Below are 56,612 nucleotides of genomic sequence, written 5' to 3' on the forward strand. Positions count from 1 at the left end.
CTGGCAGCGGCCACCAACTCCGTGTTTACCTGCGCCTTCAGCCCCGACGGCCGCCGCCTCTACGCCGCCGGCCGCGACGCCCACCTGCGCGCCTACGACGCGGACCACGACTACGCCGAAGCGCTGACGGTGGTGGCCCACCTCTACGCCATCAACCACCTCTGCTTCAGCCCCGACGGCCGCCTGCTAGCCACCGGCAGCATGGACAAGAGCATCAAGCTCTGGGACGCGGCCTCGGGCCGGTTGCTGCGGGTGGTCGACCGGGCGCGGCACGCCGGGCACGGCACCTCCGTGAACCGCCTGTTTTGGTCGGGGCGGCAGAATCGGCTAGTTTCGTGTAGCGACGACCGTAGCCTGGCCGTTTGGCAAATCTCGGAGGAGCTAGGAGAGAGAAGCTAGGAGTTAGGAGCCCGGACCTTCATTCTTGTAGCACGTCAGCCTGGCAGGCCGCCAGTACCCCTCCCATCTTCTAGCTTCCCACTCCTAGCTCCTGCAACAATGAAAATCACCGCTCTCGATATCCGGCAGAAAACCTTTGAGCGCGCCTTCCGCGGCGTCGACAAGGACGAAGTAGACGGCTTTCTGCTCACCCTCTCGCAGCAGTGGGAGCGGATGACCGACGAAAACCGGGAGCTGCGCCGCCAGCTCGACCAGGCCCAGCAGGACGTGCAGCGCATGCGCGAGGTGGAAACCTCGCTCTACCGCACCCTCAAAACGGCCGAAGACACCAGCACCAGCATCGTCGACCAGGCCCAGAAGGGGGCTGAGCTGAAGCTGCGCGAAGCCCAGGTGGAGGCGGAGCGCATCCTGGCCGAAGCCCGCCAGAAAGCCCGCACGGTGGTGGACGACGCCTACCGCCAGGCCGAAAAAGCCGTGGCCGACATGCAGCGCGAGGTGCAGGGCCTGGGCGAGGACCATCAGCGCCTCGAAAATGTGTACGACGGCATGGTGCGCGAGCTGCAGCAGTTGGCCGGGGCCGTGCAGGAAAAGGCCTCCAAGGCCCAACAGCGGCAGCGCACGGGGGTGGGCGCCATCCTTTCCCGGGCGGCCAGCGTAAAGGTAACGCGCGAGGAACCCGCCTCGCCCGCAACCGAACCCGCCATGTACGTGTCTGCCCCCTCTGCTTCAGCCGCTGCCATTCCCGCCACCGCGCCCGCCGTGGGGGGCGGCTCCTTCGATGCCCAGCCCCGCGCCATTGGCTTCGAGCCGAACGGGCCGCAGCCGGGCAAGCAGCCCCAGCCCGGCTCGCCCTCGCACCCCGAAATCAGCCCGCGGGAGCCTTACGAAAACCCCGGCGTGGCCAACCCGGAGCGCGTGCACCAGCCCGAGCCGGCCACCGTGCCCAATGCCCCGGACCCCTACGTGCCTACCCCCACGCCCGACGTGCAGCCGGTAACGCCCCCCGCGCCCGAAATTGCCCCGCAGCCTACGCCGCACCCCGGCTTTGCCGCCGTGCCGGCCGTAGCTGCCGAGGCCGAGAAGTCGTTCTTCGACGAAATCTAGACCACGGATTTAGACGGATTTTCCGGATTGCACGGATTTCGCGGACGATTATCCACGGTGGTGCCACGACTTTGGAGTTGCGGCACCACTACTTTTAAGCGGGCGGTGCCAGCTGCTGAGCAGTTAGAAGTGCCTGCCCTTCGGGTGCGTTTTTTGTTTCCTTTGCCAAGGGTGAGTGGCTGGCTGAAAGACACCGTTGTCGCCGTGAGCTGCCACGTCGGGGCTCTGACCGTCAAACTCACTATTTCACCACCTCACCATTTCACCATCGATGGGTCAGATTGCACTGGAAGGCCTCGAGTTCTTCGCGTTTCACGGCTACTACGACGAGGAGCAGAAAATCGGCAACAAGTACGGCGTGGACCTGCGCGTGCGCACCAACCTCTACCGCGCCGGCAGCACCGACCACCTGGCCGAAACCGTCAACTACGAGGTGCTGTACCGCGTGGTGGCCGAGGAAATGCAGGCCCCGGCCCGGCTGCTGGAGCACCTCGCGCACCGCATCATCGACCGGATCATGCACGAGTTCGGCCACGTGCGCTGGGTGGAGGTGAGCGTGTCGAAGTTCAACCCGCCGGTGGGCGGCATCTGCCAGCGCGCCCGCGTGACCCTGAAGCGCAAGCGCCCCCAACCGCTGCTGTAGGCTCTCAGCCGGCGTAGCCCCGTGCCTGCATCTGCTCCCGAATCAGCCGCTGGGCTTCCCGGTGTTGACCGGCCGATTGATCGGAGCAGATCAGGCCGAAAATGTGGTCGGCGCGGGGCTGGCTGCTGGCTGCTGAGGGCAGGTGGTACCAGGTGCGCAGCGCGGCCAGCGCGTGGTAGCGCACGAGGTATTCGGGGTGAATGAGCAGGGACAGCACCGTGACCGGAACGTCGGGCGGCAGCTGGGCCAGGCTGAAATACTGCCGCAAGCCCATCAGCATATCCAGCAGCTGATACGGCGACGCCCCCGAGCCCAGCAGCGCGTCGATGCGCGGCCAGTCCACGGCCGCCGCGTCGATCTGGGCTAATGCCGCCAAAACGTAGGCCCCGGCGTTGGGCAGGTGGTCGTGTAGCAGGGGTAGGGCCGCCCGGCTGCGCAGGTGGCCCAGGCCAATGATGACGCGTGGGTCGGTCCAATGAGCTTGCAGGGCCGCCAGCAACTCCCGCTCGGCGGCGGCGCGCCCGGCGGGCGTTAGCGCGTCAAGGGTGGTCGTGTCGGCTTCGTAACCGTCGTGCCAGGCCAGGTAGTGGTCGATGTCGCCGAAGAAGGTGGTGCGGAAGCGGGCCAGGGCTGGAGAGGCCGGCGGCGGGGTGTCGGGCATAAACAGTTCGCAAATAACGGGTTCTGCGCCACTTTGCCGGAGCTTTAGTACCGCTAGCGTGCAGCCCGGTCATATAGATTGCAGTCTATGTTCTGGTGGCTAACGAAATATTTCGTAGCAAAAACTTGACATCTACGACGTGTTTCGTATATGTTTGTACGAAGCCGTTCGTAAAGGCTGACCCCACCTGATGAGCAAGAAGAACATACCGCGCCCGACGGAATCGGAGCTGGAAATCCTGCAGGTGCTGTGGCAACACGGCCCGAGCACGGTGCGCCTCGTCAACGACGAGCTGAGCAAGCGCCGCGACGTGGGCTACACCACCACCCTGAAGCTGCTGCAGCTGATGCACGAGAAGGGCATCGTCGCCCGCGACGACAGCAGCCGCACCCACGTGTACCGCCCGGCCCTGCGCGAGCAGGAAACCCAGGGCCAGCTCATCGACCGGCTGCTGGAAGCGGCCTTCGGCGGCTCGGCCCTGAAGCTGGTGCAACAGGCGCTGGGCAACCGCCACACCACCCGCGAAGAGCTGGACCAGATCCGGGACCTGCTCGACAACATCGACCCGCAAGCAAAACCATCCGCAACCGACACCCCCGATGAACTGGCTTGAAACCCTGTTGACGCCCGCGCTGGTGCGCGCCGTTGGCTACACCATTCTGCACTCGTTGTGGCAGGGGGCCGTGGTGGCCCTGGCCCTGGGCGGGCTGATGCTGGTGCTGCGCCGCCACTCGGCGCAGGTGCGCTACCGCGTGACGGCCGCCGCCCTGGGGCTGGTGCTGCTGCTGGCGCTGGTCACCTTCGTGCGCTACTACTCCACGGCCCTGCCCACGAGCGAAGTAGCCGCCACGGCCGTGCCCACGGTGCTGCCCGCGGCTGCCGAAGGGGCTGGGGCGGCCACGGGCGCGGCGGTAGCCGCCCAGGGGCCGCTGAGCACCGCCACCGTGCTGCGCTACGTGGAGCACAACCTGCCGCTGCTGGTCACCATCTGGCTGCTGGGCCTGCTCACCATGACCCTGCGCCTGCTCGGCGGGCTGGCCTACGTGCAGCGCCTGCGCCACTACGGCACCCGCCCGCTGGGAATGCTCTGGCAGACGCGCCTGAACAACCTCGCCGAGCGCGCCGGGCTGGATAAGCCGGTGCAGCTGCTGGAGTCGTCCTTGGTGCGCGTGCCGGTGGTGGTGGGCCACCTCAAGCCGCTGATTCTACTGCCCATGGGCGCCGTGGCCGGCCTCGCCCCGGCGCAGCTGGAAGCCATTCTGGCCCACGAGCTGGCCCACGTGGTACGCCGCGACTACCTCATCAACCTGCTGCAGTCGGTGGCCGAAATCCTGCTGTTCTACCACCCGGCCGTGTGGTTCCTGACCGCCACGCTGCGCTCGGAGCGCGAAAACTGCTGCGACGACGTGGCCGCCTCCCTCTGCGGCGACCCGCTGGTGCTGGCCCGCGCCCTGGCTGCCCTGGCCGAGCTGGGCCTGGAGCGCACCGCCGCCCCGCGCCTGAGCATGGCCGCCACCGGCCCCAAAGGCTCCCTGCTGGGCCGGGTGCGCCGCCTGGTGCAGGGCCGCACCGCGCCCACGTTCACCGAGGGCTTCATGGCCGCCTGCGTGGTAATGGTAGGTTTGCTGCTGCTCTCGTTTACCGCCGCCGCCGCCCTGGCCAACCCGCGCTTTGCCGAAGCCCCGCGCCTGCTGCGCAACACCATGCTGCGGCCGTTTATCCGCGAGGCCGGCAAGCCCGAAGATGTGTGCACCGATGAGGTGCCGGAAGCCTGGGAAGTATCGGAGCGGCCGGAGCGGCGCACGCAGACCACCACGACGACGACGGCCACCACGACCGTAACTACCAGCGACGATGACGACCCCAAACGAAAGCGCAAAGCCAAGGGAAGCAGCCAGGTAGTCGTGGTCGATGGGGCCGGGCGTCGGGGCGAGCCGGGCACCGTCATCATCGAGAAAGACAAGAAGGGCCGCGTGACCGATATGTACGTGAACGGGCAGCGCGTCGACGCGGCTTCGGCCGACGGTGGCAAGGAGAAGAGCAAGGACAAAGGCAGCCGCACGCAGGTTATCCGGGTGCCGTCGAACGGCGGGCAGACCTATACCTACGTGGGCCCCGGCGACTACAAGTTCAACTACAACTTCGACCAGCATTTCAACAGCGCCGAGTTTCAGCAGCAGATGAAAAAGCTGCAGCTGGACATGCGCCAGCTGGAGAAGCTCAATCACCTGAATGGCCTGAACTACACCCTCAACTACGGCGGCAATGACTGGGCGCAGGTGCAGCGTGAAGCCCTGGCCTCGGCCGAGAAGTCGCTGGCCAAAGCCCGCCTCGACCGCGACCTGAGCGAATCGGAGCGGGAAAAAATCGAGGAAGCTCTCGACAACATCCGCGACCAGCGCAACGAGCTGCGCGAACGGGCACGTGAACAGTCGGAAGCCCAGCGTGAGCACGCCGAAGCCATCCGCGAAGCCCAACGCGACCGGGAAGAAGCCCGTCGCGACGCCGAAAATGCCCGGCGCGACGAAATTAATCGTCAGCGCGACGAGCTGCGAGCCGAACGCGACCGAGCCCGCGCCGAGCGGGACCGGGTGCACGCCGAGCGCGACGCCCGCAACCGCGCCGCCGAAGACGCCATGATCAACGACATGGTGAAGGAAGGCATCATCAAGGACCGCTCGGTGTTTCAGCTCTCGATGAGCGGCCGCGACCTGGTGGTGAACGGGCAGAAGCAGTCGGAAGCCGTGGCAGCCAAGTACCGCAAGATGTACGAGGAAGGCACCGGCCGTACCCTCGGCGAATCGGGCACGCTGATGCTGAACGTCAACGGCAGCAACGTCAACCGCATCTTCAGCAGCAACTCGAACGCCAACTCCGAGCACTGGACGGCCCCCGAGCCGCCGCTGCCCCCCGCCGCTCCGGCCGCGCCCCGCACCTGGCGCGTAGTGCCGCCGGTTGCTCCGGCCGCGCCCATAGCCCCGCGGGCGCCCCGTGCCCCGCGCGCCCCGCTGGCACCCCGCACCACCACCGTCAACGGCGTGAACCTCACCGACCAGCTGCGGCAGGACGGGCTGATCGGCGACGCGGACCGCAGCTACCAGTTCCGCCTCAACGGGACGGAAATGGTGGTCAACGGTAAAAAGCAGTCGGCTGACGTGGCGGCCAAATACCGCAAGCTGATGGGCGGCACCAAAGGCGAAAAGGTGAACATGAACGTCACCGTCACCGCCGACTAGCGCCGCCGCTAGTCTGAGTTTGCCAACCACTTGGCGCCCAACCACCGCGGGCCGGCCGGGAAATATTCCTTGCCGGCCCGCGGTGCGTTTGGGCAGGTAGCACATTTCCGGGCTGGCTGCAGCACAAAACAAATTCCGACGCCGCTAAGCAACGCTTGGCCCGGCGGCTTCATCTATCGCGCACTTCCCTTCTCCCGCTTGTTCCTGATGTTTCCCCGCGCCCTTCTTGTTCTGCTGCTGAGTCTGCTCTTGAGCTGGCAGGCCAGTGCCCAAAAAACGACCGATGGCGCTGCCACGGCCGCCGCTACCCCGGCGACCAAAAAACACCTCCAGGCCGCCCGCATCAGCGGCGGCATCAAGCTCGACGGGGTACTCGACGAGGCGGCCTGGCAGCAGGCCTCCATTGCCACCGACTTCATCCAGAACCGGCCCAACCCCGGTCCGCCCGAAAAGCACAAAACCGAGGTGCGCGTGCTCTACGACGACGCCAACCTCTACGTGGGCGCCATCATGCACGACGTGAGCCCCGACTCCATCATGCGCGAGCTGGGCGCCCGCGACAACTTCGGCAACACCGACTTTATCGGCATCTTTCTCGATACCTACCACGACAAGCTCAACGGCTACGGCTTTTTCGTGACGACGGGCGGGGTGCAGATGGACGCGCGCTACTCCCCCGCCGGCGGCGAGGATTTCAACTGGAATGCCGTGTGGGACTCGCGCACGGCCATTCAGGGTACCGACTGGGTGGCCGAGCTGCGCATTCCGTACTCGGCCATCCGCTTTGCCAACCAGCCCGAGCAGCTTTGGGGCATCAACTTTATGCGCCAGCGCAAAAAGGAAAACCAGGCCTTTTTCTGGAACGAGGTGAAGCCCGCCGTCGACGGCTTCGTGAACCAGTGGGGCACCCTGGAAGGCGTGCGCGACATCAAGCCCCCGCTGCGCCTCTCGCTCACGCCCTATGTGTCGGGCTACGTGAACCACTACCCCTTCGACGAGCAGGGCAAGCGCAACACCTCGACCTCGTTCAACGGCGGGGCCGACGTGAAGTGGGGCATCAACGAAAGCTTCACCCTCGACGCGACGCTGGTGCCCGACTTCGGGCAGGTGCAGAGCGACAACCAGGTGCTCAACCTCTCGCCCTTCGAGGTGCAGTTTGCCGAAAACCGGCAGTTCTTCACCGAGGGCACCGAGCTGTTCAACAAGGGCGGCCTGTTCTACTCCCGCCGCGTGGGCGCCCAGCCCATCGGCTTCGGCAACGTGAGTGGGCAGCTGCGCAAGGGACGCTACGACGCCGAGAACCGGCGCATCGCGGGCGAATACGTGGTGCAGAATCCGGGCGTGACGCAGCTGCTGAACGCGACCAAGGTCTCGGGCCGCACCAAGAACGGGCTGGGCGTGGGCGTGTTCAATGCCCTCTCGGGCGACGTGTACGCCACCCTGCAGGACAGCGCCTCGGGCGAGCGGCGCAAGGTGCTCACGCAGCCCTTCTCGAACTACAACATCGTGGTGCTCGACCAGTCGCTGAAAAACAACTCCTACGTGTCGCTGATCAACACCAACGTGACGCGCTGGGGCCAGACCTACGACGCGAACGTGACCGGCGGCCTTTTCCGCTTCGCCAACAAGAAAAACTCCTACGCCGTCGACGGGCGCGTGGTGTACTCGCGGCGGCGCGGCACGGTGTTCGGCGCCGAGGACCAGATCGACGACCGGGACGGCTACAAGTACCGGGTGAGCGTGGGCAAAATCAGCGGGGCCTTTACCTGGAACCTCTCGCACGGCATCGAATCGGGCACTTACAACCCGAATGATCTGGGTATCCTGTTCGGCAACAACAACATCTCCCAGGAGCTTTACATGAGCTACAACAAGTACAAGCCCTTCTGGAAGGTCAACAACTTCTACTCCTGGTGGGGCGTGGCCCATTCGCTGCTCTACGAGCCCACGCGCTACCAGAACCTGAACGTGTACGGCGGCTGGAACACCACCTTCACGAAGCTGTTCCTGACCACCGGCATGAACTTCGACGCCAACCCGGTGACGCGCGACTACTACGAGCCGCGGCAGTACCCGCTGGGCCAGTATTGGGTGCGCGTGCCGGCCAACGCCAACGTGGGCGGCTTTATCTCCTCGGACTACCGCAAAAAGCTGGCCCTGGACCTGAACGCCGGCGTGCGCCTCTACGAAGCCGACGGCCGCCTGCCGCGCCCGCGCCGCGCTGGCTACGGCCTGGGCTTCTCGCCGCGCTACCGCGTGAATAACCGCCTGAACTTCCGCTACAGCATCGACTGGAACTACTCCCACAACCAGATCGGCTACGTCAACGGCGGGATGAGCAGCAAGCAGCCGCTGGATCAGCCCTTCCTCAACGACGTGGTGCTCGGCCGCCGCGACGTGGTGACGGTGTCGAACGTGCTGCAGGCGGCTTACACCTTCACCAACCGGATGTCCTTGACCATCCGCACGCGCCACTACACCAGCAACGTGCGCTACCGCGACTTCGCCCGCCTCACGCCCGGCGGCGGGGAAGAACTGGTGGACTACCGCCGCAACCGCGACAACACCTACAACGCCTTCAATGTGGACATGGTGTACTCCTGGTGGTTTGCGCCCGGCTCGCAGATCAGCGTGGTCTGGAAAAACGCTGGTTCTTCGGAACTGCTGGCCAACCAGGCTACCCCGCTGTACTTCGACAACCTGTCGAACACCATCAACACTCCGCACAACAACTCGTTGTCGGTGAAAATCCTTTACTACCTCGATTACCTGACGCTGCGCCCGCGTCGGGGGTAAGCCGGTAGAGCAATACCGCGAACCGCCAGAAGACGAAGCTAACGTGCTCTTCGTCTTCTGGCGGTTCGCGCTATTTTTGCGTATGGCCCAACACCTCGGTAACATCACCCTGCTCGTCGCGGATTACGACGAAGCCATCCAGTTTTACGTCAATAAGCTCGGCTTCGAGCTGCTGGAAGACACCGACCGCGGTGAAGGCAAACGTTGGGTGCGCGTGGCCCCGGCTGGCGCGGGCAGTCCGGCGTTGCTGCTGGCTCAGGCCGCTACCGAAGAGCAGCGGGCCCAGGTCGGCAACCAGGCCGGCGGGCGCGTGTTTCTCTTCCTCAACACCGACGACTTCCAGGGCGACTACGCCCGCTACCAGGCCGCCGGGGTGCAGTTCCTGGAAGAGCCGCGCCACGAAGACTACGGCTCGGTGGTCGTCTTCGCCGACCTCTACGGCAACAAGTGGGACCTGCTGCAACTGAAGTAGGCGGCGCCGTTGCGTGACCAGTAGCCGGAGCTGTCAACCGAATAGTGAAGCTGGAAGTGTAGGCTGTGCAGGCAAGCAACCGGCCTGATTAAGCCCCAGAAGCAGCTTCTGAGGGTTGTTTACTCATTTGGGAAGGTTCGTAAGTCGTTTCCGAAGGTTCAGGAAGACTTCCCGAGGTTTAGTTAAGAACTTCCGAACCCTCGGAAGTCACTTCCGAGGATTAGCTAAGAACTTCCGAGGGTTCGGGAAGGACTTGGGAAGGTTCGGAAGTAAGTTCCGAGGGTTCAGAAGTGACTTCCGAAGGTTAGGAAACGACTTCCAAATCTTCCGGCAGAAGCAAACAGCGCTGCCGACGACTACGGACTAAGCCCCGCCGTCCAGCCCGAGCAGCTCCGCCGCCGCCGCGAAGGCCGACTGCTGCCCGCTCATCACCCGCTGCTGCAGCTCGGGCAGGCGGGCTGCTACTTCGGGCCGGGCATAAAACCGCTCTTCCAGCGCCTCCCGGATGCTGTGCTGCAGCCACTGCAGGTTCTGCTCCTGCCGCCGCTGCCCGAAGTAGCCGTTGCCCTGCGTCAGCGCCAGGTAACGGCCGATTTCCTCCCACACGCCCGCCACGCCTTCGCCCGAGAGGGCCGAGCAGGTGCGCGCCACCGGCGCCCAGCCCGAGGTGGCGTGCGGAAACAGCCTCAGGGCCGACTGATACTCCACCCGCGCCCGTTTGGCGGCCAGCTCGTTGCCCGAGTCGGCCTTGGTGATGACCACCGCGTCGGCCATTTCCATGATGCCGCGCTTGACGCCCTGCAGCTCGTCGCCGGCACCGGCCAGCATCAGCAGCAGGAAGAAGTCGACCATGCCGTGCACGGCGGTTTCGCTCTGGCCCACGCCCACGGTTTCCACGAAGATGACGTCGTGGCCCGCCGCCTCGCAGAGCAGCAGCGCCTCGCGGGTGGCGCGGGCCACGCCGCCCAGCGAGCGGCCGGCGGGGGAGGGGCGGATGAAGGCCTGCGGGTGCGCCGCCAGCTGATTCATGCGCGTTTTGTCGCCGAGGATGCTGCCGCCGCTGCGCTGGCTGGTGGGGTCGACGGCCAGTACCGCGAGGCGGTGGCCTTCGTCAACCAAATGCATGCCCAGGGCTTCGATAAAGGTGCTTTTGCCCACGCCGGGCACGCCGGTAATGCCCACCCGCACCGAGTGGCCAGTATGGGGCAGCACGGCGGCCAGCACCTCCTGCGCCAGGGCCTGGTCGGCGGGCAGGGTGCTTTCGACGAGGGTAATGGCGCGGCTGAGCACGAGCCGGTCGTGGGCCCGCAGGCCCTGGATGTACTGGTCGGCGGTGAGGCGTTTGGGCAAAGCGAGCGGGTAATAGGCCGATTTTCAGCGGCTACTCATCGATTCGTAACGCGGCGGCTTTGGTTCGGACGCTTAAATGTAGCTACTTGCCCCGGCGTTGCGCCCATGTGCTGTTATCCTTCGGCGGCGTTGCTGTTCTCTTCTCTCTACCTCCTTCGCATGAAACTACTTGTACCCGGTCTGGCCCTGGGCGCCCTAGCGCTGGCGCCGCTGAGCCTGCACGCGCAAAACGAGCTGAGCAACTTCGGCTCGACGGGCCGCGGCGGCGTGGCCAATACCTTCGTGAGCGACTACCAGGCCATCGGCATCAACCCGGCCAACCTGGCCCGCATCGGCAGCCCCAAGTTTTCTATCGGCCTGCTGCAGTACGGCGTGGGCATCGGCTCCCAGTCGCTTACGCGTGAGCAGATGCTGCGCTTCGTCAAGCGCGTGGACGACAAGCTGACTGCGGCCGAAAAGCAGGAGCTGGCCAAGGCCTTCACCTCCGACAACGCCCTGAACCTGAACGCCGACGTGATGACCTTCGGGGCTTCGGTGGATATTCTGGGCATTGGCACGGTGGCCGTTAGCAACCAGCAGCGCGTGGTGACGCACATGGGGCTGAACAAGAACATGGCCGAAATCCTGTTCCTGGGCAAGAACGCGCCGATTTACCAGCAGTACACCTCCGGCACCACCATCCCGCTGGTGTCGACGGCCTTGCAGGGCACGCGCCTGCAGATGAGCTGGCTGAACGAGTTCAACGTGGCCTTCGGCCGCCGCCTGCTCGACAACGACATGTTCCAGCTCTCGGCTGGCGTGGGCTACCGCTACATCGAGGGCGTGGGCGTGGTCGATATCCGGGCCGAGGACGGCAAGCTCGAAGCCTTCGGGGCCGTGTCGCCGCTGTTCGACATCAACTACGGCAAGCTGGCGCAGAACCCGCAGTTCAACTACAAGCACGGCGGCTCGGGCCTACGCCCGGTGGGCACCGGCAACGGCGTCGACCTCGGGGCGTCGATGGAAATCGGCAAGTCGCTGCGCCTGGGCCTCTCCGTTACCGACATCGGCAGCATGACCTGGAAGGGCAACCTGCTCACGGCCAACGACCAGAAGCTCAAGCAGCTCAGCTCCGAGGGTATTGGCTCGTACAATCTCTTCAAGGAAGTGACCCAGCTGGTGACGGCTGGCACCGACAGCCTCTTCCAGTACCAGCCCAGCGCCAGCCGCAAGGAAAGCCTGCCCACCAAGCTGCGCGCCGGCGCGGGCCTGCGCATCAGCGAGTATTTCGAGGTGGGCGTGGATGCCACCCTGCCCATGAACGACGTGGCCGGCAACCTGCCCAAACCCTTCGTCGGCGCCGGCATCGACTACAAGCCGGTGCGCTGGCTGCGCCTGAGCAGCGGCCTGAGCGGCGGCGCGGGCTACGGCTTCAGCCTGCCCCTGGGCGTCACGCTGGCCACCAAGCACTACGAAGCCGGCATCAGTACCCGCGACCTGGTGGGCCTGTTCACCTCCGAGCACCCCTACGTGTCAGTAGCCGCCGGCTTCCTGCGCTTCAAGTTCGGGGAGCAGAAGTAATGTTGGGTGAGGCGGTAAAAGGCCGTCATCCTGAGCGCAGCGAAGGACCTTCCTCGCACCCTGCATCGCGGCTGATGCCAATGTGTTGACTTTCTTCAATAGCAAAAAGAAGCGCAGCCACCTACTATGGTGGCTGCGCTTTTACGTTAATGCGCTCATCCAAAAATCGTCTGCTCGTTGTTTGCAGCGGCGGTGCAGGGTTCGAGGAAGGTCCTTCGGCTGCGCCTCAGGATGACGGCCTTTTTACCCCGTTACCTATCCACCCAACTACTTAAAATAGCTCTGGATGAAGATGGGCAGGCCGAGCTTGCCGCGGCGGCCGCCGAGCTTGATGCCGTCGTCCGTGTACTTGGCGGCCAGGCCCAGGGCGTTGGGGTTTTCGATGACGCCGAGGAAAGGGTTGTCTTCGCGGGCCACGTAGATGCGGCCGTCGGGCCCAAGCTGCAAGGAGCCGATTTTGCGGTTGGCGGAGTTGCCCACGGCGGTTTTGGTGCCGGTTTTCAGGTCGACCTGCCACACCTGGGCGTTGCCGCCGCCGTTGCCGTTGCTGGTGGCGTAGAGCTTCGAGCCGTCGGACGAAAATTCCACCCCGTAGGCTTCCTCGAAAGGCCCGTACGACTTGGGGTTTTTCACCAAGCCGGTGGCGTTGTCGAAGTCGAACACCTCCACCTTATTCGCCTCGCGCCAGATGGCCACGGCCAGCTTCTTGCCGTCGGGCGAGAATTTCATGCAGCCGATGGCGTTGCGGCCCGGGCCGGCGTGCATGGCGCCCACGTTGCTCAGAATGGGCTTGGTCTGCACCCCGTCGGGCGTGACGAGGTAGCTCACGAAGGCGTTGGAGTTCCAGCGGTGGCCCACCATCCAGATGTCGCGGCCGTTTTTGTGGCGCACGGCGGCCAGCTTCTCCGCCACCGGCGAGATGAGCAGGCCGTTGCTGCGCTTCACGTCGCCCATGCCCTCGGCGTCGGTCATGTCGACCACGGAGTAGCGCATGCCCACGCTGTTGCCCTCGGCGGCGGTGGTGAAGATGTAGAATACGTTGCCGCTGCCCGGGTCAGGGATGATGAGGGCGCTCTGCGAGGAGGACTTGCTGCCCGCCAGGTTTTTACCGTTGGGCATGAGCTGGTGCTGGCGGTTCCACACGTACACGCCGTTGGTATAGAACAGCAGCTGCCCGCGCGAGGTGGTGGCCACCGAGGAGCCTTCGTAGGTGCTGAGCTTGCCGTCGAGCAGCGGGGTGGGGGCACCCTGGCGGAAATCCAGGCCGGCTTCCTGCCCAAAGTACCAAATGGAAGCCTGTTGCTGGGCCTGGGCGGCGGTGCCGACAAGCAGCAGGGCCAGCGCGGAAACGAAACGAGCGAACATAAGCAGGAGAATTGCAGCGGTTGAGGCCTTCAACGCAAGACCGTGCCAATTTGTGATGCGTCAGATGCGGATGTTAGGAGCCCGCAGAGGGCGCGGAAGATTCGCAGAAGGCGCTGAGCTCTGCATCCTCTGCGTAATCTTCCGCGCCCTCTGCGGGCTAAAGTCGTTGCGGAATCCAAGTGACAAGCCTCGTCACACCGCCCACTCGCCGGCCGTCAGCCGGGGCAGCAGCTGGCGCACGATGCGGTAGCTCAGGCCCCAGAGCTTATGCTCCCCGATGCGGATAAACGACACCGGCGCGGACCGGGGCCAGCCGTCGAGCTGCCAGTCTTCGGTGGCGTGGCGGGCGGGGTCGAGCAGCTCGGCCACGGATACTTCCAGCACTTCCGTTACCTCACGCTCCAGCCAGCGCCATACCGCCGGGCGGCTGATGCGCCCCAGGTAGGGCGTGACGCGGTAGCCGGTGGTGAGCGTGCTGATGACCGGCAGCTCGGCCAGCACCTGTACGGCCTCGCGCGGCAGGTATACTTCTTCCTCCGCCTCGCGCAGGGCCGTGTCGAGCAGGGAAGTGTCGGTAGGGTCTTGTTTGCCGCCGGGAAAGGCCAGCTGCCCGCCGTGCACGCCGAAGTTGCTGCGCACCAGCAGCACCAGGCGCAGCTCCCCGGCATCGTCGCGGTACACGGGCACGAGTACGGCCGCCTCGCGCAGCTGCGGGTCCGCGGGCGGCAGGTTGGTTTCGTCCGGCGCTATCAGGCCGTCCACGACTGCAGCTCGATGACGTTGCACTCCGGGTCGGCCACGTAGGCCCAGGTAATGGCACGGCCCAGCGGCGTCATCTGCGTGACGACTTCGCCCAGGGCCGAGCCGCCTTCGGCCACCACCACGGCGCGGGCGGCGGCCACGTCGGGCACTTCGAAGGCAATGTGGCCGAAGCCGGGGCGGTTGGGGGCGGTGCGGGCGCGGTTGGTCAGCGGGTCGTAGCCGAAGATTTCCAGCGTGGGGCCGCCGGGGCCGTGGCCGGGCAGGCGCAGGTGCACGCCGCGCTGCCGGGGGGCGCGGGCCTGGCCCCCGCTCAGGGCTTCGTCCTGGTAGTCGCGTTGGGGAGAGGTCCGGGTGCAGCCAAATACCCGCTCGTAGAAGGCGGCCAGGGCTTCCCAGTCTTCGGCGGTGAGGTTGGTGTGGGCGTAGCGGGCGGAGAGTAGCGGCGTATTCACTAGTGTGTCGGGCGTTGGCAGGTAAAGCAGGACTCAGAACGAATGGGCAATATACCCATTGCGCCCAACCCGGCACGAATATTCAACCCCGCAACCCCGAGCATAACGAATGCAGCTGGCTACAACGGCTGACGCCACACCGCCATGCTCATTGTTACCGCACCACGTAGGCCCCGGCCGCGTCGGTGGGGGGCAAGGTGTGGTGCTGCTCGAAGTAGCGGTATACCGGTGCCAGCGTCTGCCAGAAGGCGTAGTGCGGGCTGTGCCAGCGGGCCTCCAGGTCGGTGGCGTTCAGCTCGAAGGGAAAGATGTGTACCGGTATTTCGGCCTGCCCGGCAGCGCGGGCCTCCACGGCCAGCACGTACAGCTCCTCGATGCAGCTATCGGTGATGGGCAGGCAGCCGATGGTAACGTTGGAGCCGTGGATGAAAATGTCGCCGCCGGGGTCCTGCTCGCCGCGGGCGCGGTCGAGGGCGTTGGGGTAATCGAGGCCCAGCGAGAGGTGGAAAAGGCTGTTGGGGTTGTAGCGGTCGATGCGGTAGCAACCCTCGGGCACCTGCCCGTCGCCGGAGCGCAGCTTGGGGCCGAGCGTACCGGAGGTGGCGGCCAGGGCGTAGCGGCGCAGCAGCTGGTAGCGGCCCTGCCCGCGGTTGCGGGCCCACACCTCCACGCGCTGCCCTACTTTGAAGGCCCGCAGGTACAGCTCCAGCTGGTCGGCGGCGAGGTGGCGGCGCTGCAGCTCGGCTTGCAGGGTGCTCCAGCGGGCGGTGTAGGCCGTGCGCACCCGCGGGTAGCGCTGCTGGCCCTGGCGGAAGGTGGCATCGGTCGGATCGGGCCCGAACAGCAGGGGCCACAGCAGTAGCAGGAAGACGCGCATGGCGGCAGCGAGTAAGAATACGGCGCCATAACGGGGTTGCTGCGGCTAAGCGTATATGAGAATAAAGATATAGGAGAGTTGTATAAATTGATGAGGTTCCGGGGAAGAAACCCGGATAATTTACGGCCTGCGGCGGCGTTGATTTGCTGAGTTGATTCAACCAGCTGACCGCAACCACAAACGCCCTGGTTATCTATGACGTCCTCTTCCGTTTCCGCGCCGCCGGCCGCGCCCCTTCGCCCTGGTTCCACGCAAGCCACGCTGCAGCGCTACGCCCCGGCGGCGCGCTACGCGAACTTCGCCCTGCTGGCCTTCTGCCTGCTGCTGGCGCTGGACTGGGCCCTGCCCGTGCGCCGCTACGAAAACGAAGCCGTGCTCAGCCGCCTTGTGGTGCTGACCTCGTCCTCCGCCTCCGACCCGCGCATGGCCTACGACATCGTTACGCCCCACGCCCGGTTTCGTATTCCGAGCGAGCAGGGCGCCCGCGTGCGCGACGAGGACCGCGTGACGGTGTGGATTACCCCGCTGCTGGGCGTGGTGCGGCAAGTCAGTTCCCCAGCCTCGCCCGAGGGCGCCACCCCGTTTCGGCCCGCTAACGGCACTATCTACGGGCCCTTCGCGCTGGCGCCGCTGCTGCTGCTGGCGGTAGCGCTGGTAGGCGCCTGGCCCGGCCGCTCGCCCGAAACGCGCATGAACACGGCCGTGGCTGGGGTGCTGCTGGCGCTGGTCACCTTGGGCATCCTGATTTGGGTGTGAGACTGTTGCTGGCCCCGAAAACACAACCGCCCCGCCATGTCAACTCGGACGCGGCGGGGCGGTTTTGGTGTATAAGAACGTCATGCTGAGCGCAGTCGAAGCATCTCTACTGATAGCAATTTCTATCCAACGAAGCGGTAGAGATGCTTCGACTGCGCTCAGCATGACGTTCAATAAATATTGACCTACGCGGCTTAACCGATGCTGCGAATCACGCCGCCGTCGACGCGCACGGAGGCGCCGTTGGTGGCGGCGGCCAGCGGGCTGGCCAGGAACGTGACCATAGTAGCAATTTCGTCGGTGGTGATGAAGCGCTTTAGCAGCGAGGAGGGGCGGGCGTGGGCGAAGAAGTCCTTTTCCGCGTCGGCGCGCGACTGTCCCTCGGCGGCCAGCTTGCCGATGAATTCCTCCACGCCCTCGGAGGCGGTGGGACCCGGCAGCACGGAATTGACGGTGACACCGGTGCCCGTGGTCAGCTCGGCCAGGCCGCGGGCCACGGCCAGCTGGGCCGTTTTGGTGGTGCCGTAGTGAATCATTTCGGCCGGAATCTGCAGGCCCGATTCGCTGGAGATAAAAATGATGCGACCCCAGTTCTGGGCCAGCATCTGCGGAAAGTACTGGCGCGAGAGGCGCACCCCGCTGAGCACGTTCACTTCGAAGAAGCGCAGCCAATCCTCATCCGGAATGTCGGCGAAGGGCTTCGGGTCGAAGATGCCCACGTTGTTGACCAGAATATCGACCGTGGGCACCGCGGCCAGCAGGCGCTGCACCTGGTCGGCGTGGCCAAAATCGACGGCCACGCCGCGCACCCGGGCCCCGGGCGTCTCGGCCAGGATGGCGGCGCGGGCCTGCTCGATGCGCGCTTCGGTGCGGCCGGTGAGGATGACTTCGGCGCCCTCGGCGGCCAGGCGCTTGGCAATGGCCAGGCCGATGCCGCCGGTGGAACCCGTGACCAGGGCCGTTTTATCGGTGAGTTGTAAGTCCATGCGAAAACAAAGCTGGGATGATGAAACTTCCTGCCTAAACCAGCCGGCGCAGCGTTTGTCTGCTCGGTCCGAAAAAAGCTGGCGGCCGAATGCCGTTAGTGCGCTGCCAACAAGCAATTTGCGGCGGTCCTGCTGCGGCGCCACGGCCCGCCGATGCAAAGTTTTGTGCGCCGGCTCCGTATGCAGGGTCACTACCTTCTCAACCTTCCTTTCCGGCTTCCCATGTCCTTTTCCTCCGCCCGCCCCGACGACCTGCTCATCGATGCTGCCCGCCGCGGCGACGTGGCCTTTATCCGCGAACTGCTGGCCGCCGGCGTCGACGTGAACACCCAGAACGGCAAGGGCTTCACCCCGCTCATCATTGCTACCTACGACGACCAGCTCGAAGCCGCCCGCGTGCTGCTGGAGGCCGGCGCCGACGTGAACGTGCAGGACGTGAGCGGCAACACAGCCCTGATGGGCGTCAGCTTCAAGGGCTACGCCGAAATTGCCCGCCTGCTCATCGGGCACGGCGCCGACCTGGACCTGCAGAACGGCAACGGCGGCACCGCGCTGATGTTTGCCACCCTTTTCGGCCGCCACAACATCGTGCCCATCCTGCTCGAAGCCGGCGCCGATACCACCCTGCGCGACGTGCGCGGCCTTACGGCCCGCGACCTGGCCATTCAGCAGGGCAACGACCAGGCCCTGCAACTGCTGCCCGCCTAGCGGCTGACGTTTTGCCGGCGTACCCGGATTTCTGACCTGCCATGACGCCCGTCCCCACCTACGCCCCCGACATCCTCGGCCCCGACTTCGAGCAGCTGCGCCTGGAGCAGCCCGCCGACTACGAAGGCCCGGTGGTGTGCACGCTGGTGCGCCGTCGGCCTGCCGGGGCATCCGCGCCGCGCCGGGCGGTGCTCTACGTGCACGGCTTCACCGACTACTTTTTTCAGCGCGAGCTGGCCGAGCAGTGGACCGCCCACGGCTACGGCTTCTACGCCCTGGACCTGCGCAAATACGGCCGCTCCCTGCTGCCTCAGCAGCGCCCCAACAATGTGCGCGACTTATCGGAGTACTTCGCCGACCTCGACGCGGCCCTGACCGTCATCCGGGCCGAAGGCGCCGAAACGGTGGTGCTCAACGGCCATTCGACCGGCGGCCTCATCAGCGCCCTGCACGCGGCGGCGCACCCCGGCGACTGGGCCGCGCTGGTGCTGAACAGCCCCTTTCTGGAGCTGAATCAGCCCCGGTGGCTGCGCCAGGGCGTGGTGCCCTTGGTGGCGCGCCTGGGCCGCGTGCTGCCCGATCTGCCCATGCCCGCCAATCTGCCGTTCGGGTACGGCGAGAGTCTGCACCGCCAGTACCACGGCGAATGGGACTACCGCCTCGACTGGAAGCCGCGCCGGGTGTTTGCCGTCAATGCCGGCTGGCTGCGCGCCATCCGCTGCGGGCACCAGCAGGTAGCGCGCGGCTTGCATATTCAGGCGCCGGTACTGGTGCTGCACTCGGCCCGCACGGTGCAGCACTATCACCCCTTCAACGACGAGTATTTTCAGGCCGACGGCGTGCTGAACGTGGCGCACATTCACCAGCTGGCCCCGCAGCTGGGTGCGCACGTGACCACGGAAGTTATCGAAGGCGGCATGCACGATTTGGTCCTCTCACGTCCGGCCGTGCGCGCGGAGGTGTACCGGCGCATGTTCGCGTGGCTGAAAACCGCGCTGCCCGTTGCGTGATGGTGGTGCTGGCGGGGTAGCTGGTAATCAGGCTCCGGTGAGTTGATAGGGGCAAAGAGTACGACGTTTTTCTTTGTTGCCAGGCTACCTAGCGCAGCGGCGGCACCCGCAGCAGGCGCAGCGTCGTGTCGATGGGCTGGCGCTGGAGCAGCTGCTGGTATTCCTGCTGCAGCCGGGCCTGTTGCTGCTCTTTTTCGCGGCGCTTGAAGGGGCGCACCGAGTAGCGCATGTGGCCGTGGGGGCGGCGCAGGTTCACGTAGAGCAGGTGCCGGTCGGGGTGGCGCGCGGGGGCGCCGTCGCGGATGCGGGCCGTGCGGCGGCGGAAGTTGCCGAGCACCGCCTGCACGGGGTTGAGGCCCACGTAGAGGTTGCTGCGGCCGGTGAGGTAATACACGCCGCTGATTTCCAGGTCGGTCAGGTTGCTGTTGAGGCGCAGCTCGGGCACCAGCAGCCGCTCCTGATCGAGGAAGAAGCGGGTGCTGACGGGGCGGAAGTACAGGTGGTCGGTGCGGCGGGGGCTGAGGATGCGCAGGGCCTGCTGCAACGGGGCCACGCGCAGCAGCTCCAGGTCCTGCACGTCGGCGCGGGCGTAGCCCTGGGTGCGGGCGGTGGCGGGCAGAAAGGTCGCGTCGAGGTCGGTGTGCAGGTCGGCTTCGCAGGTCATGGTGCCGCGCACGTTGTCGGGACCGAGCACGTCGAAGCCCAGCGCCCCGGCCAGCTCGAAGAGGCGCGGCAGCTGAATGTCCTGCAGCCGGGCCTGCGCGTGCAGCGGGTGGTGGCCCTGGCCGGCGTTGGTTTGCAGCCGTCCGCGCAGCCGCAGCTGCCCGCCGAAGGCCTCAAGCGTGCATTCATCCAGCGTAGCTTCGCCGGGGCGCAGGTGCGAGGTCAGGCGGAAGCCCGTGCCCGTGAGGGCGCCGTAGCGCACGTGCTCGGCCCGCACGTGCAGCCGGGCCGTGAGCAGCTTGCCGCTGAGCAGGTCCGAAGCCCGCCCGGCGCCCGGCCGCGGCTGCCCGGCCGGTGCCACCGACGCGGTAGCCGCGTTGTCGGCGGCTTCGTCCTCGTCGTCGTCGGGCTGCAGACTGGCCAGCAGCAGCAGCAGGCGCTGCACGTCCACGGTGGCGTAGCGCAAATCCAGGCTCGCGTCGGCGGATAGCAGGCGCGAGCCGGCCATACGTGCCGAGGCCTGGGCAAAACCCGCTCCGCCCGAAGTGGTAGCGAAGTACAGGGCCGGCATCCGAAACGTCGAGCCGGTCTTGAGCACCTGCAGCCGCACGTGGCGCAGGTTTTCGCCCACCGGCATCCGCAGCGTGGCCACCTGGCAGCTCACCTGCCCGCTGGCTGTCAGCAGCAGCCGGCGCAGCGGCGACTGGCGCGCCGCCCGCTGCGCCGGTGTCGGGGTGCGGCCGGCCGCCACCGGCCGCACCGACTGGCGCAGCAGCCGCGTCACCCGCTGGTAATCGAGGGTGCCGAAGCGCAGCGCCAGCTGAAACTCGCCGTTGGTGCGGCCGCGCGCCAGCGGCCCCGGCCACGCGGCCCGGCCGCGCACCTCGCCGCCCCACACCTGCGCCGTCAGGCCACTGAGACTGGTCAGGTATCCGTCGCGGCGCACCAGCACGCGCACCTGGCGCAGCGTATCGGTGGGCAGCACCAGCCGGGCGCAGCGCAGGGCTACCCGCAGGCGCAGGCCCGGGGGCAGCAGCGAGCTGTCGGCCGCGGCTTTGGCCGGCCGGCGGCGCCGGGCCGCCACCGAGCCGTCGGCGCGCGGGCGCAGCAGCTCGCCCAGCCGGGCCACCCGCAGCTCGTCCACGGCGAAGCGGCCGTCGATGAACGTGGTGGCACGCTGCCCAGTCAGGTAATCGAGCAGGTTCACCGTCCGCGCCTGGACTTGAAAGCGCATCCCGTCCACCTGCCCCGATAGGTCGTTGAGCTGCCAGAGGCTGTCCTGCAGGCCCAGGCGCACGTTCAGCCCCCGCACGCGGGCGTGGCGCGTCGGAATGTCGAAGGCCGCATCGTGCAGGGCCACGTGGCCGCGCACCGAGAGGCTGCGGGCCGGGCCGGGTGGGGGCTCCTGGCCGGGGCCGGGCGGCAGCGGGCCGCGCAGGCGCAGGTCCAGCTCGGCGGCCCCGTTGCGGGCCCGCCACTCGCCCGGCGCCACCAGCGCGGCCAGGGCGGGCAGGTCGGTGCGGCCGCGCAGGTGGCCCGTCACGGTGGGGCGGGTGAAGTCGCGCACCTGCAGGCGCAGGTCGAGCTGGCCCAGCGGGGAGTAGATGCGGCAGTGGTGCAAGGTGAGCGTGGTGCTGCTGGGCTGGTGGGCCGGGCCGTTGTCGAGCACGGCCAGCAAATCCCAGTGGCTGATGCGGCGGCTGGAATCGGGCCATACCAGCCGGGCCTGGCGCAGCTGCAGGCGCAGCACGTTGCGGGGCAGCACGGTGGGGCTGCTCAGCCCGCTGACGGTATAGCGCAAATATGCCTTGCTGGGGCTGCGGGCGCCGCGCAGGTAGGGCATCAGGCTGGGCGGCAGCACGTCGGGCAGCACGTCCATCAGCCGCTGCCGGCCTTCGAAGCGCAGCCGCAGCCAGGAGCCGGCCGGGGCCCGGCTGGCCGTGGTGTGGGTGCCGCTGACGCGGATGGTGTCGCCGCGCAGGGTGGCGCGGGTGCCCGGCTCGAAGGTGCCCCGGCGCCGGGCAAAGTCGTAGCGATAGTGGGCCCAGGCCTGCACCGGCTCGTGGGCCAGCAGCGTGCCGGTGCGGTCATTGTGCAAGGAATCGAGCTGGCCGCTGAGCGTGCCGCGCACGGTGAGCTGCCCGCCGCGCAGCCGGGCCCGAAACTGCCCCCGCGCCACCCGCGCCACGAAGCGGCTGTGCTTGTAGTCGTTGCGGAAGCTTAGCCGCACGTTGCGCAGCTGCACCGTCGGCAGGTCGAAATCCAGCGCGGGCGTCGAGGCCGGGCCGGGGCGGCGCCGGCCGTGCAGCGTCCAGCGGCGGCCCCGGGCGTCCACGTAGGCGCGCAGCAGCCCGTCGCGCAGCGTCAGGGCATCCACCTGCACCCGGCCGCGCAGCAGGGCCCGCAGGTTCAGGCGCAGGTCGGCGCGGGCCACTTGCAGCACCGGCTCGGGGCGCTGGTAGGCGGTATCGGTGAGGGTGAGGTGGCGCAGGGAGGCCGTCAGGTGCGGGAAGTCCTGCCAGCCGAGGTGCAGCTCGAAGGGGCTCACGACCAGGTCGGAGTTGCGGGCCAACCGCGCGCGCAGCTGCTGCTCCAGCCAGTGGCGGCCGTAGCGCGTGCCCAGCAGCCCGGCCCCGAACAGGAGCACCAGCATGACCAGTCCCAGCAAGAGCCCGGCCCCGCGCCGGAAACCAAATCGAGCCATAGCATCCGTAGCGCTGCTCCATTAGATGCGGCAGAAGCAGCGTAGCCGGCGCGCCGCCCGGCCCGCCGCTGCCAATACGGGCAACAAGCTCGGCAGGCTGCCGATCAGGCGCAAAACCCGCCGTGGGCCGGACCAGTGTGCCAACTACGCAGGCCCGGCGCGCCGCCTGACGCAGGCAGCCGGGCCGGGTGCTGGGTTACCCGTCGATACGGCGCACGCCCTCGCGCAGCAGCAGCGCGCAGATGGCCGTGGCGCCCAGCACCTGGCCGGTCAGCAGCAGGTAACGCGGGAGCAGCGAGGTAGCATCCAGCAGGGAGCCCAGCAGCACCAACAGCTGATGCAAGGCCACCATCATCGGCAGCAGGCTGGCCAGCACGAACAGGTAGCCCCGGCGGCGGGGCGTCAGGCGGAAAGCGGCAGTCATAGACAACGAGCAGGTAACAGATAAAACGCGCCAAAAGGTAGTCCAGAACGGCGGTACGTCCGCTACTATCGGCCCGCCTTTTGGCGGCGCGCTCGTGCTACTTGTCTGGAAATCGAGCGGGCCCGTCCTGCCGCACGGCAGAACGGGCCCGAGCCTGTCGTCAGCCAACGCCCGCGCCGCTACAGCTGCGCCAGGAAAAACGCCTTCAGCTCGTTGAAGATGAGCATATCGGTGCCGTGGCCGATGTGGCTGTAGGTTTTGAAGCGGGCGTTGATGCGCTGCTGCTGGTACACCTGCTGGCAGTATTGCCAGCGCGCGGGCTGCATCTGCTGACCTAGGTATTTGTAAATCAGGGCCCGCTCCGTGTCGTCGTAGGCGTCGTCGAAGGCGGCGGCGTCGTTCTCGTCGAGGGCGCCCATGTAGAAGAACTGCGGCACGGCCCGGTACTGCTGCCAGTCGAGGCGGTGGCCGGTGAGCTGCCGGTAATCGGCCAGGCCCAGGGGGTAGGGCAGGGGCGTGCCGTCTATTTTGTCGAGGGGCAGTAGCAGCAGGCCATTGAGCCCGCCGCCGGCCACGGCCCGCACCCGCTCGGGGTGGAGCACGGTGAAGCGGTTGACGAAGCTGGCCGAGGCCGAAAACCCGTTGAGCAGCACTTTCTCCCGGGCCTGCACCTGCAGGGCGCGCAGCTGCTCGCGGGCGTCGTCAATCATGCGCAGCAGCTGCTCATCCAGCCGGGCCAGCTCCCCGGTGGCGTGCAGCGCGTCCTTGTCGAGGGCGTGGGTGTAGAGCAGCGGCTGGGCGGCCGGGCGCGGAAACACCGGCATCAGCAGCGGCAGCCCGATTTCGCGGGCCAGCGGCCGGCCCAGCGTGGCCTTCGGCCCGGCCACGGCCACCCGGGCGGCCCGCTCGTGCACGGCCAGCGTGTCGTTGAGCAGGCCGGTGTTGTTGGGCTCCACCAGCAGGTAGGTAGGAGTGTTGCGCGGGGCGCCCTTCGGCACCAGCAGAAAATAGGGGTAGTGGAAGCCCTTGGCCGGATTGGCCGCGATGCGCAGCAGCGTATCGGTGGCGGCGCGGGGGGCGGCGTGGCCGGGCCGGGTCAGCAGGAGCAGGGCGCCGAAGCTCAGCAGCAGGGTCAGCAGCGGTTTCATAGGCAGGACGGAGAAGACTCCCAAACGTAGCCGTGCCAGGACCGGCCAACCAAATTCGGCGGCTCACATAAAGATGTAGCACGGCCCGAAACCACCGTTGGTTCGATGGATACAGCGAAGCTGTTTAGGAAGTCCTTGGAACGTCCTGTCGAGCTGGTCGGGACATCTCGCTCGGCGGCTATTCTTCTCGTTGAACAAAGTGGCTCTATCAGGAGTCAGCACGCGAGATGTCTCGACCAGTTCGACATGACACTTCTCAAACAGGTTCAGCGTTTTCCTTCTATAAAGCCAGCTACTTCCGGCCCGCGCCAAACTTGGCGTAACCGTCCAGCACCCAGCCTTCCACCACGGGCGGATCGACGCCGATAGACCCGCTCTTGGCGTAGGCCAGCGGCCTGCCGGTTTCCATGTCAATCAGTTGGTAGACCTGCCTGCCGCGAATCATGACGTAGTGCGAGTACAGGTAACGCGCGTCGGCGGCCAGCACGGCCTGTTCGATAACCGAGCGGTCGACTACCTGCACCGGGTAGGGATATTTGCGCGCCAATTGCTCCGGCGTGACACTGGGGGCCAGGAGGTTGCGGTCAATCAGCAGCGTTTTGCGCTGAATGACGGGACCGGATGCGGTCAGTTCCGCCTCCAGGGCCCGCAGGTATTTTTTCTCGTCGGGTCGCGCCTCGTTGGCTTCCAGGTAGCGCTGCATCTGCTGCACCGTGTTTACCATGTCGCTGGGGAAGAACAGGTCGTGCCACTGCACAAACAGCATTTGCTGGGTGGTGTAGAAGCAGCCGAGCACCGACTGTTCCTGCGCGCGCCGGGCTGTGGCGGGCTTCTGCAGCACCTTCAGCCAGAGCGCGGGCGCTGCATCACGGCCGACGCTGGCTTTGCCCGCTTGCAGCACCAGGTGGGGCTGCTGGTCCTGCAGCGCGCTGTCGAGGGCGGCTTGGCCGCGCAGCACGCGCACGGCGGGCGAAAAGGTCCAGAACCGACCCGCCTGCTGCATCTGCTCGTTGTAGGCCGCCAGGTCGGTGCGGTAGCGGGCCATGGCCTTGGGGTTGTTGGCGTAGGCCTTCAGTACCCGCGGATCGGGCGCTTCCTGCACCAGTTCCAACGGCAGCTTCCGCAGCGCGGCAACACGCGGGTAATCGGACGTCAGCAGCGGCATGTATGGCTCTTGGGCCCAGGACGAAAAGGCCAGCAGCAGACCGGCACAGGTCGGCCCGAGTAAACGTAGATGCATAAGCAGCGCAACCGTAAGTAGCGGACAGAAATAGGAAGCTACAAGTAAGGCAAAATAACCAAGGTCGGCACTGGCAGCACGGCTGGCATCGGTCGGCACCGAATGCCCGCCTCGCGCCGGTCAACGCCGACGCGCCGCTCAGCTGTGGCATCTTGCCTATATTTGCCACCGGATACGCCCCCAAGTAGTACCCCAATGGAAATTCGCTGAACCCACCAGCCTGATGGCCCGCCAATCCTCCCGCCGCCTTGTGCCGCCGGGTTGGCCCGCCGATTTTCCATTCGTCCCGCCCCGCTTCGGCCCGGCGACGCAACCCGCCCCCTTATGTAATCCAGCTGTCGGCCCTGCCGCAGGAGCCTGGCCCCGGTGCTCATCGGCGCCGGCTCGTTGCTGCCTTGTTTCCGGTGGCCATTGGGCTGTAAAGCCGCGGATTTTTCCGCAGCTCGCGCCTTGCTCGTTGCGCACGGCCGCCTCATCGGGTCAGCCGGCCGGTAATGCCCGCCCGGCGTGGGAGCTACAACGTCCGTCCCTGCACGCCTAGCCCTGGCGGCTATACGTGCCCCGGGCCACGCCACTCTTTTCCTGCCATGAAATTCAGCCCGAACGCTCCACCGAGCGCAGCCCGCTGCTGCGTTCGGGCCTGCGCCGCTCCGCTCCGCGCGGCCCTGGTTTTCCTGTTCACCCGCTAAGCCCTTTCATCCTTATGAGTATCGTCGCCAACCATCTTTCCTATACCCACCCCGACGGCGAAACGCTGTTCCTCGACTTGCACCTGGCCGTGCCCGGCGGCGGCAAGGCCTCCCTGGTCGGGCCCAACGGCGCGGGCAAATCCACCCTGCTGCGGCTGCTGGCCGGGCAGCTGCCGCCCACCGCCGGCGAGGTGCTGCGGCCCGAGCCGCCCTACTACGTGCCCCAGCACCTGGGCCAGTACGACGCCCTCACCGTGGCCGAAGCCTTGGGCGTGGCCGATAAGCTACGGGCCCTGCACGCCATCCTCGCCGGCGACGCCACGGCCGAGCAATTCGCCCGCCTCGACGACGACTGGAGCATCGAAGAGCGGGTGCAGACGGCCCTGGCTCACTGGCAGCTGCCGCCGCTCGACCTGCACCTGCCCCTCGGCGCGCTCAGCGGGGGCGAGAAAACCAAGGTGTTTCTGGCCGGGGCCCAGCTGCACGGCGCCGGCCTCATGCTGCTCGACGAGCCCAGCAACCACCTCGACGCGGCCAGCCGCCAGCTGCTCTACGACTTCCTCCGCCGCACCCCGGCCACGGTGCTCGTCGTCAGCCACGACCGGGCCCTGCTGAATCTGGTAGACCTGACCCTGGAGCTGCTGCCCGACGAAGTGGCCGTGTACGGCGGCAACTACGACTTCTACCAGGCACAGAAGCAAGTGCAGCTAGCGGCCCTGCAGGCCCAGCTCGACGCCACGGCCAAAACCCTGCAGCAGGCCCGGCAGAAAGCCCGCGACGTGGCCGAGCAGCGCCACAAGCAGGACGCCCGCGGCACCGCCCAGGGCCAGAAGAAGGGGCTGCCGCGCATCGTGGCGGGCCACCTCAAGCGCCAGGCTGAGCAAAGCTCTGCCCAGCTCCGCGAAGTCCACCACGCCAAAATCGACGGGCTGAGCCAGGACGTGCAGCAGCTGCGCACCCAGCTGCGCGAGCAGCAGGCCCTGCGCATCGACCTGAGCCACTCGGCCCTGCACCGCGGCAAGGTGCTGGTAGAGGCCGAAGGGGTGAACTTCGCCTACGCCGGCCAGCCCCCGCTGTGGGCGCAGCCGCTCACGCTGCAGCTGCGCTCGGGCCAGCGGCTGCGCATCGAGGGGCCCAACGGCGCGGGCAAAACCACCCTGGTGAAGCTGCTGACCGGCCAGCTCGTGCCCACCACCGGCCAGCTGCACCGCGCCGCCTTCACGTCATTCTACCTCGACCAGGAGTACTCCCTCATCGACAACCAACTGACGGTGTTCGAGCAACTGCAGCGCTACAACTCCCGCCAGCTGCTGGAGCACGAGCTGAAAACCGTGCTGCACTACCACCAGTTTGCCCGCGAGAGTTGGGACCGGCCCTGCGCCGGTCTCAGCGGCGGCGAAAAGCTCAAACTCATCCTGTGCTGCCTCACCGTGAGCAACCGCGCCCCCGATCTGCTCATCCTCGACGAGCCCACCAACAACCTCGACCTGCCCAGCCAGCAGGTGCTCACCGACGCCGTGCGCAGCTTCCAGGGCACCCTGCTGCTCATCTCCCACGACCAGCCCTTCGCCGACGACATCGGCGTGGATGAGACGCTGACGCTAGGGTAAAGGCCCTGACGCGAGCCGGCCCCGGCAGTGCGGCACCACCATCGCGGCACCACCGATTCGCCGCCGGCAGATCGGCAACCGAAGGGCGGGCCGGTTTGCCCCAAGGCCTTATTTGGCGTCGGCGCCGGGCTGGGCCAGGCCTTCGAGCACCCAGGCCTGTACCTTGGGCGTACCGACGCTCTGGCCCAGCTTGTACTTGGCAAACGCCACCACCTGCCCGTCGGCCATGTTTACGAGCTGGTAGGCATGGTCGCGCAGCAGCAGCACGTAGCGGGCGTACAGGTAGCGGGCGTCGGCCGTGCGTACGGCTTCTTCGATGACGGCCCGCGGCACCAGCTGCACCGGGTAAGGATACAGCTCGGCCACGCGCGCCGGCGTGAGGTCGGTGGAGAGCAGGTCCTGATCTAGCAGCAGGGTTTTTTGCCGAACGACGGGGAGTCCGGCCCGCAGCTCCGCCTGCCGGGCCTGCCGGTACTGCTGGTCGCTGGCCCCGCCGGCGCGGGCCAGCAGGTAGCGCTGCATCTGCTGCAGGGTATTGAGCAAGTCGCTGGCGGAAAACTGGTCGTGGAAACGGCGGACCAGCACCGTCTGGGTGGTGTAGTAGCAGCCGAGCACCGTCTCCACGCGCGCGTTCTTCTTGCCCGGCGTTTTCTGGTGCACGTTCAGAAACACGGCCGGGCACACGTCCTTATCGGTATCCGCCTGCCCGGATTTCAGCACCAGCCGGGGCTGCCCATCGGCCAGCAGGCTATCCAGCTGCGCCGGAGTCAGCACCTGCACCTGGGGCGAAAACGTCCAGAACCGCCCCGCTTGGCGCATGTGCTCGTTGAAGGTGGCAATGTCGGTGCGCAGGGTGGCAAACATTTCCGGCTTTTTGGCCGACACTTTCGCCACAAAGGGCGGTACATCTTCCAGCAGCAGCACCAGCGGCATGGTCCGCAGCGCCTCGATATGCGGGTAGTCGCTCGGGAAGAATGGAACGGGGCCCTCTTGGGCCCGGCCGCGGAGGGCCAACAGCAGGCAAAAGCCGCTCAGCAGCAGTACGCGCAAACGCATAAAATAGAAATGGCCGGGCGGCTAACCGACCGCCTCGGAACCCGCAAGATAATGCCCCGGCAGCCTTTCTCCCACCGGCGGCCCGGGCGGGGCCCCCGCTCACCCCGCCGGGCATAGAAAAAGCCGGGGGCGGCCCGGCTTTTTCATCGTAGCAATAGGTGTAATAGGGGCGAGTAGGGGGCCGGTCTAGCCCTGGGGCGTGGGGCCGCCGGGCTTGGCGGGCCGGGCGGCCGCGTCGTCGGCGTCGTCGGAGAGGCGGTAGAGCTGGCGGCGGGTGGCATTGGTGGGGAAGGCCAGGCGGGCGGCTTTGTTGAGGCGCTGCCCGAAGCCGAAGGCCGCGTTTTGCACCCGCACGTAGCCGCCGGTGCCCTCCTGGTTGGTGCCCTTCTGCATTTCCTGCTTGGTGTCCACCGCGTCGAGCTGGTCGGCCAGGGTCTTGAGGTCGGCCAGCTGCTGGGCCGTGAAGCCCTTGGCCGCTAGCTCGGCCTTGTCGCGCTCGGCGGCTTCGGCGGCCATGTCGAGCAGCAGGCGCATTTCCTCCGGGTCGTTGGCGGCCTTGGCGTAGCGGTCCTTGCCGTACTGGTTCAGGCGGCCCTTGTTCTTGGGAAACGCCTGCTCCACGTAGTAAAACACCGACTGCGCCGTGCGCCGCGCCCGCTCCATTTCGTTGCCCACCACGGCCGTGTCTTCCGACAGCTTGCCGCGCCGCACGTCCACGTTCGGCGCCTTGTCGGCCGCCTCCAGGGCCGCCATCCATTCGGCCCCGAACGTGCCGCCCAGTTCGGGGTTGACGGCGGCAAACGTGGCCGCGTCGGTGAGGTAATGGCCGTGCATGGTGCGCATGCGGGCGCGCATGTCGGCATCCGAGCCGACAAATTTGCGGCCTTCGGGTTTGGGGGTTGACATAAGGGTAACTGTAAAAGGGTTTTGGAAGAATTATGAGGCTACGCTATGACTATTCCCAGTCATTTGCAACTACTTCGCCGCCTAAATCACCCAAAACGCCCTAAGTACCACGCGAAACCAGCAAAGAAGCGCCTCCGCCGGACAAAGAGCCGCCACCCACGGACAAAGAGGCACCCGAAACGGGTAAAGAAGCGCCGCCAACGAACAAAGAAGACCCGCAACCGACAAAGAAGCGGCCCAACGAACAAAGAGGCGCCTCGACCGGACAAAGAGCCGCCCGCACCGCTTAAAGAAGCCCCCGAAACCAATAAAGAAGCGCCTCAACCGCGCAAAGAGGAACCGACGCCCGCCTACTGCCCACCCGCTCCGCGCTGCTAGAGCTGCTCGCGCGACTGGGGAAGCAGGGGAGTGAAGCGAAGCCGGCCCGCTGGGGCGGCGGGCCGGACTAGATAGCTATTATGGTGATGTTTGAATTTGTATAGGCATAGTCTCATGTGAATGCTTTTATCAGTTTGGTTTTGAGTATACAATTATGAATAAGGTGTAGAACTATTCTAGGACTCTATATTCAAGATCTTTTCTTATTCTTTCTGATAGCAGGCTGTGTAATTCTTGCTTTCTTTCATCTGAAACAATAAGGGGATTGATTTTGTCAAAAAATGTGGAGTTTATCCAAAAATATGCAAAGTCTTTAATTATTAAATTAGGAATTTGTTCTTTGACTTTCGTTAATAAAATTTCATTTATTTGATTGGAATAAGACTCATAATCGTTAGTTTTAGTATAATCAAATATTAATATATCTTCTATTAAAATTGATGCTAGTTTATCTGACATGCGTTTGATGTTGGCTTTTGTGGTTTTCTTCTGTATTGCATAAGCTACATGACTTGAAAACTGATCTAGGAATACGTCAATTATTGTTTTAAAGTATTGGTCTTCAATTTGCTTCAGTTCTTCTTGATCAATCATTTTTCTTCCTAATGCCTCTACAATCGAGTTAATCTTCGATGTGACAGTATTAAGCTCATTTACTGAATTTAATATAGTTTTATTGGATGGCTCGGTTCTCATTTTATTTAAATATAAATAAAACATACCGGAAAACTGACTCCTTAAATATTCGATTATTTCCTCTACTCTTTCGAATGTTTTTATTGGTCTTTTCGAAACCTCTTGTATGAATTTGAATATATTTATTGAATCCACATGTGCAAACTTGAAACTGTTATTTTCCTTTATTATTTTATTGAATAGCGTGATATTTTGTTTGTATGTTTGATACTCGGCGTATACATTTTTGTCAATAAAGATAAAAACTGGAATATTATTCTGTGCTGCGGTTTCAAATTCGCCTTTGGTGATACTAGTGTATTCCGCATCATATTTTTCATAATCTATGTTCTGCTCTTGCTGTGAGGTTGCTGAGCCATATCTGCCTCCAATAATTAGGATCATAATATGGCACGAATCAACCTCCTGATAGCAAGAAGTGTCTAAAGATCTGCCATGCTCAAATGTGACACGCCCGCTTTCGAAAAGGACTGGGTCAAAGCCATATGATTCGATAAATTGCTCAATACTTTCCCTGACATACTTTAAATCGTAGTAGGTCGAGCTGATGAATACTCTTGGTTGCATTTTTAGGCTGGGTTTGACGTTTGTTGTTCTATTTGGCGAAGCACATACTCGCGTAATATATACGTAACCATTGTAGCAGCTAGGAGGCCTACTACAAACTCTATTACTCTGAACGAGTTTATTAGTGATAATGAAGCTTCATTGTTTACAAATTTATCTATTGCTTTGTCGGTTTTGGATAAAACATAACCGGATAAAAATGATGCAACAGCTGTTCCAAGCTTTGTAAACCTTTCTCCTTCTTTTGGTGAATCAGGAGAAGCGAAAGTTCCTAAAACCCATCCTATGCCCACTCCTAGTGTAAGTATTGCAATATTGATATACGGATCGTAAGGAGTGATTTTTATCTTAAATGAAAAGTATAACATTGGCATATATAGCAAACATACACCGGTGAGTAAAGCCAGTAGAGCAGTAATAAATTTGTCGCTGCTAATTTTTTCTAAAAGCGCAAGGAGGAAAACTTTCATATTAATTTAGTTAATATTTGATGATAATTTCCCCAGAATCTCCTGCGCGGCCACGGCAATGACGGTGCCGGGGCCGTAGATGCCGGTGACGCCCGCGTCGTAGAGGAACTGGTAGTCCTGGGCGGGGATGACGCCGCCGGCAATGACGAGGATGTCTTCGCGGCCGAGCTGGGCCAGCTCGGCGAGGAGCTGGGGAATGAGGGTTTTGTGGCCGGCGGCCAGCGAGGACACTCCTACTACGTGCACGTCGTTTTCGGCGGCCTGGCGGGCTACTTCGGCGGGCGTCTGGAACAGGGGGGCAATGTCCACGTCGAAGCCCACGTCGGCGAAGGAGGTGGCAATGACTTTGGCGCCACGGTCGTGGCCGTCCTGGCCCATTTTGGCCACCATCAGGCGGGGGCGGCGGCCTTCGCGCTGGCTGAACTCGTCGGCCAGCTGCCGGGCCTTGGCAAATTCCTGGTCGTAGTCCATTTCGGCGGAGTACACGCCCGAGACGGTGCGGATGGTGGCCTGGTGGCGGCCAAAGACGGTTTCGAGCGCGTCGGAGATTTCGCCGAGGGTGGCGCGCAGGCGGGCGGCCTGCACGGCCAGCTCCAGCAGGTTCTCCTTGGCGCGCGCCGCGTCGGTCAGGGCCTGGAGGGCCTGCTGCACGGCGGCGTTGTCACGCCCGGCGCGGATGCGCTTCAGGCGGGCAATCTGCGACTCGCGCACGGCGGCGTTGTCGATGTCGAGGATTTCGATCTGGGTTTCGCGGGCGGCTTCCTCGTCGCTGAGGCGGTACTTGTTCACGCCCACGATGATTTCCTTGCCCGAGTCGATGCGGGCCTGCTTGCGGGCGGCGGCTTCCTCGATGCGCAGCTTGGGCAGCCCGGTTTCGATGGCCTTGGCCATGCCGCCGAGCTGCTCCACTTCCTGAATCAGCGCCCAGGCCTTGTCGGCCAGCTTGTGGGTGAGCGTTTCCACGTAGTAGGAGCCGCCCCAGGGGTCCACCACGCGGGTGATGTCGGTTTCGTGCTGCAGGTAGAGCTGGGTGTTGCGGGCAATGCGGGCCGAGAAGTCGGTGGGCAGGGCAATGGCCTCGTCGAGGGCGTTGGTGTGCAGGCTCTGGGTGCCGCCCAGGGCCGCGGCCAGGGCTTCCACGGTGGTGCGGGCCACGTTGTTGAACGGGTCCTGCTCGGTGAGCGAGTAGCCCGAGGTCTGGCAGTGGGTGCGCAGGGCCAGGGACTTGGGGTTTTCGGCCCCGAACTGCTTGATGAGCTTGGCCCAGAGCAGGCGGCCGGCGCGCAGCTTGGCAATTTCCATGAAGTGGTTCATGCCGATGGCCCAGAAGAAGGACAGGCGCGGCGCGAACTGGTCGATGGTCATGCCCGCTTTCAGGCCGGCGCGCACGTACTCCACGCCGTCGGCCAGGGTGTAGGCCAGCTCCAGGTCGGCGGTGGCGCCGGCTTCCTGCATGTGGTAACCCGAGATGCTGATTGAGTTGAACTTGGGCATCCGCTGGGCGGTGTAGCTGAAGATGTCGGCAATGATGCGCATCGACGGCTCGGGCGGGTAGATGTAGGTGTTGCGCACCATGAACTCCTTCAGAATGTCGTTCTGAATGGTGCCCGCCAGCTTCTCCGGCGCCACGCCCTGCTCCTCGGCCGCCACGATGTAGAAGGCCATAATCGGGAGCACCGCCCCGTTCATGGTCATCGACACCGACATCTGGTCCAACGGAATCTGGTCGAAGAGCAGCTTCATGTCCTCCACCGAGTCGATGGCCACGCCCGCCTTGCCCACGTCGCCCACCACCCGCGGGTGGTCGGAGTCGTAGCCCCGGTGGGTGGCCAGGTCGAAGGCCACCGACAGGCCCTTCTGCCCGCCGGCCAGGTTGCGGCGGTAGAAGGCATTCGATTCCTCGGCCGTGCTGAAGCCCGCGTACTGGCGGATGGTCCAGGGGTTCTGCACGTACATGGTGCTGTAGGGCCCGCGCAGGTAGGGCGCCTGCCCGGCCCCGAAGCCCAGGTGGTCGAGGTGGGCCACGTCATTGGCCGTGTAGTAGCCTTTCAGGTTGATGCCTTCGGGCGTGGGGTTGCTGGCGGGCTGCACCGGCAGCGCCGGCTCCGGGGCGGCATCGTAGGGAATATGGGCGAAGTCGGGTTTCATGGGGGAATGGCTGGGGGCCGCTTGGGGCGGTGCTGGGGTTGCCTCTAGCACGTCATTCCGAGCGAAGTCGAGGAATCTCGCGTGCTGATGGCGGATAGTAATTTCTGTTCAACGAGGGAATTACTATCGAGCGAGATGTCTCGGCTTCGCTCGACATGACGTGCTGATGGCTTCGTTTTAACGGCCTTGCAAACGTGCTAAAACATCATCCGTGCTGTAGCCCGACACGGTGAATTCCTTGAAGCCGAAGTAGCGCACGGCGTCCTGCATGGTGGGCAGGTCGCAGGCCAGGAGCACGGGGGCCTCGTGCTGCAGCTGCTCGCCGTCGTCTTCGCTGTCGTCGGGGCGGTTGCGCACGAAGTCGGCGAACTGCTGGAACTGCTCGGGCCGCGCCGACATCAGGGTGGCTTCCTCGGGCGTGGAGAAGAGCAGCGACAGGGCGCCCTTGTCCGGCAGCTCCGACATGGCCGGGCGCTGCTCGGCCGGCAGCAGGCGCACGAAGGAGTCGTAGATCTGCTGAATGGTATCGGTGCCGAGCAGCACCACGGCGGCCTTCTTCTTTTTCAGCTCCTTGCGGATGAAGTGCATGGCCGTGGCCAGCCGCAATACTTCCGAGGGGTAGGCCGCCCGGGTCGAGTCGAACTGCCGGCTGCGCAGCAGCTTCTTCGGGTCGAAGCTGAACTGCTCCTTCAGGTTCTGGAAGCGGTTGGTGCCCACGATGACCTGCTCGCCGGTGGCAATGCGCCGGAACTGCTCCATGGTGGCCAGCCGGATGCTTTCGTACACCTTGCCGCGGGCTACCAGCAGGCCGCCGGCCGCCTCGGTCTGCTGAAACAGGGCCCAGGCCTCGCGGGCCAGCTGGTCGGTGAGCGTTTCGATGAAGTAAGAGCCGGCGGCGGGGTCGGCCACGCGGTCGAGGTAGGCTTCCTCGCGCAGAATCACCGGCACGTTGCGGGCAATGCGGCTCGAAAACTCGTTGGGCGCCTCGTACAGGCTATCGTAGGGCGTGACGGACACGGAATCGGCCCCGCCCAGCACCGCGCTCATGGCCTCGGTGGTCACGCGCAGCATGTTGGTGTGCGGGTCCAGCGTGGTCTGCGTCCACGACGAGGTGGTGGCGTGGATGCGCAGCGTGGCCGCCACCTCGGGCCGCACCCCGAAGGCGTGCAGCAGCGTGGCCCAGAGCCGGCGCAGGGCGCGTAGCTTGGCTATTTCCACGAAGTAGCTCGGCCCAATGCCCACGTGCACGTGCAGGGCGGCGGCAATGGCCGTCACGTCCAGGTCGAGGTCGTCGGCGGGGAAGTTGTCGAGGAAGGCCACGGCCGTGTTGAGCGTGTAGGCCAGCTCCTGCACGGCGGTAGCGCCGCGGCTGTTGAAGAACTGCCCGTTGACGGCCAGCGGAAAAAACTCGGGCAGATGGCGCGTGAGCTGCACGCAGCGGCGCAGCCCGTGCACCAGCATGGCGTAGTCGTCGGGCTGGCTGTTCGAGCCGGGAGAATAGCGCAGGAAGCCCTTCAGCGGGCGGTCCACGCTGGCATCGACCAGGCGCCGGGTGAATTCCTCGGGCTGCCGGCATACTGTGAAGCCCCACACGCCCTGCTCCAGCGGCAGCGTGGCCGCCAGGTAGCCCACATCGAAGCGCTCCGGGTCGGAGAGGTCGAAGTGCGCCCCGTCGGCCCCGCCCTGCACGGCGCGGGCGGCGTGGTCGATGGCGGCGCGGCCGTCGGTGCCGGCGGGCACCAGCAGGGTGGGCAGGTTGCGCCAGGAGTTGGGGGCGGCGCGGCGCAGGGCGCGCACCTGCGGCGCAGGCATTTCGCCGAGGGCCGTGAGGGCCTCACGGTGGTAGAAGGGCTCCAGGGTGAGGCCGTCGGGCGTTTCCCAGCGCAGGTCGGCGGGGTCGGCACCCTTCAGGTCGCGGGCAATGCGCGCCTGCCAGGCGGCAGTGCTCAGCGGCTCGAATTCGGAAAAGGATAAGGCGGCGGGACGGGGGCTGTCGGACATAAGCGTGCTAACAGGCAGCAGACGGGCCAAAACGGCCCGCATCGGTGCCCGCAAGATACTAGCTTGCCCGCAACGAAGCGGGGCAAGCGAATGACTCCGCCAGCCAATGTTACCTACGCCCTCGGGAACCACCGGGCCCGCGCCGTACCTTTGTGCTTTGTAGTTTCCCCAAGACCCTGATGTCCCGATTTCGTTTTCGCGGCGCGGCGCTGGCGCTGCTACTGGCCGCTACGGCGGCCTGCCAGCGCGGCGCCCTGCAGCCCACGGCCCAGCTGACCAATACGGCCCAGCCCATGACGGCCGCCCAGCCCGCCGACCCCAAGGTGGAAGCCGTGGTGGCGCCCTACCGCTTGAAAGTCAAGCAGCAGATGGACGAGGTCATCGGCCACGCCCCCGAAGCCATCCGCAAGAACCCCGGCGAGTCGCCGCTGGCCAACTTCGCCGGCGACATTCAGCGCGAGCGGGCCGCCCGGGAGCTGGGCCAGGGCATCGACCTGGGCGTGATGACCAACGGCGGCCTGCGTGCCGAGCTGCCTGCCGGCAACATCACCACCGGCTCCATTTTCGAGCTGATGCCCTTCGAGAACGAGCTAGTGGTGCTCGACGCCCCCGCCTCGGTGGTGCAGCAGCTGTTCAACTTCGCCGCGCCCATCCACATGGCCGTGTCGGGTGCCACCTACACCGCCACCCCCGACGGCAAGCCCACCGACATCCGCATCGGCAAGGAGCCGTTCGATCCGGCCAAGGACCGCACCTACTCCATTGCCATCAGCGACTACCTGGCCAGCGGCGGCGACAAGCTGGAGTTCTTCCGCCCCTTGCCGCCGCGCCACACCAACGTGCTGCTGCGCACGGCCTTCAGCGACTACGTCCGCCAGCTCACCAAGGAAGGCAAGCCCGTGACGGCCAAAGCCGAAGGACGGGTCCATTTTTAAATGTGGGAAATGTGTTAGAATGTGGTTGAGTGTGAGAAATGAGCCAACCAATGTTGAAGTCATTGCTCATCCTGCCACATCCGCCACCTGACCGATCAGCACATTAATCACATTTCCCACATTCCGCACATTAGACCATCATGCTCCGTCGCGACTTCCTGAAATCTTCCGCTTTGGGTGCCGCCGGCCTAACGCTGGCCGGGCCGGGGCTGATTACCTCGGCCCTGGGCGCCGCCAAGCCGGTGCGCCTGACCATTCTGCACACCAACGACATGCACTCCCGCATCGACCCCTTCCCGGTGGGCGCGGCGCAGTGGGCCGACGAGGGCGGCATGGCCCGGCGGGCGGCACTGGTGGCCCGCATCCGGCAGGAGCAGCCCAACGTGCTGCTGCTCGACGCGGGCGACATCTGGCAGGGTACGCCCTACTTCAACTTCTTCGGCGGCGAGCTGGAATACAAGCTCATGAGCCAGATGCAGTACGACGCGGCCACCCTGGGCAACCACGACTTCGACAACGGCCTGCAGGGCCTGGAAAAGCAGCTGCCCAACGCGCAGTTTCCCTTCCTGATTGCCAACTACGATTTCTCGCAGACTCCGCTGAAGGGCCGCTTCCAGCCCTACAAGGTGTTCGAAAAGCAGGGCGTGCGCATCGGCGTGTTCGGGGTGGGCATCGAAATGGCCGGCCTGATTTCCGACCGTAACTACGGCGCCACCAAGTACCTCGACCCGATTGCCGTGGCCCGCGAGCAGGTGCAGCACCTGCGCGGGGCCGAGAAGTGCGACCTGGTCATCTGCCTCTCGCACCTGGGCTACAAGTACGAGTCGGCCAAAGTGGATGACCACAAGCTGGCCGCCGGCGCCCCCGGCATCGACCTGATCATCGGCGGCCACACCCACACCTTCCTCGATACGCCCACGGTGGTGGAGGGGCCGCAGGGCCACCGCACGCTCGTCAACCAAGTGGGCTGGTCGGGTATCAAATTGGGACGAATCGACTACGTGTTCGACCGCGCCACGGGCCGCAAAGGAGTGGCAATGGCTGAGTCGCTGAGTATCAATGCTTCAGCCCTAAGCTAGCGGAAATCGGTTTGGCGCTCTGCCGACTTTTCCACATTTTTGTCTCCCCCTAGCCGAAACCAGGTTCCAAAACCGGGTTTCGGCTGGCTTTGCCCGTCCCTCCCCACACACCGCTTGCGCAGCCCGTTTAATGCAGAAGGATTGCCGTACCGTCTGGGTCAACTGCCTGCGTGTGATTCGCGGGAGCGTGGGGGAGCAGAGCTTCCGCACGTGGTTTGAGCCCATTGTGCCGGTGGCATTGCAAGGCAACCTGCTCATCATTCAGGTGCCCAGCCAGTTCTTCTACGAGTGGCTGGAGGAGCACTACGTGGACGTACTCAAGAAGGCCATCGTGCAGGAACTGGGCCCCGACGGGCAGCTGGAATACTCGGTGGTGGTGGACCAGGGCAACGAGCAGGCCCGCCCCCGCACCGTGAACCTGCCCGCCACCCGCGGGGGGGCCGCGCACCGCGCCCCGGCCAACACGCCCACCGCCGCCCAGGTGCGCCCCATGGCGCCTCAGCCCAACCCGGCCGCCGACAACGCGCCGCCGGCCCGGCCGCCTTATAACCCCAACGGCCAGCCGTACACGTCCGGCAGCAACGCGGGCAACCCGTATCCGGCTAAGCGCCAGCCCGCGGCCAACCACGCCGCCGCCACCGTGGCGCCGGCCCCGCCGCTGCGCAACCCCTTCGAGGTGCGCACCGTGGGCGACCAGACCTACCTGAACTCGCAGCTGAACGGGAACTACTCGTTCACCAACTACATCGAGGGCTCGTGCAACCGCCTGGCGCGCTCGGCCGGCTGGGCCGTGGCCGAAAAGCCGGGCACGACCTCGTTTAACCCGCTGATGATTTACGGCGGCGTCGGGCTGGGCAAAACCCACCTGGTGCAGGCCATCGGCAACCACATCAAGGAGCACGCGCCCAATAAGTTCGTGCTCTACGTGTCGGCGGAGAAGTTTACGAACCAGTTCATCGAAAGCCTGAAAACCAACTCGGTGCAGGATTTCGGCAACTTCTACCTGCTGGTTGACATCCTGATTCTGGACGACGTGCAGTTCCTGGCCGGCAAGGACCGCACCCAGGAAATGTTCTTCCACATCTTCAACCACCTGCACCAGGCCGGCAAACAGGTCATCATGACCTCCGACGTGCCCCCGCGGGAGCTGAAAGGCTTCGAGGAGCGCCTGCTCAGCCGCTTCAAGTGGGGCCTGACGGCCGATTTGCAGAGCCCGGACTTCGAAACGCGCGTGGCCATCATCATGAACAAGATGCAGGCCGACGGCATCGACATTCCGCCGCAGGTGGTGGAGTACCTCGCGTACTCCGTCGAGACGAACGTGCGCGAACTGGAAGGCGTGCTGATTTCGCTCATTGCGCAATCCTCGCTGACGCGCCGCGAAATCGACCTGGAAATGGCCAAACAGGCGCTACGCCACATCATCGAGGACGTGGAGGCGGAGGTGAACCTGGACTTCATCCAGAAAACCGTGGCCGAGCACTTCAGCATCCCGGTGGACTTGCTGAAAGCCAAAACCCGCAAAAAGGAAGTGGTGACGGCCCGGCAGGTGGCCATGTACTTCGCCAAGGAGCACACCAACCACTCGCTCAAGAGCATCGGCTACCACTTCGGCGGGCGGGACCACAGCACCGTCATCCACTCGGTGCAGACCGTTTCGGACCTCATCGACTCCGACAAAACCTTCCGCACCACCATTCAGGAGCTGCGCAAGAAGTTTACCGGCGGGAAGTAGGCCGGATAAAGAAAGAACGTCATTCAGAGCGAAGCGAAGAATCTCGCGTGGTTCGTCTGATAGTAGCTCCAATCGTTGAGTTTACTACCAGACGTCAGCACGCGAGATTCTTCGCTTCGCTCTGAATGACGTTCTGTGGTTAAGTAGCCAAGCCGTTACAGCTCTGAGGTCGTGCGCTCTTCGAAGGCCAGCTGATTGTGCTGGGCGAAGTCCTGGAGCATGGTGCGCAGCTGCTGGCGGCGGCGCTTGCCGCGCACCTGGCGCAGATTCAGCGAGTAGCTGGTGCCGTCCTGCATACGGAGCAGCAGCTGGCGCGGCTCCAGCAGCAAGGCGCGCATGTCCTTGGCCTCGAAAGGCTGCTTGCCGATGAAGAGGCCGGGCTTGTGGACCAGGTAGGAGGGCGTGATTTCGAGGTAGGTCTGGGTGCCGAACAGCGGCAGGTTCTGCACCAGGATGTAGAAGATGTAGAGCACGGCCAGGCCGAGGAACATCCAGTCGAGGTAGCGCAGCACGCCGGGCGTGCGGTTCGGGTCGCCCAGGATGGAAAGCAGGGGGTAGGCTACGGCCACCAGGCCAAATACCAGCTGCCCGAAAAACGGGACGCGGGAGGTGTTGGCGGGCTGCAGCCCGATGCGGGTATAGGATGAGGGCATAGGCAAAAATGCGGGAGAGGCGACAAAACTACTGAAAAGGCTGTAGCCACTCGTTAAACGGGCGTTGCCGGCCGGGCAGATGAAAAAAGAACGTCATTCCGAGCCTAGGCTCGGAATGACGTTCCGGTGGTAGCGCTAGATAGGGGCCGCGCAGCGTCGAATTTTACGACTTCAGCGTGGCCGAGGCCAGCTCCATTTCCGGCACGGCCTTGAGCAGCACCGAAATCGGGCAGTTTTCCTTGGCCTTTTCGGCGTATTGCTGAAACTCCTCCTGCGAAATGCCCTCGACCTCTCCCTCCGTCGTGAGGCTGATTTTGACTACCTTCGGTACGTCGCCGGAAGTGTCCAGGCTCACCTTCGACTCGGTGCGGATTTGCTTGACCTGCTTGCCGTCCTTGGTCAGGATGCTGGTCAGGAACATGGTGTAGCAGCCGGCGTGGGCCGCCCCGATCAGTTCCTCGGGGTTGGTGCCCTTTTGGCCCTCGAAACGGGCGCCGACCGAATACGGGGCCTTCACGGTGCCGCTCTGGGTGCTGATTTCGCCGCTGCCTTTGATGTCGCCGTTCCAGACGGCGTTGCCACGTTGGTTGATCATGGGAGTTGGTAGGTTTGGAGGTAAGGTTGTGCTGATTTGCAATTACCATACTGCGGAGCATGGGCAGATGTTTGCGGAACTTCGGGGCGTCCTCTTAATTAAATGGATACCATATGGCGTCTGCTACCATTGTTACGGCGGGGCTTGCCCCCAAACGGAGCCGCTTTCAGCGCGCAGTTATTGGCCTAGGCTGGCATTTGGCTTGGTGACTTTGGAGCAGCTGGGGCGTCTGCTGCCACTGGAGTTAGCCGACCGGCAGGTAAGCAACGGGATTTATCGGGGGCTGATCATGTTGCTGCCCTTGTGGCCCCGTGCGCTTTATCTGCAATTCTGGCCGCGGCTGACAAGCAAGGGGCGTTGGCTGGCTGGTGGACTGGCGGCAGGGCTGGCGCTGCCATTCGCGTGGCTACTCCTGGTTCTCCTGATAGGCGGCCCCAACAACGTACTTTCTGAAAAGGTACTGGTCCGCTACCCAGACGGATCTTACGCCGTATTGCGAACCATGCGGGGGTACTTGTGGGAAAATCGCTTACTATCGGTGCGCCCGCTGCTATGGAAGTGGCAGTGGGTCAAGGCGGCCGATACCAATGCGCTGCCGTTAGCCGAACAACGACGTTTGCGGTGGTATCAAAGGCACAGACGGCGTTAGGCGCTACTTTTACGGTCCTTCCTACTTCACTCATTCACACATTCACTCATTCACCGAATGGGCCTGAAGTCTTTCCTGAGCCGCCCGCTCGCCGCCTACACCGTCCGCCAGTACCAGCAGTGGGCGCAGCAGCCCGACGCGGCCCAGCAGCGCATCCTGCAGACGCTGGTGCAGCGCGGCCGCGCCACCGCCTTCGGGCGCGACCATGGCCTGGGCGGCGCCCGCAACGCCCGCGAGTTTCAGCAGCGCGTGCCGGTGCGCGACTACGAAGGACTTAGCCCCTACTTCGACCGCGTGAAGCAGGGTGAGAGCAGCGTGCTCTGGCCCGGTCAGCCCCTGTACCTGGCCAAAACCTCCGGCACCACCTCCGGCACCAAGTACATTCCCATCACCAAGGACAGCATCGGGAATCACATCAACGGGGCCAAGGACGCGCTGCTGCACTACGTGCACCACTCGGGCCGGCCGCAGTTTCTGGATGGCAAGCTGATGTTCTTATCCGGCTCGCCCGAGCTGGAGGAAGTCGGCGGCATCAAGACGGGCCGCTTGTCGGGCATCTCGAACCATCACGTGCCGGCCTACCTGCGCCGCAACCAGCTGCCGAGCTACCCGACCAACTGCATCGAGGACTGGGAGCAGAAGCTGGACCGGGTGGTCGACGAGACGCTGGACCAGCCGATGACGCTGATTTCGGGCATTCCGCCCTGGGTGCAGATGTATTTCGACCGCATCATGGCGCGCACCGGCCGGCCGGTGGGGGAGGTGTTTCCCGCGTTTCAGCTGTTCGTCTACGGCGGCGTCAACTTCGAGCCCTACCGGCGCAAGCTGCTGGAAAGCATCGGCCGGGCGGTGGACACGGTGGAGCTGTTTCCGGCCTCGGAGGGCTTTTTCGCCTTTCAGGACGAGCCCCACAACCCCGGAATGCTGCTGCTGGCCGACGCGGGCATTTACTACGAGTTTATCCCCGCCGAGCGGTTCCACGAGCCCAACCCGCCGCGCCTCACGCTGGCCGAGGTGGAGCTGGACCGCAACTACGCCCTCGTCGTCAGCTCCAACGCCGGCCTCTGGGGCTACTCCGTGGGCGACACCGTGCGCTTCGTGAGCTTGCGCCCGCACCGCGTCGTCGTTACGGGGCGCATCAAGCATTTCCTGTCGGCCTTCGGGGAGCACGTCATCGGCGAGGAAGTGGAGCAGACGCTGCGCGAGGCCCTGCAGCAGTTTCCCGAGGTGGAGGTGGTCGAATTCACCGTGGCGCCCCGCGTGAGCGAAGCCGAAACCGAACCCTCGCGGCACGAGTGGCTGGTGGAATTTGCCCGCCCGCCCCGCGACCTGGTCGCCTTTGCCGCCGCCCTCGATACCGGCCTGCGCCGCCGCAACGTGTACTACGACGACCTGCTCAGCGGCAACATCCTGGCCCCGCTGCTGCTCACGCCGCTGCCGGCCGGGGCGTTTCAGCGCTACATGCGCAGCCAGGGCAAGCTGGGCGGGCAAAACAAAGTGCCGCGGCTGAGCAACGACCGGGCGCTGGCCGAAGGGCTGCTGAGCGTTGGCTAACCAAGTATGATGAACGTCGTCCGCAATTCGCCCCCGGAGCCGCCCGCCGACCAACCGTGGCAGCTCGTCAACCCGCGCAGCTACGCCCGGCAGTGGAGCCGCGAGCTGCCGCTGCTGCTGCTGGCCGGGGGGCTGTGCGTGTGGGCCAGCCTTATCGGCTACGGCGGCCCGGTGCTGCTGATTGCCGTGCTGGGGCTGCTGTACCTGGTGCAGGACCGTCACCCGCAGCGCATCACCCTCACCGCCGACACCATCACCATCGAGTACCACCAGCAGTTCCGGGGCCGGCAGTACGTCTGGCCCCGCGCCGAGACGTTGGTGGCCGAGCTGAGCAAGCCCGGCGGCCTGCTCTCGTCGCGGCCGGTGTACGAGCTGCGGCTGGCCTATGCCGAGCAGGCCCTCACCCTGAGCACCGCCGACGGCTTCAGCCAGGCCCAGCTGCAGGCCCTGTACGACGAGCTGGAACCGCCGGTGGAGGACGAGGAGCTGGAAGCCGAGCAGCCAGAATAACGCGGTGACGCTTCAGCTTAGGCCGCCCGCAGATCCAAAAAAAGACACCTGATAGTATCGTATGTGGAGCGACCGATACAGCTACTACGAAATCCGTGCTTCGGCCACGTACAGCGCCACCGCCGACACCAAGCAAATACGCAACGTGCTCGATGCGCTGCCCGAACTACAGCGGACCGGGACGGTGAGCTACGTGAATGCAATTGGTTTCCCCTGGCTTGAATTGTCCTTGGTTACCGGAAAGGACGGTAACTTCCACGTTTTCACCGATACCTGGACCGAGCAGTTCAACATGATACCAATCGTATGTGCAAAGTCGGATCAGGGACACGTACCAGCTTCCCAACTCAGTTTTCTGGTTAAACTGGCGCAGTTGCTTAATTGGGAGTTGATCTGGGAAGAGGACGAGGATGGAAACGAAGATGTGATTCTATGGAGACCCAATTAAAACCCCAACTCCACGCCCGCTGCCTTGCCTTCGTCGAGCAGCGCATGGCCACCTGCCAGGCCGCCATCGACGCGGCCCAGGAATCGGCCAACTCCGAAACCAAGAGCAGCGCCGGCGACAAGTACGAAACCGGCCGCGCCATGGCCCAGAACGAGCGCGACCGAAATGCCGTGCAGCTCCACGAAGCCAAGCAGCTGCTCGGCGAGCTGCAGCGCATTGACCCCACGCGCCCCTGCGACGCGGTGCGGCCCGGCGCCCTGGTCAGCACCAGCATGGGCCGCTTCTACGTCAGCATCAGTGCCGGCAAGCTCACCGTCGACGGAGTGGACTACTTCGCCGTGTCGGGCGCGGCGCCGGTGGCGCAGGCGCTGAGCGGCAAGCGGGCGGGCGAGCAGGTGACCTTCAACGGCAAGCCCGTGCGGATAGAGGCCGTGGCGTAGGGCGCAGTCCCGCCGACGGCCCGGTTGATTTTCGGCGGACGAAGCGCCTCTTTCGCCTATATTTCCTCGATTCTACTCTGGTAACTGATGGATTTACGTGCCCTCTACGATACCCTGCGGCAGCGTCGGCGCCCCGAGGATGTGGCCGATATGCTGCTGCCCTTGTTGCAGGCGGAGCTGACGCCGCAGCAGCGGGCGACCCTGGAAAAAGCCGCCCGCCATTCCATCCGGCGGAGCATGTGGCAGTACACCGCCATGCAGCAGACCTTCCGCGCGGTGGTCGGGGCCGATAAGCAAGCCGGCAAAGCCGCGGAACTGTTTCGGGTAACGCCCGACCCCGCCGCCCGCTTCGACGACCCCGCCGCCATCGAAACCCTGCTGCGGGAGCTGAATCCGCTCATCGGCAAGGAATTCGACCACCACCACTACGAGGCCGACCGGCTCAACCGGGAAGCCCGCCGCGCCGACGGCCTCGACCTCTCGAAGCGCCGCTACAACAAGCTGTTTCGCAGCCTGCGCCACCTGGAGCAGAAGCTGTACCGCCTGCTGCGCGAGTACCGCAAGCTGGAGCAGGAACAGGTGGCCAAGCACAAGTTTGCGCACCGCATCAGCTACGAGGAATTTGCCCGCGACCCGGCCACCGCGGCCTTCATTGCCTACTACACGGCCCGCTGCAACGTGCGCAGCGAATTCACCAACCAAAGCCAGCAGCGCCCCTACGACGAAGTGGCCCACATGCTGTTTCTGCGGCTGACGGGCTCGGGCCTCGCCCCGACTACCGCGGCGCCCAACTGGTGGGCCGTGGCCCAGGTGTACCCCGCCCCCGAGGTATTGGCCCAGCTCACCGAGGCTCAGAAAGGCGAGCTGCTGGGCCAGCGGGCTGCTTTTCTGACCGATCTGGCCGATTTCCTGGGCGACATCTGGGCGCAGAACGACTTTCGGGCCACGACGATGGTGGTGAAGCGCGGCGACGACTCCTCGACCTGGAATGCGGCGGCCGGCGCCTGGAACAAGGCTCGCGACAGTTGGCTGAACCTGCTCTACGCGCTGGGAATGGAGTTTGTGCTCGACGAGCTGTGCTTTGGTAAAGTCATGCGCCTGATGGCCGCCGACGTAGCCTTCTGGCACCGCAGCAGCGGCGGCGACCTGGACCCGAATACGGCCGTGTGGGCCGAGCTGCCGTTTCCCTGGGAGGTGTTGGCCGGCACGGCCCGCTGCACCCGCACGCAGGTAGAAAACGTGTGCCGCCGCGCCGGCCTCGATGCCTACAAAACCGGCTGGCTGGCCCCGCGCCCGCACGGAGTAGTGGCCTTCCGGCCCACTCCCGAACTGGTACACGGCGTGAGTGTGGCGAATCCGTATCTTGCCGCCGTGCTCAAGCGCCACCGTTATTTCTCGGGCAAACCGGCGCAGCCCCTGCGGCCCGAGGACAATTAATGGCAGCCGGTGAGGTAGTTCAGTGGAAGAATACCCGGCTCTATCACCCGGGCGGACGCCGGTTCGAGCCCGGCTCTCACCACCAACTCTGGTATAGCTCAGTGGAAGAGCGCCCGGCTCGATTTCCGGGTGGACGCCGGTTCGAGCCCGGCTACCAGAGCCCTTTTTCGCCCCGATCAGCCGCCCGCTGCTCCCGGGGAAGGCACCGCCGCCCATGCTGGCGCATCAACCACAGATGAGCGCCGCTTTCCTTGATTGCCGCGTTCGGGTCGCGCAGCCTGCCTGAGCCGTTGTCAACGGACGATGCCGCGGTTGGATGGCCGCTTGGCTCGGGCCACATGCGGGCCCGGCCGCCGAAGCGCCTTACCTTTGTTGTTCCCGGTACTCCCGTCCCGCCGCTATTTCCCGCATGACCTCTTCCCACCCCCGTTCCCTGGCCCTGCTGGGCTCCACCGGCTCCATCGGCACCCAGACGCTCGACGTGGTGCGCGCCCAGCCCGGCCGCTTCCGCGTGGCCGTGCTCACGGCCCAGCGCAGCGCCGACCTGCTGGTGCTGCAGGCCCGCGAGTTTCGCCCCGCCGTGGTCGTCATCGGCGACGAGGCCCAGTACGCGGGCGTGAAAGCGGCCTTGGCCAATCAGCCCGAAACCACCGTCATGGCCGGCGCCGCCGCCCTGGCCGAAGTGGCCGCCCGCCCCGACGTGGACGTGGTGCTGACGGCCCTGGTGGGCTACGCCGGTCTGCTGCCCACGCTGGCGGCGCTGAAAGCCGGCAAAACCATTGCCCTGGCCAACAAGGAAACCCTGGTGGTGGCCGGGCAGCTCGTCACCAGCCTGGCCCGGCAACACGGCGCGGCCATCTACCCCGTCGACTCCGAGCACTCGGCCATCTTCCAGTGCCTGGTGGGCGAGCAGCCCGAGGCGGTGGAGAAAATCATCCTGACGGCCTCGGGCGGGCCCTTCCGCGGGCGTTCGGTGCAGGAGCTGGCTCAGGTGACCCGGGCCCAGGCCCTGAAGCACCCCAACTGGGAGATGGGCGCGAAAATCACCATCGACTCGGCTTCCTTGATGAACAAGGGCCTGGAGGTCATCGAGGCCAAGTGGCTGTTTGGGCTGACCAACGAGCAGATCGAGGTGGTGGTGCACCCGCAGAGCATCATTCACTCGCTGGTGCAGTTCCGCGACGGTTCGTTGAAGGCCCAGCTCGGCCTGCCCGACATGAAGCTGCCCATTCAGTACGCCCTAGGCTACCCCGAGCGCCTGCCCAACGACTTCCCGCGCTTCAGCTTCCTCGATTACCCCACGCTCACCTTCGAGCAGCCCGACGGGGCCACCTTCCGCAACCTGCCGCTGGCCTTCGAAGCCATGCGCCGCGGCGGCAACGCGCCCTGCGTGCTCAACGCCGCCAACGAAGTAGCCGTGGCCGCTTTCCTGCGCGAGCAGATCGGCTTTCTGCAGCTGCCCGAGGTGGTGGAAAGCTGCCTGACGCGGGTTTCGTACCTTGCCGAGCCTTCCCTCGACGACTACGTGCAGACCGACGCGGAAACCCGCCGGGTGGCGGCGGAGTTGGTGAAGTAGTACCAGTTGTCAGTTGCGAGTTGTTAGTTGTCAGTCAGATTCGTTGCCATGCTCGACCGTCCGTACACCGAATTGCTGGTGTGGCAGCGCAGTCGGGCCCTGGTAGCCCTGATGTACGATCTGACGCGCGCTTTTCCCCGGGAAGAACTGCTGGGGCTGACCAACCAGATGCGGCGGGCCGCCGTTTCGGTGCCGTCGAATATTGCCGAGGGCTGCGGCCGTCAGCACGCCCGCGACACGATTCAGTTTCTCTTCGTGGCGCGAGGCTCCTTGTTCGAACTGGAAACGCAGTGTTACCTCGCGGCGGATCAATAATACCTAAACCCGGAGCAACTAACGGTGGCCTTAGCCGCTCTGAGTGAATGCCGCAAGCTGTTGCAAGGCTTCATTCGCTACTACCGAACCCTCACGCCTTCGTCCGGCGCAAAACCGACTGACAACTCTCAACTGACAACTGACAACTGATTTTAGAATGGAAATTTTAATCATGGTCGGCCAGCTGCTGCTGGGCCTTTCCATCCTGGTGGGCGTGCACGAGGCCGGGCACATGATTTCGGCCAAGTGGTTCGGCATGCGGGTGGAGAAGTTCTCCATCGGCTTTCCGCCCAAGATTTTCGGCAAGCAGATTGGCGAAACGGAGTACATGATCGGGGCCATTCCGCTGGGCGGCTTCGTCAAGATTACCGGCATGGTCGATGAGTCGCTGGACACCGACGCGCTGAGCGGGCCGCCCAAGCCCTACGAGTTCCGGGCCAAGCCGGCCTGGCAGCGCCTCATCGTGATGCTCGGCGGCATCATCGTCAACGTCATCACCGGCATCGTCATCTTTTCGGCGCTGACCTACACCTACGGCGAGGACTTTCTGCCCGCCAAGGAGGCCGAAAAGTTCGGCATTGCCCCGAGCAAGCTGGGTGAGCAGCTGGGCTTCCGCACCGGCGACAGAATCGTGAAAATCAACGGCCGCCCGTTCGACGAGTTCAACGACGTGTACGCCCCCGACGTGATTCTGGGCAACGGTAGCTACTACACCGTGGAGCGCAACGGGCAGCTGCTCGACATTCCGGTGCCCAAGGACTTCATGGACCGCCTTTCCGACAGCGACGAAGCCTTCTTCGTGGCCCCGCGCGACCCGTTTGTGGTGGAAGAAGTAGTGCCAGGCGGCCCCGCTTCCAAGGCCGGCCTGCTCCCGGGTGACCAGATTACCCGCGTCGGCGCCCAGGATATCCGCTTCTTCTCGGAGCTGCAGCAGGCCCTGGCCCTCAACGCCAACCGCGTGGAGAAACCTTCGCTGCTGCAGCGCGTGGTGAACGGCGTGACGGGCAAAACCACGCCGCCCGCCCCGGCCGACAAAATCACCGACGTGCTGGTGCTGCGCAACGGCGCCCCCGTCACGCTGCATATGCGCATCGACGAGGACGGCAAGGTGGGCTTCCGGCCCAAGTCGCTGCTGAGCTTCAGTAACCGGCAGTTTGGGCTGGGCGAGGCCATTCCGCGCGGCACCAAGCAGGCGTTTGGCGTTATCGGGGCGCAGCTGAAAGCCTTCGGGAAGATCTTCCGCGGCGAGGCGTCGGCCCGCAAGTCGCTGGGCGGGCCCATTGCCATTGCCCAGCAGTACGGCGGCAAGTTCGACTGGCAGAAGTTCTGGTTTCTGACCGGCATGCTCTCGATGGTGCTGGCTTTCATGAACCTGCTGCCCATCCCGGCCCTCGACGGCGGCCACGTGATGTTCCTGACCTACGAAATGCTCTCGGGCCGCAAGCCCTCCGACAAATTCCTGGAAAACGCCCAGAAAGTGGGCATGGTGCTGCTGCTGAGCCTGATGGTGTTTGTGTTCTTCAACGACATCTTCAAGTCGATTTTCTAAGCCCGCAGCGGCCCGCTGAAACGCGTAATGCCATCCTCCGCCGCGGAAGATGGCATTACTTTTTTCCCGGCGGTGTTACGGCCGGTAGATTCTCCTGTTTATGCGTCGATTACTCGCCCTCGGGGCTTTGTTGCTCGCTCTGGTCACGGCGGCCTGGGCCCACGCCTACCACGCCAGCGTGATGGAAGCGCGCGTCAACGCGAAAACCCAGCAGCTGGAAGTAGCCCTGAAAATCTTCTCCGATGACCTGGAAGCGGCCCTGTCGGCCGGGCAGCCGCGGCACCTGAGCCTGGCCGACGTGCCCGCGGCCCAGCTCACGCCGCTGCTGGCCGGCTACCTGCGCCGCACCGTGACCATCGGCACCAAGCCGGGCGAGGCGCTGCCGATAACCTACGCGGGCCAGCAGGTGGAGAAGGACGCGCACTGGCTGTACTTCAGCGTGAAGCTGCCCGCTTCGGCCCGTAGCCTGACGCTGCGCCACCGCCTGCTCATGGAGCAGTTTCCGGATCAGATGAACATCGTGAACCTCGAAGCCGGCGGCAAAAAGCAGAGCGCCCTGTTTCGTGAGGGCAACGAGGAGCAGCGGCTGAGCTGGTAAGCCAGTGGCCCAGTCCAGGGCTGGCAACTGGGACTACTGCAGCAGCAGCTTTTGGCTGAGGTGCCCGTAGCGCAGCACATAAACGCCCGCGGGCAGCCCCTGCACGTCCAGCACCGATTGGGCGGAACCCTGCGTGATGGCGTAGCGGCGCTGCGGCCGGCCGAGAGCATCCGCCAGGACGAGCGTGGTGGGCGCGGTCAGGGGCGTTGGCCAGCGTACGGTCAGGAGGTCATGGGCCGGATTGGGCGTGACTTCGGGCGCCGCCAATTGTTGCGGTCGGCTGCCTAGCAGCAGGTTGTTGCAGGAAGCCAGCCCCGACGCGAACGGGCTTTGAGCCTTGAAAAAAGGACTCTGGTTGAGCGTTGCCAGTTCGGCGGTGTTCAGATACGTGGCAGGATAAGCCGCGTAACCCACCCACATGATGTCGTTGTAGTCGCAGGTGGGCAGGCCCTGGTCGCAGCCGGGAGGGTGCGGGAGCCCGAAAGAATGGCCCAGCTCGTGCCCCAGGCCGCCCACCCAGCGGCACGGCGGGTACTGCACCGGCGCCGGATCGGTGGCGCAGTAGCGGATGCTGGGCTGGCCCACCAGTCCCTTCAGATCATTGGAGCCGACGACCAGCACCCCGCTGCCGCCGCACCCGCCGCACTGCCCGCAGGCCGATTCGGCGTCGATGTAAATGGCGTACACGTAGTTGGGGTCGTTGTAGCCACCGCCAATAGCGGCGAAAACGTCCTGCGCCGCATTGTAGTAGAACTGCGCAAAGCCGTTGCCGCCGTTGCTCTGATACCACGCGACCGGGTGCGTGCTCTGCACAACATCAACGGCCGGGGTGTGCAGATCGAACGTTCTGGTGTTGCCCAACTGCCCCTGGTACCACTGCTTGAGTACCCGCCCAGCATTGGCTATGGCTACCGCATAACTGCTATTCAGCGTCCGGTCGCTGGGTACCAGGTACACCAGGCGCACCTCTGGAATGACGGTCGGCTTAGCCGCGCTCAACGACGAAGCCACTGCTCCTCGGATAGCACTTGGTGGATTCTCACGGCAGGAGTATAGTACCCGCAAGGACGTGGCCGCCGGAGCTTGGGCCTGGGCTGCTATTGCCCACAGAAAACCAAAAAGCAGCGCCAGCATACGCCGGGGGCCGGTCGAAACGGATAGCATCATATTAGGGGTTTGAATTAAATGTTGATATATAAATAATAAATTATAATTAATAAATCCAACAGGGCGGCCGGCTTTATCAGCCACTCCCGGCAGGCATATAATAGCGGGAGCTAGCTTGGCCTAATAGCCTGCTCAGCGAATGAAGTGACCGGCCAGAATCAGCAAGCGTAAGCCTCCGAAAGCGCACGGCTTCCCGGGCGCTTCCGAAACAGTTTCAGCAGCTGTAACCGCTGTTGCGGGCGCGCCGCCCGACGTACCGAGGGGATGCTGCTTAATTCCAACCGCCGCCTTCCTTGGCCTGCTTCTGCTCGGTTTCGGGCTTCACCAGGCGGAACTCCACGCGCCGGTTGGTGCGCATATCTTCTTCGGTGCGCTCCTCCCGCAAGGGCACGGTGCTGCCGTAGCCCCGACTCTCGATGCGGTTGGGTTTGAGCTTGCCCTTGGCTTCGATGTACTTGCTGATGGCGTCGGCGCGGTCCTGCGAGAGTTTCTCGTTCACGTCCGGGTCGCCGGCGGCGTCGGTGTGGCCGGCAATGCGCAGCTTGGTGTCGGGGTGGTCCACCATGAACGTCACGATGCGGTCCAGGGTGGGGTGCATGGCCGTGCGGATGGTAGCCTTGCCCGCGTCAAACTCGATGTTGCGGAAGATGAGCGGGATGTTGTAGTCGATGCTGGTGGTCATCAACTTCATCACCGTGTCGGCCTTCAGGTCGAATTTCTTCTCCAGCGTGAAGTAGTCGGGGCTCTGAATCAGCATCACGTACTTCGAGCCGTCGATGAGGTCGAAGTCGAAGGAGCCGTCGGGGCGCACGTACTTCGAGGCCACCTCGATGCCGTTGTCCACGTCGATGATGCTGATGATGCCTCCCAGCGGCTTCTGCGTGACGGAGTCAATCAGTGAGCCTTCGACGTGCGTGGTGGCCAGCGGCTGGGCCTCCATCGGCAAGGGGAAGGAGTAGAGGTCCAGGTTCTTCATCTGCTTCTCCTCCGAGCGGGCGTAGTACAGGTTCTTCGAGTCCGCGTCGATGGTGAAGTAGTACTCCGAGCCCTTGCCGTTGACCAGCGGGCCGATGTTGATGGGCTCCTGCCAGCGCCCGCCCACCCGGTAAGCCTTGTAGATGTCGAAGTCGCCGAAGTTCAGCAGCTGCCCGCGCGACGAGAAGTACAGCACGTTGTAGAGCGGGTGGTAGAACGGGCTGACCTCACTCTCGCGGGTGTTGATAATCGGGCCCATGTTCTGCGCCTTGGCCCACTGCCCGTTCTTGAGCTTGTAGGTGAACCAGATGTCCGACAGCCCGAAGCCGCCGATACGGTCCGAGGCGAAGTACAAGGTGTCCTCGGTGCGCGAGAGGGTGGGCTGCGAGTCCCAGCCGGTGGAGTTGACGGCCATGCCCAAGCTCTGGGGCACCGTCCACTGCCCGTTCTTGAACTTCGACACGAACAGGTCGCAGTTGCCGTGGCAGGTGGGGCACTCGCAGCGCGAGAAATACATGGTGGTGCCGTCCTTGCTCAGGCAGGCCGAACCTTCGTTGTAGGGCGAGTTGATGGGCTTGGGCAGGGGCGTGGCGTCGAGCCAGGACTCACCCTCGCGCTTGGCCACGTACAGGTCCTCATCGACCGTGTTGTGAATGCCGCGGGTCTTGCGCTTGGAGGAGAAAATCAGCTGCTGCGAGTCGTCGTTGTAGCTCGGGCCGTAGTCCTCCACCTGCGAGTTGATACCCGCGCCCATGTTGGTGTACACGCCCTTGGGCGGCCGGAAAGTGGCAATGTTCTTCCGGTACTCCACAATGTCGTAGTAGGTCTTGAGCGGCACGTAGAGGTCCGCGTCCTTCTGCTCCAGCGAGTCGTAGTAGAGCTGCACTTTCGTCACGTCCTGGCGGTGGTGCTTCAAGGCGAGGCGGTAGTAAGCCTTGGCTTTGTCCTCGTTGCCGGTGCGCTCGTATAGCTGGCCCATGCGCCAGAGCATCATGTTGTTCTTGTAGAAGTTCTCGATGCCAAACTGGGCCACGTACTTCTCCAGCAGGTTGCGGGCGGCCGTCCAGTTTTTGCGCTTCTCGGCCTTGGCAATTTCGCGCAGTTGCTTTTTGTCCTCGAAGAACGGGATGCGGTTGATGTTGATGAAGTCGGGCGTGGCGTCGGGGCGCACGCGCAGCTGCCGGGTAATCCTGCCTTTGAGGGCGCGTTGCTGATTGGGTAGATTTTTTTGAGCCAGCGCCACCCCGGATAATCCGAGCAGGCCGACGAGTAACAAGAAATACTGGCGTATCAAACGAAGCATAGATCGAGCAGCGCAGAGCCCGGCGTGGGAGGCGAAAGGCCTCAAAAATATAGCTTTTCGGTGACGAAGCGCTACGGTATTGCAAGGCAGGAGGGTATAAGGTTGTGAATTTGTGAAATAAGCAGAGGAGCCATTGAGAATTTTCAGGCTGATATACCCTTCTGCTTGCAGCTGTGCGGCTTCTGGCTCGCTACTTCTTCGCTGCAACGGCTTGCTAGCCTCCTCTCCCGATGGATGTTTAATGGTAAGTTCTGCCGCAGTGGCCGCGCATTTTGGCATGGCACGGCACTTGACAAAGCGGTATCTTCGTTTCCCGGGGAGCCTTTGCGCGGCCCGGGGCTGCCATTCTGGCGCTGCCGCCCTTTTCCCTAGCTATGCCTAAAAAATCCGATCCGCGTTTGCCCGCCGGGCTTCACCTCATGACCGACGGACCCGACGAGCTGGTGCAAGTCGTGTCGGCCGACCCGGAGCAGGGGACGCCCGAGCCGGGGGAAACGCCGGAAGTGCTGCCCATCCTGCCCGTGCGCAACACCGTGCTCTTCCCCGGCGTGGTGCTGCCCGTCACGGTTACGCGCAAAAAGAGCATCCGCTTGGTGCGCCGCGCCTACCGCGGCGACAAGCTAGTGGGCGTGGTGGCCCAGAAAACCGGCAACGCCGAGGACCCCGCCATTGCCGACCTCTACGAAGTGGGCACCATGGCCCGCATCCTGAAGCTGCTGGAGCTGCCCGACGGCAACACCACCATCATCATTCAGGGCCAGCAGCGCTTCCGCATCGGCGAGGTGACGCAGAGCACACCTTACTTCGCGGCCCGGGTGGAGTACCTGCCCGAGCTGATGCCCACGCGCTCAACCAAGGAAATCAAGGGCCTGGTGGCCTCGTTGAAAGATGCGGCCACCAAGATGCTCAAGCTCAACCCCGAAATTCCGCAGGAAGCCCAGGTGGCGCTGGACAACATCGAGTCGCCGGCCTTCCTGATTCACTTTCTGGCTTCCAACCTCAACGTGGAAGTGGGCCAGAAGCAGCAGCTGCTGGAAATCAACGAGGGCGTGCAGCGCGGCACCCGCCTGCTGGAACTGCTGCTGAAGGAAATTCAGCTGCTCGAAATCAAGCACGAAATCCAGAACAAGGTCCACACCGACCTCGACCAGCAGCAGCGCGACTATTTCCTGCGCCAGCAGCTGAAAGTGCTGCAGGACGAGCTCGGCCAGGAAGGCCCCGACCAGGAGCTGGACAAGCTGCGCCTGCGCGCCAAGGGCAAAAAGTGGCCCGAGGCCGTGGCCAAGCACTTCCAGAAAGAGCTGGACAAGCTCGGCCGCATGAGCCCCATGGCCGCCGAGTACCCGGTGAGCCTGAACTACGCCGAGTTCCTGCTCGATTTGCCCTGGGGTGAGTACACCAAGGACAACTTCAACCTGACGCGCACCCGCAAAATCCTCGACCAGGACCACTACGGCCTGGAAAAGGTGAAGGAGCGCATCCTGGAGTACCTGGCCGTGCTCAAGCTCAAGCAGGACCTGCGCGCCCCGATTCTGTGCCTCTACGGCCCGCCCGGCGTGGGCAAAACCTCCCTGGGCCGCAGCATCGCCACGGCGCTGGGCCGCAAGTACGTGCGCCTGAGCCTGGGCGGCGTGCGCGACGAGGCCGAAATCCGCGGGCACCGCAAAACCTACGTGGGCGCCATGCCCGGCCGCATCATCTCGCAGATCAAGAAAGCCGGCGCCTCCAACCCGGTGATGATTCTGGACGAGGTGGACAAGCTCAGCTCCGACTTCCGCGGCGACCCGCAGGCCGCCCTGCTGGAAGTGCTGGACCCCGAGCAGAACTCCACCTTCACCGACAACTACCTGGAAGTGGAGTACGACCTCTCGCGCGTGCTCTTCATTGCCACCGCCAACTCGCTCGACTCCATTCACCCCGCCCTGCGCGACCGGATGGAAATCATCGACCTGACGGGCTACACGCTGGAGGAGAAAACCCAGATTGCCAAAAAGCACCTCTGGCCTAAGCAGGTGACCGAGCACGGCCTCACCGCCAAGGACGTGAGCATCAGCACCGCCGCCGTGCAGCGCGTGATTGACGACTACACCCGCGAATCGGGGGTGCGCAGCCTGGAGCGCAAGCTGGGCGCCCTCACCCGCAACGTGGCCAAGCATAAGGCGATGAAGCAGCCTTTCCCGGCCAAGCTGGAGCCCGAGGACGTGACCAAAATCCTCGGCGCGGCCATTTTCGACCGCGACCTGTACCAGGACAACGACACGGCCGGCGTGGTGACGGGCCTGGCCTGGACGAGCGTGGGCGGCGACATTCTGTTCATCGAAAGCCTGCTGAGCCGGGGCCGGGGCAAGCTCACGCTGTCGGGCCAGCTCGGCGACGTGATGAAGGAATCGGCGGTGACGGCCTTGAGCTACCTGCGCAGCCGGGCCGAGGAGCTGGGCATCGACTACCGCCTCTTCGACCAGTACGACCTGCACATTCACTTCCCCGAGGGCGCCGTGCCCAAGGATGGTCCGAGCGCGGGCATTGCTATCTTCACCAGCATTGCCTCGGTGTTTACACAGCGCAAAATCCGCTCCCACCTGGCCATGACCGGCGAAATCACCCTGCGCGGCAAGGTGCTGCCGGTAGGCGGCATCAAGGAGAAGGTGCTGGCCGCCAAGCGCGCCGGCATCAAGGACATCATCCTGAGCCACAAAAACCGTAAGGACATCCAGGAAATCCCGGCCGAGTACGTGAAAGACCTGCAGATTCACTACGCCGACCGCGTGGATGACGTGCTGCAGGTGGCGTTGCTGGATGAGCTGGTGGCCAAGCCGCTGAAGCTGGTGGTGCGCGAGGAAGAAAAAGCCCCGGCGCCGCTGCACGAGGTGGAAGTGCAGTAGCCGGTTGGTTTAGATACTTTAGCCCCGTTTCAGCCGAATAGCTGAGGCGGGGCTTCTTTCTGATTACGACTATGGATGCTGAACAGGTGCGCAGCAAGGCCGATTTTCTCCAGTTTATGGCCGCTCTGCAGCAGGATTTGGCCGATAATTCACCGCAGTGGGAAAACCGTAAGTTGGCTGATTATCTGGAGGCGTTGGGACGCTGGGTTGAGGACATGGAAGGATATTACCGCAACACCGGCCAGGAAGTGCCCCGGCAAATCAGCTGGCGCGTGTTTGCCAGCATCCTGCGGGCGGCCAGCATCTACGAGTAAAGCCGCCGCGACGTATCATAAAACGGCCCCGGCTGCGTTAGCCTCGCGCATCCCTGTTGTA

General features: G+C 64.5%; 47 protein-coding genes and 1 tRNA gene (1 of these 48 running past the window's edge). 27 read left to right on the forward strand and 21 right to left on the reverse strand.

Annotation, left to right across the window (positions count from 1 at the left end; genetic code table 11):
- The 3 genes from FDY95_RS13165 to folB all read left to right on the forward strand — a co-directional run.
- On the forward strand, positions 1-399 hold the final stretch of the coding sequence (locus FDY95_RS13165; protein ID WP_138078227.1) for a WD40 repeat domain-containing protein. Its footprint begins 549 nt before the window's first position; 399 of the gene's 948 nt are visible here — the last part of the coding sequence; the start codon falls outside the window, past its left edge; it ends in the stop codon at positions 397-399.
- A 99-nt stretch (positions 400-498) separates the two neighbouring features.
- Positions 499-1,503: a DivIVA domain-containing protein gene (locus tag FDY95_RS13170; RefSeq protein ID WP_138078228.1), complete on the forward strand. Its 1,005-nt coding sequence runs from the start codon at positions 499-501 to the stop codon at positions 1,501-1,503.
- 271 nt (positions 1,504-1,774) lie between these two features.
- The gene (gene folB / locus FDY95_RS13175; RefSeq protein WP_138078229.1) at positions 1,775-2,146 is read left to right on the forward strand and encodes a dihydroneopterin aldolase; all 372 of its coding nucleotides are present in this window, start codon (positions 1,775-1,777) and stop codon (positions 2,144-2,146) included.
- A gap of 4 nt (positions 2,147-2,150) precedes the next feature.
- Here folB and FDY95_RS13180 read toward each other — a convergent pair whose 3' ends face one another.
- Entirely contained in the window at positions 2,151-2,807 is a 657-nt protein-coding gene (locus FDY95_RS13180; RefSeq protein ID WP_138078230.1) for a hypothetical protein, read from the reverse strand.
- Positions 2,808-2,997: 190 nt separating this feature from the next.
- Here FDY95_RS13180 and FDY95_RS13185 point away from each other — a divergent pair, with 190 nt between their 5' ends.
- From FDY95_RS13185 to FDY95_RS13200, 4 genes are all read left to right on the forward strand, one after another.
- Positions 2,998-3,420: a BlaI/MecI/CopY family transcriptional regulator gene (locus FDY95_RS13185; protein ID WP_138078231.1), complete on the forward strand. Its 423-nt coding sequence runs from the start codon at positions 2,998-3,000 to the stop codon at positions 3,418-3,420.
- Positions 3,407-6,043, forward strand: a complete 2,637-nt coding sequence (locus FDY95_RS13190) for a M56 family metallopeptidase (protein WP_138078232.1) — start codon at positions 3,407-3,409, stop codon at positions 6,041-6,043. Before FDY95_RS13185 ends, FDY95_RS13190 begins: the two co-directional genes overlap by 14 nt.
- Positions 6,044-6,250: 207 nt before the next feature.
- A complete protein-coding gene (locus FDY95_RS13195; RefSeq protein ID WP_138078233.1) occupies positions 6,251-8,839 on the forward strand; it encodes a DUF5916 domain-containing protein in 2,589 nt (862 codons plus the stop codon).
- An 82-nt stretch (positions 8,840-8,921) separates the two neighbouring features.
- Positions 8,922-9,311, forward strand: a complete 390-nt coding sequence (locus tag FDY95_RS13200) for a VOC family protein (protein ID WP_138078234.1) — start codon at positions 8,922-8,924, stop codon at positions 9,309-9,311.
- A gap of 363 nt (positions 9,312-9,674) precedes the next feature.
- Here FDY95_RS13200 and meaB read toward each other — a convergent pair whose 3' ends face one another.
- A complete protein-coding gene (gene meaB, locus FDY95_RS13205) occupies positions 9,675-10,661 on the reverse strand; it encodes a methylmalonyl Co-A mutase-associated GTPase MeaB (protein WP_138078235.1) in 987 nt (328 codons plus the stop codon).
- Positions 10,662-10,820: 159 nt separating this feature from the next.
- Between meaB and FDY95_RS13210 the strand changes: the two genes are divergently transcribed.
- Positions 10,821-12,221, forward strand: a complete 1,401-nt coding sequence (locus tag FDY95_RS13210) for a DUF5723 family protein (protein ID WP_138078236.1) — start codon at positions 10,821-10,823, stop codon at positions 12,219-12,221.
- Between the two features lie 267 nt (positions 12,222-12,488).
- Here the strand turns inward: FDY95_RS13210 and FDY95_RS13215 are convergent, their stop codons facing one another.
- The 4 genes from FDY95_RS13215 to FDY95_RS13230 form a co-directional block, all read right to left on the reverse strand.
- Positions 12,489-13,586: a PD40 domain-containing protein gene (locus FDY95_RS13215; RefSeq protein ID WP_138078237.1), complete on the reverse strand. Its 1,098-nt coding sequence runs from the start codon at positions 13,584-13,586 to the stop codon at positions 12,489-12,491.
- Between the two features lie 192 nt (positions 13,587-13,778).
- A complete protein-coding gene (locus FDY95_RS13220) occupies positions 13,779-14,348 on the reverse strand; it encodes an NUDIX hydrolase (protein ID WP_212744900.1) in 570 nt (189 codons plus the stop codon).
- On the reverse strand, positions 14,336-14,800 hold the full coding sequence (locus FDY95_RS13225) for a VOC family protein (protein WP_138078238.1): 465 nt from the start codon (positions 14,798-14,800) through the stop codon (positions 14,336-14,338). The genes FDY95_RS13220 and FDY95_RS13225 overlap by 13 nt, the downstream gene beginning before the upstream one ends.
- A 154-nt stretch (positions 14,801-14,954) precedes the next feature.
- Entirely contained in the window at positions 14,955-15,677 is a 723-nt protein-coding gene (locus FDY95_RS13230; RefSeq protein WP_138078239.1) for a L,D-transpeptidase family protein, read from the reverse strand.
- Positions 15,678-15,872: 195 nt separating this feature from the next.
- Between FDY95_RS13230 and FDY95_RS13235 the strand changes: the two genes are divergently transcribed.
- Positions 15,873-16,433: a hypothetical protein gene (locus FDY95_RS13235; protein ID WP_138078240.1), complete on the forward strand. Its 561-nt coding sequence runs from the start codon at positions 15,873-15,875 to the stop codon at positions 16,431-16,433.
- A gap of 194 nt (positions 16,434-16,627) precedes the next feature.
- Here FDY95_RS13235 and FDY95_RS13240 read toward each other — a convergent pair whose 3' ends face one another.
- Positions 16,628-17,419, reverse strand: a complete 792-nt coding sequence (locus tag FDY95_RS13240) for an SDR family NAD(P)-dependent oxidoreductase (protein WP_138078241.1) — start codon at positions 17,417-17,419, stop codon at positions 16,628-16,630.
- Positions 17,420-17,641: 222 nt separating this feature from the next.
- Here FDY95_RS13240 and FDY95_RS13245 point away from each other — a divergent pair, with 222 nt between their 5' ends.
- Both FDY95_RS13245 and FDY95_RS13250 read left to right on the forward strand, forming a co-directional pair.
- Positions 17,642-18,127, forward strand: a complete 486-nt coding sequence (locus tag FDY95_RS13245; RefSeq protein ID WP_138078242.1) for an ankyrin repeat domain-containing protein — start codon at positions 17,642-17,644, stop codon at positions 18,125-18,127.
- A gap of 41 nt (positions 18,128-18,168) precedes the next feature.
- A complete protein-coding gene (locus FDY95_RS13250) occupies positions 18,169-19,137 on the forward strand; it encodes an alpha/beta hydrolase (protein WP_138078243.1) in 969 nt (322 codons plus the stop codon).
- Positions 19,138-19,225: 88 nt separating this feature from the next.
- On the opposite strand, the gene FDY95_RS13255 is transcribed toward FDY95_RS13250, so the two are convergent.
- The 4 genes from FDY95_RS13255 to FDY95_RS13270 form a co-directional block, all read right to left on the reverse strand.
- Positions 19,226-22,504 (reverse strand): AsmA family protein, encoded by a 3,279-nt coding sequence (locus FDY95_RS13255; protein WP_138078244.1) that lies wholly within the window; start codon positions 22,502-22,504, stop codon positions 19,226-19,228.
- A gap of 196 nt (positions 22,505-22,700) precedes the next feature.
- Positions 22,701-22,928 carry a hypothetical protein gene (locus FDY95_RS13260; RefSeq protein ID WP_138078245.1) on the reverse strand — a complete coding sequence of 76 codons (228 nt, stop codon included), beginning with the start codon at positions 22,926-22,928 and terminating at the stop codon, positions 22,701-22,703.
- Between the two features lie 179 nt (positions 22,929-23,107).
- Positions 23,108-24,076 (reverse strand): hypothetical protein, encoded by a 969-nt coding sequence (locus tag FDY95_RS13265; protein ID WP_138078246.1) that lies wholly within the window; start codon positions 24,074-24,076, stop codon positions 23,108-23,110.
- A 292-nt stretch (positions 24,077-24,368) separates the two neighbouring features.
- On the reverse strand, positions 24,369-25,316 hold the full coding sequence (locus tag FDY95_RS13270) for a hypothetical protein (protein WP_138078247.1): 948 nt from the start codon (positions 25,314-25,316) through the stop codon (positions 24,369-24,371).
- Between the two features lie 703 nt (positions 25,317-26,019).
- Here FDY95_RS13270 and FDY95_RS13275 point away from each other — a divergent pair.
- The gene (locus tag FDY95_RS13275; protein WP_138078248.1) at positions 26,020-27,615 is read left to right on the forward strand and encodes an ABC-F family ATP-binding cassette domain-containing protein; all 1,596 of its coding nucleotides are present in this window, start codon (positions 26,020-26,022) and stop codon (positions 27,613-27,615) included.
- Positions 27,616-27,723: 108 nt separating this feature from the next.
- On the opposite strand, the gene FDY95_RS13280 is transcribed toward FDY95_RS13275, so the two are convergent.
- From FDY95_RS13280 to FDY95_RS13305, 6 genes are all read right to left on the reverse strand, one after another.
- Positions 27,724-28,671, reverse strand: a complete 948-nt coding sequence (locus FDY95_RS13280; protein ID WP_138078249.1) for a hypothetical protein — start codon at positions 28,669-28,671, stop codon at positions 27,724-27,726.
- Positions 28,672-28,857: 186 nt separating this feature from the next.
- Positions 28,858-29,577, reverse strand: coding sequence for a hypothetical protein (locus FDY95_RS13285; protein WP_138078250.1), 720 nt, complete (start codon positions 29,575-29,577; stop codon positions 28,858-28,860).
- Positions 29,578-30,126: 549 nt separating this feature from the next.
- Positions 30,127-31,218, reverse strand: a complete 1,092-nt coding sequence (locus tag FDY95_RS13290) for a DUF4062 domain-containing protein (protein ID WP_138078251.1) — start codon at positions 31,216-31,218, stop codon at positions 30,127-30,129.
- 2 nt (positions 31,219-31,220) lie between these two features.
- A complete protein-coding gene (locus FDY95_RS13295) occupies positions 31,221-31,688 on the reverse strand; it encodes a hypothetical protein (RefSeq protein WP_138078252.1) in 468 nt (155 codons plus the stop codon).
- Between the two features lie 6 nt (positions 31,689-31,694).
- On the reverse strand, positions 31,695-33,836 hold the full coding sequence (gene scpA / locus FDY95_RS13300; RefSeq protein WP_138078253.1) for a methylmalonyl-CoA mutase: 2,142 nt from the start codon (positions 33,834-33,836) through the stop codon (positions 31,695-31,697).
- A 177-nt stretch (positions 33,837-34,013) separates the two neighbouring features.
- Complete coding sequence (locus tag FDY95_RS13305; protein ID WP_138078254.1) at positions 34,014-35,837, reverse strand: methylmalonyl-CoA mutase family protein; 1,824 nt, start codon at positions 35,835-35,837, stop codon at positions 34,014-34,016.
- 179 nt (positions 35,838-36,016) lie between these two features.
- Here FDY95_RS13305 and FDY95_RS13310 point away from each other — a divergent pair, with 179 nt between their 5' ends.
- The 3 genes from FDY95_RS13310 (at position 36,017) to dnaA (ending at position 39,586) form a co-directional block, all read left to right on the forward strand.
- Positions 36,017-36,772: a 5'-nucleotidase C-terminal domain-containing protein gene (locus FDY95_RS13310; RefSeq protein ID WP_138078255.1), complete on the forward strand. Its 756-nt coding sequence runs from the start codon at positions 36,017-36,019 to the stop codon at positions 36,770-36,772.
- Between the two features lie 140 nt (positions 36,773-36,912).
- Positions 36,913-37,851, forward strand: a complete 939-nt coding sequence (locus FDY95_RS13315) for a metallophosphoesterase (RefSeq protein ID WP_138078256.1) — start codon at positions 36,913-36,915, stop codon at positions 37,849-37,851.
- A gap of 130 nt (positions 37,852-37,981) precedes the next feature.
- On the forward strand, positions 37,982-39,586 hold the full coding sequence (gene dnaA / locus FDY95_RS13320; RefSeq protein WP_138078257.1) for a chromosomal replication initiator protein DnaA: 1,605 nt from the start codon (positions 37,982-37,984) through the stop codon (positions 39,584-39,586).
- 155 nt (positions 39,587-39,741) lie between these two features.
- Here the strand turns inward: dnaA and FDY95_RS13325 are convergent, their stop codons facing one another.
- Both FDY95_RS13325 and FDY95_RS13330 read right to left on the reverse strand, forming a co-directional pair.
- Complete coding sequence (locus tag FDY95_RS13325) at positions 39,742-40,239, reverse strand: hypothetical protein (RefSeq protein WP_111479396.1); 498 nt, start codon at positions 40,237-40,239, stop codon at positions 39,742-39,744.
- A gap of 163 nt (positions 40,240-40,402) precedes the next feature.
- Entirely contained in the window at positions 40,403-40,834 is a 432-nt protein-coding gene (locus FDY95_RS13330; RefSeq protein WP_138078258.1) for an OsmC family peroxiredoxin, read from the reverse strand.
- 706 nt (positions 40,835-41,540) lie between these two features.
- On the opposite strand from FDY95_RS13330, the gene FDY95_RS13335 reads away from it, so the two are divergent.
- From FDY95_RS13335 to FDY95_RS13385, 10 genes are all read left to right on the forward strand, one after another.
- A complete protein-coding gene (locus FDY95_RS13335) occupies positions 41,541-43,037 on the forward strand; it encodes a GH3 auxin-responsive promoter family protein (RefSeq protein WP_138078259.1) in 1,497 nt (498 codons plus the stop codon).
- A 6-nt stretch (positions 43,038-43,043) separates the two neighbouring features.
- Positions 43,044-43,547 carry a hypothetical protein gene (locus FDY95_RS13340; RefSeq protein ID WP_138078260.1) on the forward strand — a complete coding sequence of 168 codons (504 nt, stop codon included), beginning with the start codon at positions 43,044-43,046 and terminating at the stop codon, positions 43,545-43,547.
- A 61-nt stretch (positions 43,548-43,608) separates the two neighbouring features.
- Entirely contained in the window at positions 43,609-43,995 is a 387-nt protein-coding gene (locus tag FDY95_RS13345) for a hypothetical protein (RefSeq protein WP_138078261.1), read from the forward strand.
- The gene (locus tag FDY95_RS13350) at positions 43,980-44,435 is read left to right on the forward strand and encodes a 3-oxoacyl-ACP synthase (protein ID WP_138078262.1); all 456 of its coding nucleotides are present in this window, start codon (positions 43,980-43,982) and stop codon (positions 44,433-44,435) included. The genes FDY95_RS13345 and FDY95_RS13350 overlap by 16 nt, the downstream gene beginning before the upstream one ends.
- Before the next feature lie 87 nt (positions 44,436-44,522).
- Entirely contained in the window at positions 44,523-45,872 is a 1,350-nt protein-coding gene (locus tag FDY95_RS13355) for a hypothetical protein (protein WP_212744901.1), read from the forward strand.
- A gap of 87 nt (positions 45,873-45,959) precedes the next feature.
- Positions 45,960-46,032: transfer RNA gene (locus FDY95_RS13365), tRNA-OTHER, on the forward strand.
- A gap of 249 nt (positions 46,033-46,281) precedes the next feature.
- Positions 46,282-47,448, forward strand: a complete 1,167-nt coding sequence (locus FDY95_RS13370) for a 1-deoxy-D-xylulose-5-phosphate reductoisomerase (RefSeq protein ID WP_138078264.1) — start codon at positions 46,282-46,284, stop codon at positions 47,446-47,448.
- 48 nt (positions 47,449-47,496) lie between these two features.
- The gene (locus FDY95_RS26815; RefSeq protein ID WP_138078265.1) at positions 47,497-47,763 is read left to right on the forward strand and encodes a four helix bundle protein; all 267 of its coding nucleotides are present in this window, start codon (positions 47,497-47,499) and stop codon (positions 47,761-47,763) included.
- A gap of 157 nt (positions 47,764-47,920) precedes the next feature.
- Positions 47,921-49,312 carry a M50 family metallopeptidase gene (locus tag FDY95_RS13380; RefSeq protein ID WP_138078266.1) on the forward strand — a complete coding sequence of 464 codons (1,392 nt, stop codon included), beginning with the start codon at positions 47,921-47,923 and terminating at the stop codon, positions 49,310-49,312.
- A gap of 100 nt (positions 49,313-49,412) precedes the next feature.
- Entirely contained in the window at positions 49,413-49,910 is a 498-nt protein-coding gene (locus FDY95_RS13385; RefSeq protein ID WP_138078267.1) for a DUF6702 family protein, read from the forward strand.
- Between the two features lie 33 nt (positions 49,911-49,943).
- On the opposite strand, the gene FDY95_RS13390 is transcribed toward FDY95_RS13385, so the two are convergent.
- Together FDY95_RS13390 and FDY95_RS13395 are read right to left on the reverse strand one after the other, a co-directional pair.
- Positions 49,944-50,921 carry a T9SS type A sorting domain-containing protein gene (locus FDY95_RS13390; RefSeq protein WP_171025670.1) on the reverse strand — a complete coding sequence of 326 codons (978 nt, stop codon included), beginning with the start codon at positions 50,919-50,921 and terminating at the stop codon, positions 49,944-49,946.
- Positions 50,922-51,348: 427 nt separating this feature from the next.
- On the reverse strand, positions 51,349-53,355 hold the full coding sequence (locus FDY95_RS13395; RefSeq protein WP_138078269.1) for an OmpA family protein: 2,007 nt from the start codon (positions 53,353-53,355) through the stop codon (positions 51,349-51,351).
- Positions 53,356-53,774: 419 nt separating this feature from the next.
- Between FDY95_RS13395 and lon the strand changes: the two genes are divergently transcribed.
- Together lon and FDY95_RS13405 are read left to right on the forward strand one after the other, a co-directional pair.
- The gene (gene lon / locus FDY95_RS13400; protein WP_138078270.1) at positions 53,775-56,237 is read left to right on the forward strand and encodes an endopeptidase La; all 2,463 of its coding nucleotides are present in this window, start codon (positions 53,775-53,777) and stop codon (positions 56,235-56,237) included.
- Positions 56,238-56,308: 71 nt separating this feature from the next.
- On the forward strand, positions 56,309-56,551 hold the full coding sequence (locus FDY95_RS13405) for a DUF7660 family protein (RefSeq protein ID WP_138078271.1): 243 nt from the start codon (positions 56,309-56,311) through the stop codon (positions 56,549-56,551).
- Positions 56,552-56,612: the final 61 nt, after the last annotated feature.

Source organism: Hymenobacter jeollabukensis, assembly GCF_005771675.1.
In the GTDB taxonomy this organism is placed as follows: domain Bacteria; phylum Bacteroidota; class Bacteroidia; order Cytophagales; family Hymenobacteraceae; genus Solirubrum; species Solirubrum jeollabukense.

What these genes read in the sequence shown, in the direction of transcription:
- FDY95_RS13305 (WP_138078254.1), bottom strand. Translation starts at nt 35,837, where the DNA reads ATGTCCGACAGCCCCCGTCCCGCCGCCTTATCCTTTTCCGAATTCGAG.
- FDY95_RS13255 (WP_138078244.1), bottom strand. Translation starts at nt 22,504, where the DNA reads ATGGCTCGATTTGGTTTCCGGCGCGGGGCCGGGCTCTTGCTGGGACTG.
- FDY95_RS13185 (WP_138078231.1), top strand. Translation starts at nt 2,998, where the DNA reads ATGAGCAAGAAGAACATACCGCGCCCGACGGAATCGGAGCTGGAAATC.
- FDY95_RS13215 (WP_138078237.1), bottom strand. Translation starts at nt 13,586, where the DNA reads ATGTTCGCTCGTTTCGTTTCCGCGCTGGCCCTGCTGCTTGTCGGCACC.
- FDY95_RS26815 (WP_138078265.1), top strand. Translation starts at nt 47,497, where the DNA reads ATGCTCGACCGTCCGTACACCGAATTGCTGGTGTGGCAGCGCAGTCGG.
- FDY95_RS13195 (WP_138078233.1), top strand. Translation starts at nt 6,251, where the DNA reads ATGTTTCCCCGCGCCCTTCTTGTTCTGCTGCTGAGTCTGCTCTTGAGC.
- FDY95_RS13230 (WP_138078239.1), bottom strand. Translation starts at nt 15,677, where the DNA reads ATGCGCGTCTTCCTGCTACTGCTGTGGCCCCTGCTGTTCGGGCCCGAT.
- FDY95_RS13355 (WP_212744901.1), top strand. Translation starts at nt 44,523, where the DNA reads ATGGATTTACGTGCCCTCTACGATACCCTGCGGCAGCGTCGGCGCCCC.
- FDY95_RS13250 (WP_138078243.1), top strand. Translation starts at nt 18,169, where the DNA reads ATGACGCCCGTCCCCACCTACGCCCCCGACATCCTCGGCCCCGACTTC.
- FDY95_RS13265 (WP_138078246.1), bottom strand. Translation starts at nt 24,076, where the DNA reads ATGAAACCGCTGCTGACCCTGCTGCTGAGCTTCGGCGCCCTGCTCCTG.
- FDY95_RS13350 (WP_138078262.1), top strand. Translation starts at nt 43,980, where the DNA reads ATGGAGACCCAATTAAAACCCCAACTCCACGCCCGCTGCCTTGCCTTC.
- folB (WP_138078229.1), top strand. Translation starts at nt 1,775, where the DNA reads ATGGGTCAGATTGCACTGGAAGGCCTCGAGTTCTTCGCGTTTCACGGC.
- FDY95_RS13395 (WP_138078269.1), bottom strand. Translation starts at nt 53,355, where the DNA reads ATGCTTCGTTTGATACGCCAGTATTTCTTGTTACTCGTCGGCCTGCTC.
- FDY95_RS13310 (WP_138078255.1), top strand. Translation starts at nt 36,017, where the DNA reads ATGTCCCGATTTCGTTTTCGCGGCGCGGCGCTGGCGCTGCTACTGGCC.
- FDY95_RS13315 (WP_138078256.1), top strand. Translation starts at nt 36,913, where the DNA reads ATGCTCCGTCGCGACTTCCTGAAATCTTCCGCTTTGGGTGCCGCCGGC.
- FDY95_RS13275 (WP_138078248.1), top strand. Translation starts at nt 26,020, where the DNA reads ATGAGTATCGTCGCCAACCATCTTTCCTATACCCACCCCGACGGCGAA.
- FDY95_RS13385 (WP_138078267.1), top strand. Translation starts at nt 49,413, where the DNA reads ATGCGTCGATTACTCGCCCTCGGGGCTTTGTTGCTCGCTCTGGTCACG.
- FDY95_RS13345 (WP_138078261.1), top strand. Translation starts at nt 43,609, where the DNA reads ATGTGGAGCGACCGATACAGCTACTACGAAATCCGTGCTTCGGCCACG.
- FDY95_RS13285 (WP_138078250.1), bottom strand. Translation starts at nt 29,577, where the DNA reads ATGTCAACCCCCAAACCCGAAGGCCGCAAATTTGTCGGCTCGGATGCC.
- dnaA (WP_138078257.1), top strand. Translation starts at nt 37,982, where the DNA reads ATGCAGAAGGATTGCCGTACCGTCTGGGTCAACTGCCTGCGTGTGATT.
- FDY95_RS13370 (WP_138078264.1), top strand. Translation starts at nt 46,282, where the DNA reads ATGACCTCTTCCCACCCCCGTTCCCTGGCCCTGCTGGGCTCCACCGGC.
- FDY95_RS13200 (WP_138078234.1), top strand. Translation starts at nt 8,922, where the DNA reads ATGGCCCAACACCTCGGTAACATCACCCTGCTCGTCGCGGATTACGAC.
- FDY95_RS13245 (WP_138078242.1), top strand. Translation starts at nt 17,642, where the DNA reads ATGTCCTTTTCCTCCGCCCGCCCCGACGACCTGCTCATCGATGCTGCC.
- FDY95_RS13170 (WP_138078228.1), top strand. Translation starts at nt 499, where the DNA reads ATGAAAATCACCGCTCTCGATATCCGGCAGAAAACCTTTGAGCGCGCC.
- FDY95_RS13405 (WP_138078271.1), top strand. Translation starts at nt 56,309, where the DNA reads ATGGATGCTGAACAGGTGCGCAGCAAGGCCGATTTTCTCCAGTTTATG.
- FDY95_RS13290 (WP_138078251.1), bottom strand. Translation starts at nt 31,218, where the DNA reads ATGCAACCAAGAGTATTCATCAGCTCGACCTACTACGATTTAAAGTAT.
- FDY95_RS13295 (WP_138078252.1), bottom strand. Translation starts at nt 31,688, where the DNA reads ATGAAAGTTTTCCTCCTTGCGCTTTTAGAAAAAATTAGCAGCGACAAA.
- FDY95_RS13270 (WP_138078247.1), bottom strand. Translation starts at nt 25,316, where the DNA reads ATGCATCTACGTTTACTCGGGCCGACCTGTGCCGGTCTGCTGCTGGCC.
- FDY95_RS13330 (WP_138078258.1), bottom strand. Translation starts at nt 40,834, where the DNA reads ATGATCAACCAACGTGGCAACGCCGTCTGGAACGGCGACATCAAAGGC.
- FDY95_RS13380 (WP_138078266.1), top strand. Translation starts at nt 47,921, where the DNA reads ATGGAAATTTTAATCATGGTCGGCCAGCTGCTGCTGGGCCTTTCCATC.
- FDY95_RS13280 (WP_138078249.1), bottom strand. Translation starts at nt 28,671, where the DNA reads ATGCGTTTGCGCGTACTGCTGCTGAGCGGCTTTTGCCTGCTGTTGGCC.
- FDY95_RS13235 (WP_138078240.1), top strand. Translation starts at nt 15,873, where the DNA reads ATGACGTCCTCTTCCGTTTCCGCGCCGCCGGCCGCGCCCCTTCGCCCT.
- FDY95_RS13240 (WP_138078241.1), bottom strand. Translation starts at nt 17,419, where the DNA reads ATGGACTTACAACTCACCGATAAAACGGCCCTGGTCACGGGTTCCACC.
- FDY95_RS13335 (WP_138078259.1), top strand. Translation starts at nt 41,541, where the DNA reads ATGGGCCTGAAGTCTTTCCTGAGCCGCCCGCTCGCCGCCTACACCGTC.
- FDY95_RS13340 (WP_138078260.1), top strand. Translation starts at nt 43,044, where the DNA reads ATGATGAACGTCGTCCGCAATTCGCCCCCGGAGCCGCCCGCCGACCAA.
- FDY95_RS13210 (WP_138078236.1), top strand. Translation starts at nt 10,821, where the DNA reads ATGAAACTACTTGTACCCGGTCTGGCCCTGGGCGCCCTAGCGCTGGCG.
- lon (WP_138078270.1), top strand. Translation starts at nt 53,775, where the DNA reads ATGACCGACGGACCCGACGAGCTGGTGCAAGTCGTGTCGGCCGACCCG.
- FDY95_RS13180 (WP_138078230.1), bottom strand. Translation starts at nt 2,807, where the DNA reads ATGCCCGACACCCCGCCGCCGGCCTCTCCAGCCCTGGCCCGCTTCCGC.
- FDY95_RS13325 (WP_111479396.1), bottom strand. Translation starts at nt 40,239, where the DNA reads ATGCCCTCATCCTATACCCGCATCGGGCTGCAGCCCGCCAACACCTCC.
- FDY95_RS13190 (WP_138078232.1), top strand. Translation starts at nt 3,407, where the DNA reads ATGAACTGGCTTGAAACCCTGTTGACGCCCGCGCTGGTGCGCGCCGTT.
- FDY95_RS13260 (WP_138078245.1), bottom strand. Translation starts at nt 22,928, where the DNA reads ATGACTGCCGCTTTCCGCCTGACGCCCCGCCGCCGGGGCTACCTGTTC.
- scpA (WP_138078253.1), bottom strand. Translation starts at nt 33,836, where the DNA reads ATGAAACCCGACTTCGCCCATATTCCCTACGATGCCGCCCCGGAGCCG.